Below are 57,671 nucleotides of genomic sequence, written 5' to 3' on the forward strand. Positions count from 1 at the left end.
ACCCGCGGATCTTCACCTGGTCGTCACTACGGCCCAGGTACTCCAGCTCACCGTCCCGGTTCCACCGCACCAGGTCACCCGTGCGGTACATCCGGTCGCCCGCCGCACCGAACGGGTCCGCCACGAACCGCTCCGCCGACAGACCCGCACGCCCCAGATAACCACGCGCCAGACCCCGACCCGCGACGTACAGCTCACCGGCGACACCCGGGGGCACCAACCGGAGGTACTCGTCCAGCACATGGACCCGGGTGTTGGCCACCGGCCGCCCGATCGGAATGTACGTACCCGCCAGTGGCTCACTGACCGTGGCGGCCACGGTCGACTCCGTCGGCCCATAGGCGTTGATCATCCGACGCCCCACCGACCACCGTTCGACCAGCTCCGGCGGGCACGCCTCGGCGCCGACGATGAGGCCGGAGAGCTCGGTGAGCGTGCTGGGCGCCTGGACCGGGAGGGTGGCCAGAACGGACGGCGGGATGAACGCGTGGGTGATCCGCCGGTCCGCCAGGACCCTGGCCAGATCCTCCCCCGCCAGACGGCCCGGCGGGGGCACGACGAGGGTGCCGCCGCCGCTGAGGGCCATCAGCAGTTCCAGGACCGAGGCGTCGAAGCTGGGCGAGGCCAGCTGCACGACCCGGCTCCGGTCAGTGGTACGGCAGCGCTCGACCAACGTGGAGGCCAGCGAGGCCAGACCCGTGTGCGTAACGGTGACACCCTTGGGCCGACCCGTGGAACCCGAGGTGTAGATCACGTAGGCGGTGTTCACCGGAGTGAGCGGCGCGACCCGCTCCGCATCCGTCGGATCGCTCGCCGGCTGCCCGTCCCAGACCCCGGCCAGCTCCTCGACCGCCAGACCCTCCGGCAACTCCTCCGCCAGCCGCCCGGTCGTGAGCAGCAGGGCGGGAGCGGCATCCGCGAGCATGTACGCGATGCGATCCGCCGGGTAGTCCGGATCCACCGGCAAGTAACCGGCACCCGCCTTCACCACACCCAGGATCGCCGCGAACAGCTCCGCGCCGCGCGGCAGCGCCAGCCCGACCAGGTCCTCGGCCCCGATACCCCGGCCGATCAGCCAGTGCGCGATCCGGTTGGCACGCGCGTTCAGCTCCGCATACGTCCAGGTCTCATCCCCGGCCTCCAACGCCACCACGTCCGGCGCAACCGCCACCCTGGCCTCGAACAGCCCGGGCAGCGTCGCTTCCTCGACCTCGGGCCGGAACGTGGTCACCCAGTCCCGGAGCCGGGCCTCCTCACCCTCGGTGAGGAAGTCCAGCGAGCCGATCGGCCGGGACGGATCGGCGGAGACTGCCTTCAACAGCCGGGCCCAACGCTCGGTCAACGCCTCGATCGTCGACCGGTCGTACAGGTCCGTCGCGAACTCGACGAAGCCACTGATCCCCGAAGGTGCGCCGTTCGAGCCATGCTCCTCGCCCACCGTGATGGCCAGGTCGAACATCGAGGTTCCGGTGGGCCAGATCTCACTGTCCGCCTGCAATCCGGACAGTTGGAAGTTCGGCTGCTGGGTGTTCTGAAGTCCCAGGGAGATCTGGAACAGCGGGTGGTGGCTGGAGGACCGGTGCGGGTTGAGCTTCTCCACCAGGTGCTCGAACGGGATGTCCTGGTGGGCGTAGGCCTCCAGGTTGCTCCGGCGGACCTGCGCCAGCAGGTCGGTGAAGGACGGGTTGCCCGCCGTGTCCGTGCGCAGCACCAGGGTGTTGACGAAGAAGCCGATGAGCTGGTCGAGGTTCTCGTCGGTGCGTCCGGCGATCGGTGCGCCGAGCGGGATGTCCGTTCCGGCGCCGAGACGGGTCAGCAGAGCGGCGAAGGACGCCTGCAGCACCATGAACATGGTGGTGCCGGTGGAACGGGCCAGCTCGGACAGCGCCTGGTGCAGCTCCGCGTCGATGCCGAAGGTGCTCACGTCACCCGCGTAGCCGGCCACCACGGGGCGGGGCCGGTCGGCGGGGACGGTGACCTGCTCCGGAAGACCGGCCAACTGCCCGGTCCAGTAACGCTGCTGGCGGGCGAACAGGCTGTCGGGATCGGTGTCGTCACCGAGCAGGTCGCGCTGCCACAGGGTGTAGTCGGCGTACTGCACCGGCAGCTGCGGCCAGTCCGGGCCGGCGCCCGTCAGTCGGGCGGAGTACGCGGCCACCAGGTCCTGGGCCAGCCGGCCCATGGACCAGCCGTCACCGGCGATGTGGTGCAGCACCAGCATCAGCACCGCCTCAGCGGAACCGGTCACGAACAAGTCGGCGGACAGCGGAATCTGCGAGGACAGGTCGAACTCATAGCGGGCGGCCCGATCCAGCGCCCGGGCGACGTCGGCCTGCTCGACCCGCTGGACCGGCAGCTCGATGCGGGCCTGCTCCGGGTCGAGAACGCGCTGGCGGGGCTGCCCGTCGACGTCCTCGAAGACCGTGCGCAGCGCCTCGTGGCGCGCGATGACGTCGCTGATGGCCTCCCGCAGCGCCGGCCGGTCCAGGTCACCGGTCAGCCGCAGGGCGAGCGGCATGTTGTAAGTGGCGGAGGGACCTTCCAGCTGGTGCAGGAACCACAGCCGCTGCTGGGCGAAGGACAGCGGCAGCACCTCCGGCCGGGGCAGCGCGACGAGAGCCGGACGCGTCGCCCCCTCGTCCAGCCGCACGGAGAGCTTGGCAACCGTGGGCGCCTCGAAAAGCGCCTGGAGAGGCATCTCGGTGCCGAGAGTGGCCCGGATCCTGCTGGAGAGCTGGGTCGCCAGCAGGGAGTGACCGCCGAGCGCGAAGAAATCGTCGTCGACCCCGACACTCGACAGGCCGAGGATCTCCGCGAACAAGGTGCAGAGAATCTCCTCCTGCGGCGTGCGCGGTGCACGGCCACCACCCGCGGACGTGTACTCCGGTGCGGGAAGGGCCTTGCGGTCGATCTTGCCGTTCGGGGTCAGCGGAATGCGGTCCAGGGTGACGATCGCCGACGGGACCATGTACTCCGGCAACTGCGCCTGCAACACCTGCCGCAGCGCCGTCACCAGCGCCCCGCTCGTCCGCGCCCGAGCCGGGGAGTTCGTCAGAGCGGAACCACCACCGGAGGACCGGTAGACACCGGTCACCGCCCGGGTGTCCGCCGCGTCCAGCAGGACCGCGTCGAACCCGCCCGGAAGACCGGCACTCCACGTGACCACCGCCCGGAACCCGAGACCCTCGGCCCACCGGTGGAAGGCCTCCGGATCGATCCCGGCCACCGAGCCGAGCACCGACCGCACCGCGTCCAGGTCCTCACCCGAGTCCAACGCCTCGACGGCAGCCGCCTCACCCGACAGACGCGCGTCGGGAACACCCACCACACGAAGCGGCACACCACCGGCCAACCGCTCCCGCAACCCGTCCAACGTGCTGAGGTCGCTCCCCCACCGCACCACCGGCAGGCCGGCCAGATCCGTCAACGCCTCCGCACCCTTGTGAAGGGCGACCTCGTAACGGTGACGGGTCAGCTCGTTGTGCGCCTCACCACGCTTGATCCGGATGTCCACACCCGCACCGCACTCGGCGGCGAGAGCGGTGAAGTAGTCCGGGTGGACCAGCAGTTCCTTCTCCACCACCAACGCGTGCTCCACCGAAGCATGGAGCTGGGCACTGCCGGCGGCATTCGGGGCATGGATGGCCGTCTGGAACATCCGCAGCTGCCCCAGATGACGGATGTCACCCAGCAGAACCCGGCCACCGTCCGCCAGCAACTCCAGCGCCTGACGCAGAACGGAGGTGAGGTACTCCCGGTTCGGGAAGTACTGCGCAACCGAGTTGATCACGATCGTGTCGAAGTAACCGACGGGCAGCCCCGTGAAGTCCTCCGCCGGCCGGCACCGCAGCTCGACGTGCTCCCAGCCCCGCTCCGCGACCTGCCCCACCAACCGGGTCACCACCGGCTGCGACAGATCCGTGCCCCAGTAGGCCTCGACCTCCCCCGCCAGCGGCGCCATCAACAGACCCGAACCGACACCGATCTCCAACACCCGCCGCGGCGCGAAGGAACGAATCCGCTCCACCGTCGCCGCACGCCACTCCCGCATCTCCTCCAACGGGATCGCCTCACCCGTGTACGAGCTGTTCCACCCCGCGAAATCCTCACCCAACGACGCGGCCGAACCCTCGTACAACGAGTCGTACAACTCCCGCCAGTCCTCAACCTGCTCACCAGCACCGACGCCGACGTCGGCACCACCGGTCCCCGGAACGACGTAAGCCACCAGACGGGTGTCACCGGGCTGGTCCTCACGCGGAACCACCACCGCCTGCGCCACCTCGGCATGCCGAGCCAGCACCGACTGGACCTCACCCGGCTCGATCCGGAACCCACGGATCTTCACCTGGTCATCGCTACGGCCCAGGTACTCCAGCTCACCGTCCCGGTTCCACCGCACCAGGTCACCCGTGCGATACATCCGGCCCCCCGCCGCACCGAACGGATCCGCCACGAACCGCTCCGCCGACAGACCCGCACGCCCCAGATAACCACGCGCCAAACCCCGACCCGCCACATACAACTCACCCGCGACACCCTGCGGCACCGGCCGCAGATACTCGTCCAGCACATACACCCGGGTGTTGACCACCGGCCGCCCGATCGGGACATGGGCACCCGACAGCGGCTCACTGGCCGTGACGTCCACTGTCGACTCCGTCGGACCGTACGCATTGATCATCCGACGGCCCACCGACCACCGCTCGACCAGCTCCGGCGCGCACGCCTCACCAGCCACCACGATCGTGCCCAGGTCGGACAGCACGGACTCGCTACCCGCCGGCAAGGTCGCCAACACCGACGGCGGGAGCGTCACATGCGTGATCCGCCGCTCGGCCAGCACCCGGCCCAGCTCCTCACCCACCAACCGCTGCGACCCCGCCACCACCAGCACCGAACCGGTCGCCAGCGCCATCACCAGCTCCCACACCGCGGCATCGAAACCCGGCGAGGCGAACTGCAGCACCCGACTGCCCGCGGTCACCGCGAACCGCTCCAGATGCGTCACCACCAGGGATGCCAGACCCGTGTGCGTGACGGTGACGCCCTTGGGCCGGCCCGTGGAACCCGAGGTGTAGATGACGTAGGCGGTGTTCGCCGGGGTGAGCGGCGCGACCCGGTCCGCATCCGTCGGATCGGTGACCGGCTGCCCGTCCCAGACCCCGGCCAGCTCCTCGACGGCCAGCCCCTCCGGCAACTCCTCCGCCAGCCGCCCCGTGGTGAGCAGCAGGGCTGGAGCGGCATCCGCGAGCATGTAGGTGATGCGCTCGGACGGGTACTCCGGATCCACCGGCAGATAACCCGCGCCCGCCTTCACGATGCCCAGGATCACCGCGACCTGATCCGCACTGCGCGGCAGCACCACACCGACCAGGTCCTCGGCCCCGATGCCGCGCGAGATCAGCCAGTGCGCGATCCGGTTCGCCCGCGCGTTCAACTCCCCGTACGTCCAGCAGACATCAGCCCCGTCCACCGCCACCGCGTCCGGCGCGACCGCCACCCTGGCCTCGAACAGCCCGGGCAGGGTCGAGTCCTCGACCTCGGGCCGGGACATGGTCGCCCAGTCCCGGAGCCGGGCCTCCTCACCCTCGGTGAGGAAGTCCAGCGAGCCGATCGGCCGGGACGGATCGGCGGTCACCGCCGTCAACAGCCGAGTCCAGCGAGCGATCAGCGCCTCGATCGTCGACCGGTCGTACAGGTCCGTCGCGAACTCGACCGTGCCGGACATGCCCTTGGGCGTGCCGTCGGGGTCGTGGCTCTCGTACATGCTGATGAACGCGTCGAAACGCGCTGTGCCGGTGGCCCAGGTCTCGGAATCCGCCTGCAGGCCGGGCAGGTCGAAGTGAGCCTCCTCGTTGTTCTGGAGGACGAGCGCGACCTGGAAGAGCGGGTGGTGCGCATTGGATCGCAGCGGGTTGAGCTTCTCCACCAGGTACTGGAACGGGACGTCCTGGTGCGCGTAGGCGTCCAGGCTGGTCCGGCGGACCTGCCCGAGCAGGTCGGCGAAGGCCGGGTCGCCCGCCGTGTCGGTCCGCAGGACGAACGTGTTGACGAAGAAGCCGACCAGGTCGTCGAGGCTCTCGTCGGTGCGCCCGGCCACGCCGCTGCCGATCGGGATGTCGGTCCCGGCGCCGAGGCGGGTCAGCAGGGCGGCCACCGAGGCCTGCAGCACCATGTACAACGTACTGCCGGTGGAACGGGCCAGCTCGACGAGGTCCCGGTGCAGCTCCGCGTCGAGGCTGAAGGCGCTGGTGTCGCCCTCATAGCTGGCGACGGCGGGGCGGGGCCGGTCGGTGGGGACGGTGACCTGCTCCGGCAGACCGGCCAACTGCTCAGCCCAGTAACCGTACTGGCGGCTGAAGGCGCTCTCCGGGTCACTGTCGTCACCGAGCAGCTCACGCTGCCACAGCGTGTAGTCGGCGTACTGCACCGGCAGCTGCGGCCAGTCCGGCCCGGCACCCGTCAGGCGGGCGGTGTAGGCCGCGATCAGGTCGCGGGCCAGCGGCGCGAGCGACCAGCCGTCACCGGCGATGTGGTGCAGCACCAGCATCAGCACCGAATCCGTCGGGCTGACGGTCAACAGCTCCACGCGCAGCGGCACTTGACCGGAAAGGTCGAACTCGTACCGGGCGGCCCGGTTCATGGCCGGCGTGAGACCGGCCTGATCGACCTGCTGGACGTACAGCCTGGCGCGAGCCTGGTCGGGAGTGAGGACGCGCTGGCTGGGACGGCCGCCACCCTCCTCGAACACGGTGCGCAGTGCCTCGTGGCGCGCGACCACGTCGTCGATGGCACCCTGCAGCGCCTGCTGCTCCAGGTCGCCGGTCAGCCGCAGGGCGAGCACGATGTTGTAGGTGGCGGAGGGGCCTTCGAGCTTGTGCTGGAACCACAGCCGCTCCTGGGCGTAGGACAGCGGCAGCACCTGCGGCCGGTCCACCGGTTCGAGTGCGCGGCGCAGTTCTCCGGCGTGGTCGGCCAGTCGGCGGGCGAGCGCTTCCGCGGTGGGCGCGTCGAACACGGTTCGCAGCGGGATCTCCACACCGAGTGCCGTCCGGATCCGGCTGATCAGACGGGTGGCCAGCAGCGAATGGCCGCCCAGGTCGAAGAAGCTGTCGTCGACCCCGACCCCGGACACGCCCAGGATCTCGGCGAACGCCGTGCACAGGATCTGCTCCTGCGGCGTGCGCGGAGCGCGTCCGGTGCCCGTCAGGGTGTAGTCGGGTGCGGGAAGGGCCCTGCGGTCGATCTTCCCGTTCGGCGTCATCGGCATCCGGTCCAGCGCCACGACAACCGCAGGAACCATGTGGGCGGGAAGAACGCTTCGCAGCTGCTCCCGGATCCGCTCCGAGGAGAAGCCGGCGGCCGTCACCGGTACCGCGTACGCCACGAGGCGGGCACCGCCGGGCTGGTCCCGGCGAGCGACGACCACGGCCTGGGAGATGCCGGGCTGCTCCTGGAGCACCGCCTCGATCTCTCCGGGCTCGATCCGGAATCCGCGGATCTTCACCTGGTCGTCACTACGGCCCAGGTACTCCAGCTCACCGTCCCGGTTCCACCGCACCAGGTCACCCGTGCGGTACATCCGGCCCCCGGCCGCACCGAACGGATCCGCCACGAACCGCTCGGCACTCAGACCGGGCCGGTTCAGGTAGCCACGGGCGACGCCCTTTCCCGCGATGTAGAGCTCGCCGTCCCCGCCCGCGGCGACCGGCTGGAGCCGGGCGTCGAGGACGTACACCCGAGTGTTGAACAGCGGTCGTCCGATGGGCACCTGACGGCCGGACAGGGCCCCGCTCGCCGTCGCGTACACGGTGCACTCCGTCGGCCCGTAGGCATTGATCATCCGACGGCCCGGCGACCAGCGTTCCACCAGCTCCGGCGGAACCGCCTCGCCGATCATGGTCAGGGTGCCGAGTCCGGACAGGGCCGACTCGCTTCCCACCGGGAGCGTCTCCAGCACCGAGGCGGTGATGAAGGCATGGGTGATCCGCCGGTCGGCCATGATCCGCATGAGCTCGTGGCCGGCCAGGCTGTCGGCGTCGGTCAGGACGAGGGCGGCGCCGGACGTCAGCGCGAGGAATATCTCCGAGACGGAGGCGTCGAAGCCGAGCGAGGCGAGCTGCAGGATCCTGCTGCCCCGACCTGCCGCACAGCGGTCGGTCAGCGCGGCGGTGAGGCTGGCGAGCCCGGTGTGGGTGACAGCCACGCCCTTGGGCCGGCCGGTGGAACCGGACGTGTAGATGGTGTAGGCAAGACCCGCGGCGGTGAGCGGCGCACGGCGGTCGGCATCGGTGGGATTGCCGGTGGCCTGCTCGCGCAGCAGCCCGGGAAGCATCTCGACCGGGACCGTCTCCGCATCGGCGACGGACAGGCTTGCGGCCAGGGAGGCCGTGGTCAGCAGCAGGGCCGGCTTGGCGTCAGTGAGCATGAAGTCGATGCGCTCGGCCGGGTATCCCGGGTCCACGGGCAGGTAGGCGGCACCCGCCTTCGTGATGCCCAGGATCACGGTGATCTGCTCGGCGCACCGGGGGAGGGCCACACCGACCAGCTGCCCGGGAGCGATGCCGCGTGAGATGAGCCAGTGCGCGATCCGGTTCGCCTGCGCGTTGAGCTCGGCGTAGGTGAAGGAGCGGCCACCGTCCTCCAGCGCGAGCGCCTGCGGGGTCGCTTCGACCTGAGCCTCGAACAGCTGCGGCACGGTGGCGTCTTCGATGTCGTCCCGCCGGTTTCCACCCAGGTCGGACAGCAGCCGGTCCTGTGCGCCGGGTGCTACGGGCACGCCCCCGTCGGCATCGGGGCGGAGGGTCTCAGCGAACCGCTTGTCAGGGGTGGTCATGAAGACTCCACAGGAGAGGCGACGAGCGTCCAGGCGCGGAAGCCGAGATTCACTGACTGATCTCAAGCCTGAACCGGAAATGACTCGGGTCGGTAATGCGAGCAGGCCGAAGAGAACCGCGGCGATCGCACTGATCGTCCACCGGCTTCGAGTGCCTTTACTTGGAGGTTCGACAACGGAGCACCCGCGCCGGCAAGACGTTCGCGCCAGAACAGGCATACTCGGTGATCCTCACCAGCGGCCAGAACCCTGTCAAGAAGCCCTGTTCAACCGTAAGGGCCGGGCAACTGTAAGAATCCGGGCAACTGTACAGACCCGCCGATAGCCGGGGAGCCCTTCTTGACGTCCACCCCGAACGTGTGCGGAGATATCTTCCCAACAAGGGAACCCTGGATTTATTCCGCGCACGGTAGCGCCCAGGAACGGGATAAGAACACCAAATGCAACCGAAGACGACGTACAGCGGTCCAGTTTTCGACATTCTGGGAGTGGGTTTCGGGCCCTCCAATCTGGCCTTGGCCGTGGCGGTCGACGAGCACAACGCGGCCACCCCGGACTCCCCTCTGCGCGCCGGGTTCATCGAACGCAAGCAGGCCTTCGGATGGCACAAGGGCATGCTGCTCGACGAGGCGACGATGCAGGTCAGCTTCCTCAAGGATCTGGCCACCATGCGGAACCCGCAGAGCCGGTACACCTTCCTGATGTACCTTCACCAGCGCGGTCGACTGGTTCAGTTCATCAACCACAAGACGCTCTTCCCACTGCGCATCGAGTTCCACGACTATCTGGAATGGGTGGCCGCGCAGTTCGAGGAGCTCGTCCGCTACGGTGCCGAGGTGGTCGAGGTCCGCCCTGTCGAGGAGGGCGGCAGGATCGTCTTCCTCGACGTGGTCTCGCGCGACGGCGACGACCCGGACACGGTGGTCGTGCAGCGGACCCGCAACCTGGTGATCGCCAGCGGCATCGTTCCCACCCTGCCGCTCGGGCTGGAGGGCACGGAACGCCTCTGGCACAGCTCGGAATTTCTGAACCGGCTGGCGGCGCTCCCCTCGGACCCGTCGGTGTGTACGGTCGTCGGCGCCGGCCAGAGCGCCGCGGAGATAGCCGGACACCTGCACGACAGGTTCCCCCGCGCCGATGTCCACGCGGTCTTCTCGCGCTACGGCTACAGCCCCGCCGACGACTCGCCCTTCGCCAACCGCGTCTTCGACCCGGAAGCCGTCGACGAATTCTTCTCCGCACCCCCGCACGTGCAGCAGAAGTTCTTCCACTACCACGCGAACACGAACTACTCGGTGGTCGACCCGGAGGTCATCGACGACCTTTTCGGCCGGGTCTACCGGGAGTCCGTCCGCGGTGTTCCGCGCCTGCACATCCGCCACATGACGGAAGTGAAGCAGGTCATTTCCGAACCCGACCGGGTCCGGCTCCGGCTGGAGCACCTGCCCACCGGGGAGGACATCGACCTCGACACCGATCTGGTGGTCTTCGCGACCGGCTACCGGCCGATGGATCCGCTCGCGGTGCTCGGCCCGGCGGCCTCCCTCTGCAAGCGGGACTCCTCCGGTCTCCTGCACGTCCAGCGCGACCACCAGGTCGTGACCGAGGGCTCGGTGGAATGCGGGATCTACCTGCAGGGCGGCACTGAGCACACACACGGCCTGTCGTCCTCGCTGCTGTCGACCACAGCCGTCAGGGCCGGCGAGATCGTCCTCTCCGTGGCCGGGCGCTCCCCGGACACGGATCCCGAGCTGACCGAACGAAGGATGTCGAAGGGCTTCAGCGATGTACGTTCCTGAGCAGTACCGGCCACAAGACCCGTCCTGGACCCGCGAGCTGATCCGCTCCAATCCCCTGGCCCTCCTGGTCACCAACGGCCCCCAGCACCCCTGGGCCACACACGTTCCCGTGCTCCTCGCCGAGGAGCTGGACGGTGCCCAGGCACCCGGGGAGGACCTCGTCGGCCGGCGGATCCTCGGACACATGAACCTGCTCAATCCCCACTGGAAGGCGCTGTCGGAGGCCGAGCACGCCCTGCTCGTCTTCCAAGGGCCCGACTCCTATGTCTCGCCCACGGTCTACGAGCAGGTGCCCGCAGCTCCGACCTGGGACTTCACCTCCGTTCACGTGCACGGCACGCTGCAGGTGATCGAGGATCCCGACGCCCTGAGGAAGATCGTGCGTGCCACCGTGCGCGCGTTCGAACGGGAGGTCGGCACCGGGTGGGACATGACCGGGTCCCTCGACTACTTCGAGCGCCTCCTGCCCGGAATCCGCGGGTTCGAGATCGAGGTCCAGAACGTCGACAGCATGTTCAAGCTCAGCCAGGAGCAGCCGCGGGAGACCGTGGCGAAGGTGGTCCACGACTTCCGCCGGAGCACCGGGAACCGCCGGCACGAACTCGCCGCCATGATCGAGCGAGCGGCGTCCGGCGCGTCCGGTGACCTCGCGCCGTAACGCCGCCACCGTGTGACATGAGAGGACCAACAATGCAGCGCACCATGCTGAAGTCGAAGATCCATCGAGCCACCGTGACCCAGTGCAACCTGCACTACGTGGGCTCGGTGACGGTCGACGAGGATCTGATGGAGGCCGCGGACCTGGTCGCGGGCGAACTCGTACACATCGTGGACATCAACAACGGCGCCCGTCTGGAGACCTACGTCATCACCGGGCCGCGCGGCAGCGGGATCATCGGGATCAACGGCGCCGCCGCCCGGCTCGTCCACGAGGGCGACCTGGTGATCCTCATCTCCTACGCGACGGTCGACGACGCCGAGGCCCGCAAGCTGCGGCCCAGCGTCGTCTTCGTCGACGAAGCCAACCGTGTCCTGGAGGCCGGCACCGATCCGGCCGCCGTGCCGCCGGGCCATGGCCTGGTGTCCGGAGCCCACTAGAGGGACGGCGCCGCCCCGGCTCGCGTGGAGCCGGGGCGGCGAGGCTGTTCAACTGTCCGATCCGAACAGTTGAACAGCCACCGGTCTCAGTCCGGCCAGCGTTCGAGCTCGTCCGCGAACGAGTTCCAGCCCTGCGCGCAGGCGCGGGCGAACTGCGCCACGGCGTTCGCCGCATGGGGTGGCACCTGCCGCACGAGGTCGTTCAGCTGCTCGCTACTGGTCGCCTGCGCACCGAGCCAGCGCAACAGCGAGCGGCGGGCCTCGTTGAAGCGGAGCGACGGGTCACGACGGAGCCTCTCCACGATGTCCGTGGGCCGGGTGGCCGTACCGTGCCCCCGCCCTCCCGGTAGTGCTTCCACGGTGCGCTGCCTCGGCGCCGTCCACTCCGTCCGCGGCTTCGGAATCCTCTCCGTCGCCCGCTGCCTCGGAGGGACCGGGTCCTGGCCACGCCGCATCCGGTCGCGGACGTCCCGCACGGTGGCCGGAGCGATGCCTGCGACCTTGGCGATCTCCCGCAGAGAGGCGCCGGGTTGCTCGGCTATCAGCTTTCCGGCCAGCCGGCGCCCCTCGGCCGAGCTGAGAGGTCGCACCTTGCCGTCCCGGCCGATCCGCGCCTCCGCCGAGGACCCGCCGGACTCGCGCTGCCGGATCCCGCTCACCGTGACCGCGGAGAGCCCGACAGTGGCCGCGATCGCGCGGTCGGACCAGTAGGGATGCGCCTTGAGGATGCGGCCCACCGCGGCGGTTCGGTCCGCCTGCGTCAACGGCAGGCCGTGCGCGCTGTTGGCCTTCACGGCGAGGACGAAGGCAGCCTCCGCGTCGCCGTCGAACAGACACACCTCGATGTCCTGGTCACCGCGCATCCGGGCCGCGAGCAGGCGGTGCTGGCCGTCGATGACCTTCATCGACGGCCAGTGGACGAGGATCGGCGGCAGCGGATCACCGACCTGCGCGAGCGTTTCGACATGCCGCTCGTCCGGCCCGAGGAGCCTCGGAGAATCTCCGGGCAGAAGGGAACTGACGGGCAGTGTCCCGGTGCGGAGCCCGGGGAGTGACCTGGGCTCTCCAGCCTCGCTGCTCAAAGTTCCCAGACGTGTCTCATCAAGAGGATTCATCATGGATACCGCTTCCCCCGTCACCTGAACGACCCCTCACCTCAGGTTCAAAGCCTTGTCTTGCCATGGAGATCCGCCTTCCATCCTACGCACACGCTGAAACGTCCGGCGTGATTCTGACCGTATGTCAACTTTTCGGCTGGAACAGGCACTTACAGCGATCGGCGGGCGCCTCCGGAACGCCGGGCCGCGACCGGGCGGGCGGACCCTTGTCCGGACACGACCCGACGGGGGGATGTTCCGCCAGGAGCCGCCGGGCACGGCAGCGGGACCGTTGACACCCGCAGGAGACGCATGGAAGCATCGTCGAAGTCCTGATCATCCTGATCTGATTCCCTGGTGCAGGCTTCCTCGATTGACTGCGAATCAGATCCCCGGTTCTGGACCATCGTCTCGTTCTCGGAATTTTCTGATCACAGAATCTCGAGCACGGCTCTGCTCCCGGCGGCTCCGGCAACATCTCCCGTCCCGTTCCGGGTCGTTCGACGACAGCAGGCCACCTACCGGTTCGGAAATGATCCGGAGCGGCGCCCCGGTGCAATTTGAGGAAGAGTGGTATGCGCAGCCAGGATGACACGCGAGTCGGCCGATGGTTTCGGGAGGTGCGACATAGCCCGAACCCGCAGACGCGATTGATCTGCTTTCCCCACGCCGGCGGACTGGCGAGCTTCTTCCGCCCCTGGGGCCAGCTCGTGCCGCCCGGTACGGAACTCCTCGCGGTCCGCTACCCGGGCCGGGAGGACCGGTTCCTCGAGCCGTTCGCCGAAACGATGGACGAGCTCGTGGAGCAGATAGCGGGTGAATGCGTCCGCCTGCTCGACGCACCGCTGGCGTTCTTCGGCCACAGCATGGGCGCCTCGGTCGCCTACGAGGTCGCACTGCGCCTGCAGGCGGAGCACGGCGCGGCTGTCTCGGCGCTCTTCGTCTCCGGCCGCTCGGGCCCCGGACGAGAGCACATTCGACCGCTATCCGGCGCCAGCGACCACCAACTCATGAAAGAACTGACCGAGTTGGGAGGGACCGACGCGGAGGCCTTCGAGGACGCGGAGCTGCGCGAGCTGGTGCTGCCGACGATCCGCGCCGACTACCGGCTGGTCGAGGCGTACACGGCGACGAAGGCCGGCGCCGCACTGAACGCCCCGGTCACCGCCTACTACGGCACACGGGACGCGGAGGTGAGCCGCGATTCCGTGGAGGCGTGGGCCGAGGTGACGGACTCCGGTTTCCGCATGCTTCCCTTCGAGGGCGGCCACTTCTTTCTCCTGGACCACCCCAGGGCTATCGTCGATGACATCCGCTCCCGTCTCGATCCCATCGCCAGACGCTGACTCCGCCCGAATTCGGCCAGTCGGCCATCCGGGTCCGGTCGGCCCGAAATGCCTCCCGCTCGAAACCAAACACCTTCCAGACAGAGGAATCCAATGTCCAACCCATTCGATGACCCCAACGCCACCTACTTCGTCCTGGTCAACGAAGAGGGACAGCACTCGCTCTGGCCGGCCTTCGCCGAGGTGCCGGCCGGCTGGGACACGGCCTTCGGCGAGGCCGGCCGCGAGGAGTGCCTCGAATTCACCGAGAGGTCCTGGACCGACATGCGCCCGAAGAGCCTCATCGCCGCCATGAAGAACGACTGAACCCATTCTTCCGTATGCGATCGGCCGGAGGCTTAGGTGAATTCCTTCACCTCCGGCCGCAGGCCTGCCGAACGCAAGGAGATTTCCGTGTCGCCGAGTACCGGCAGCACCGGTTCCGGGTACGCCGAAACGATGGGGTCGATCACTCGCACCGCAACACAGCGGCGCCTTTTGATGTGCTCCCCCAGCCACTTCGACGTCACCTATTCCATCAACCCCTGGATGGCCCCCGAGAAACCCACCGACGGTTCTCTGGCAGTGGCCCAGTGGGAGAGGCTCCGCGATCTCTACCGCGACCTCGGGCACATCGTGGAGATGATCGATCCGCTCCCCGGGTTGCCCGACATGGTGTTCGCCGCCAACGGCGCGACCGTGGTGGACGGTCGGGTGTTGGGTGCGCGCTTCCGCAGCTTCGAGCGCACGGCCGAGGGCCCGGCCTACCTCGCGTGGTTCCGGGAGCACGGCTTCGGGGAGATCAGCTGGCCGGAGCACCTCAACGAGGGCGAAGGCGACTTCCTGCTCGCCGGCCGCACGCTGCTGGCGGGTACGGGATTCCGCACCGACCGCCGTTCCCACGACGAGGCCCAGGACTTCTTCGGGGTCCCGGTGATCTCCCTGAACCTGGTGGACCCTCGCTTCTACCACCTGGACACCGCGCTGGCGGTGCTCTCGGACCACGAGGTGATGTACTTTCCGGAGGCCTTCTCGGAGAGCAGCCGCAGGGTGCTCCGGAATCTGTTCCCCGACGCGATCCTGGCGACCGAGGAGGACGCTCTCGCCTTCGGCCTGAACGCGTTCTCCGACGGCCGCCACGTCCTGCTGCCGCAGTCGGCGGTCCACCTGATCGACGAGTTGAGGCAGCGTGGGTTCGAGCCGATCGGCGTCGACCTGTCCGAGCTCCTCAAGGCCGGAGGCAGCGTCAAGTGCTGCACCCTGGAGCTGCGCAGCGGCTGAACGGCGCAACCGCAGGCCGGGCGTCGCGCGGCCGGGCCGTTCGCGGGACCTCGACGGGTTCCGCGAACGGCCCGGCGCGGCGGTCCTTCCCGGCGCGCGGAACACCGGTCCCGTCCAGGTCGTGCCGGAGTTCAGCCGCCGGGCCGTCCCGCCGTCCGCTCCCCGAGCGCTGCAACTCCCGCCACAGGGTGTCGGCGAGCTCGGCCCGGCAGCGGGCAGCCGGCAGCGGGCAGCAGTGAGTCAGCCGAACGTGGGAGTGGCCGACAGCTGTCCAGTTGGTCGCGGCCGCAGTGTTCCGGTCTGCTCCGACACCTGTGCCGCCTCGCTCAAGGAAGTCGCCAGTCCACCGGCTGCGCCCCCTGCCGCACCAGCAGCTCGTTGGCCCGGCTGAACGGGCGCGAGCCGAAGAAGCCCCCGCTCGCCGAGTACGGGCTCGGGTGCGCCGACTCGATCGCCGGGATCTCGCCCAGCAGCGGCCGCAGATTGCGCGCGTCGCGGCCCCAGAGGATCGCCACCAGCGGGCCGCCGCGCGTCGCCAGGGCACGGATCGCCTGCTCGGTGACCTCCTCCCAGCCCTTGCCGCGGTGCGCGGCGGGCTTGCGCGGGGCGGTGGTCAGGGCGCGGTTCAGCAGCAGCACGCCCTGCCGCGTCCACGGGGTGAGGTCGCCGTTGGACGGCTGCGGGAGGCCGAGGTCGCTGCCGTACTCCTGGAAGATGTTGATCAGACTGGCCGGGATCGGCCGGACCTCGGCCCCCACCGAGAAGCTCAGGCCGACGGCGTGACCGGGGGTCGGGTAGGGATCCTGGCCGACGATCAGCACCCGCACCTCGGCGAACGGCTGCTGGAAGGCGCGCAGCACGTTCGGTCCCGAGGGCAGATAGGTGCGGCCGGCGGCCAGTTCTGCGCGGAGGAAGTCGCCCATCGCGGCGACCCGCCCGGCCACCGGCTCCAGCGCGGTGGCCCACCCGGGCTCGACGATCTCGTTCAGTGGACGCGGTGCCATGGGCGTAACCCTATCGGCCTACACCGACAGCCCGTTCACCGAGATGATCACACCGCGGCACCTCGAACTGCGGCTCACGCCACCGGGCGCCCGCGCAGCACCACCAGCCGCGGATCGGCCAGCACCCGGACGTCGGCGCGCGGGTCGTGCGCGTACACCACGAAGTCCGCCGGCGCGCCCTCCTCCAGGCCGGGGCGCCCCAGCCAGGCGCGCGCGCCCCAGGTGGCCGCGGACAGCGCCTCGGCGGGGGTGAGGCCGGCCTTCACCAGCTCGGCGACCTCCTCCGCGACCAGCCCGTGGGCGAGCGAACCGCCCGCGTCCGTCCCGACGTAGACGGGGATGCCCGCGTCGTGCGCGGCGCCGACCGTGTCGTAGCGGCGCTCGTGCAGCCGGCGCATGTGGGCGGCCCAGGCCGGGAACTTGCCCTCGCCGCCGGCCGCCAGCTGCGGGAAGGTGGCGATGTTGACCAGGGTCGGCACGATCGCGACCCCGCGCTCGGCGAAGACCGGGATCAACTCCTCGGTCAGGCCGGTGGCGTGCTCGACGCAGTCGATGCCGGCGGCCAGCAGGTCCGGCAGCGACTCGGCGGCGAAGCAGTGCGCGGTGACCCGCGCGCCCTCCTCGTGCGCCGCCGCGATCGCCTCGGCGAGCGCGTCGCCCGGCCAGCAGGCGGCGAGGTCGCCGCGGTCGCGGTCGATCCAGTCGCCGACCAGCTTGACCCAGCCGTCGCCCCGCCGGGCCTCGGCGCGCACGTAGGCGGCGAGGTCACCGGGCTCGATCTCGTGCGCGTAGTTGCGGATGTAGCGGCGGGTGCGGGCGATGTGCCGGCCGGCCCGGACGATCCGGGGCAGGTCCTCGCGGTCGTCGATCCAGCGGGTGTCGGCGGCGGACCCGGCGTCGCGGATCAGCAGGGTGCCGGCGTCGCGGTCGGTGAGCGCCTGCTTCTCGCTGGTGGCGGCGTCGACGGCGCCGTGCGCGTCCAGGCCGACGTGGCAGTGCGCGTCCACCAGGCCGGGCAGCACCCAGCCCTGGACCGTCCGGACGTCCGGGTCGGCGGCGCCCACGGCGGCCGGACGGGAGAAGGTCACCCGGCCGTCCACCACCCAGAGTTCGTCCCGGACGTCCTCCGGACCGACCAGCACCCGACCCCGGACGTGCAGCACCGCGCCATCGCTCATGGCCGCACTCTACCGACGGCGCCGTTCCCGGTAAGCGGCGAAGATGGGGCAGACTCGTTCCCGGCCACCCGCCGCTCCCTCCCTCGCACCCCCTCGAAAGGCCCAGAGACCGTGAGCCCCTTCCTCGACCTGCCCCCGCTCACCGCCGCCGACTTCGCGGCGATCGAGGACCAGGTCGCCGCGCTGCTGCACACCACCGCCGACGTGATCGTCACCCAGGGCGAGGCGCTGCTGCCACTGGAGGCCGCCATCCGCGGCGCCGCGCACCCGGGCTCGACCGCGCTCAACATCGTCACCGGCCCGTACGGCCAGACCTTCGGCAACTGGCTGCGTGACTGCGGCGCGAAGGTCGTCGACCTCGCCGTGCCGTTCGACAGCGCGGTGACCGCCGAGCAGGTCGCCGCGGCCCTGGCGGCCGAGCCGGCCATCGACTTCGTCTCGCTGGTGCACGCCGAGGCCGCCACCGGCAACACCAACCCGGTCGCCGAGATCGGCGCCGTGGTGCGCGAGCACGGCGCGCTGCTGATGGTGGACGCGGTCGCCTCGGTGGCCGCCGAGCCGCTGCTGACCGACGCCTGGGGCGTCGACCTGTGCGTGATCGGCGGGCAGAAGGCGATGGGCGGACCGGCCGGCGTCTCGGCCGTCTCGGTCTCCGAGCGGGCCTGGCAGCGGATCGCCGCCAACCCGGCCGCCCCGCGCCGTTCCTACCTCTCGCTGCTGGACTGGAAGGAGCGCTGGACGGACGCCGGTCGCACCGTCCTGCCGCACGCGCCCGCGCAGCTGGAGATGCTCGCGCTCGGCGCCTGCCTGGACCGGATCGCGGCGGACGGCCTGCCCGCCGTCATCGCCCGCCACCGGGCGGCCGCGGCCGCCACCCGCGCGGGCGTCCGGGCGCTCGGCACGCTCAGCCCGTTCGTCCCCGAGGACGCGCACGCCGCGCCGGTCGCCACCACCCTGCGCACCCCGGCCGGCCTGGACGCCACCGCCCTCGCCGCCGAGCTGCGCCGGCTCGACGCCTCGCTGCCGGTCCAGGCCGGCGGCGGCGTGCTGGCCGCCGAGATGCTGCGGGTCAACCACTACGGCACCGCCGCCGCCCTCGACACCGTCCGGGCCACCCTCACCGCCCTCGCGACCGCGACCGGCGCCGACGCCGCCCCCGCCCTCACCGCGGCCGAGCAGGCCTGGCACGCGACCGTCTGAGGTCCCTCGGCGGCCACCCGACCGCCCCGACCGCCCCGACCGCCCCGTCCGCCGCAGCGGGCGGGGCGGTCCGCCGTCCGGCCTCGGCTCGGACAGGCCCTACGCCGGTACCTCGGCGAGGCCGCGGAACTCACGGGCGCGCCCGGCCAGCACGTCGGGGTCGACGGTCGCGCCGTCGAGGACCTCCGCGAAGGCGGCCCACATGCTGCCGTCCGCCCAGGTGCACACCGACAGCTCGCCGTCCTCGAAGCCGGCCAGGCCGCACTTCATCACGCCGCCGCGCTCGCCCGGGTCGACGTCGTGCAGGTCGGTGTAGGTGTAGCCGCTCCGGCGCTGCGCGGCGATCGCGTCGTCGAGCTGCGAGGCGGGCAGGAAGATGTGCATCTCCGCGACGGTCACGAAGACCAGCCGCGCGTCGTCCGAGCTGCGGTAGCTGGTGGCCGAGACGCCGGAGCCGCCGCCGATCCGCCAGGACTGCTTGTCGCGGGTGCCGTCGGAGGCCTTCGGCAGGCCCTGGAACTGCTCCGGCGGCCGGTAGCCGTAGGCGCCGAGGGCGGCGAAGTTGTCGGCGAAGGCCACCCCGAAGGCGGTGCAGCCGACGACCGCGGCGGCGGCGAGGCCGATCCAGAGCCGGCGGCGGGAGGGGCGCACCGGCCGCGCGTCCGCGGACGGCACGTCGACCGCCGCTTCGACGGGCTGTTGATCATGTTCGAGCATCGGCACATCCGAGCAGGTCCGGTCCTGCCCGGCAAGGGGTTCCGGGCGTTCGGCCCGGCACTGTTCCCGAATCGTTCACTCCCCCGGCACCCACGGCTCACCGCCCCCCGGCAGGCTCCAGCGCGACGGAGAAGTTGGCTATACAACTTCGACCCCACGCCCCCGGGCCGCCGAGGAGACGACCATGACCACCGAGCTGCCGCCGTACTGGCTGCGCGACAACTGCCCCTGCGCCGAATGCCGCGACCCGCGCAACGGGCAGAAGCTGTTCCAGATCACCGACCTGCCGGACGACCTCGCGATCGCCGCGCGGGCCGAGCTGGAGGGGCACCTGGAGGTGCTCTGGTCGGACGGGCACCGCTCCCGGTACCCGTCCGGGTGGCTGACCCGGGAGGCCGACGGCGACGGGCGCACGGAGGCCGACAAGCGGCTCTGGGAGGCCGCGGACTTCGCCGCCGGCATCCCCGAGGCCCAGTGGTCGGCCTACCTGGCCGACCCGGCCGAGCAGGCGGCCGTGCTGGCCGCCGTGCGCCGCTCCGGCTTCGCCGTGCTGCGCGGGGTGCCGGTGCGCGAACGGCAGGTGCTGGCGGTCGCGGAGAGCTTCGGCCACGTGCGGGTCACCAATTACGGCGAGCTGTTCGACGTCCGGGTCGAGCCGGACCCGAACAACCTGGCCTTCACCAGCGCCGCGATCACCCCGCACACCGACAACCCGTACCGCGACCCGGTGCCGACCCTGCAACTGCTGCACTGCCTGGAGAACTCGGCGACCGGCGGCGACTCCGGCCTGGTGGACGGCTTCCGGGCCGCCGCGCTGCTGCGCGCGGAGGCGCCGGAGCACTTCGCGGTGCTGACCCGCACCCTCGTGCCGTTCGTCTTCCGCGACCGGGCCGCCGAACTGCGCGCCGACCGGCCGCTGATCGACGTGGACCCGCTGGGCCGGATCCGCGAAGTGCGGTTCAACAACCGCTCGATCGCCACCCTGCGCGGCTCGGCGGCGGAACTGGACGCGTTCTACGCCGCGTACCGCGCGTTCGCCGCGGTCACCCTGCGCCCGGAGCTCCAGCTGGAGTTCCGGCTCGACCCGGGCGACTGCCTGGTCTTCGACAACACCCGGCTGATGCACGCCCGCACCGCCTTCGCGCAGGACGGCCGCCGCCACCTCCAGGGCTGCTACGCGGACCTGGACTCGCTGGCCTCCACCCTGGCCGTGCTGCACCGCCGTTCGGCCGCGCTGGACGAGCTGGCCGCGCTGTTCGCGGGCGAGGGCGCCGGGGAGTACCTGGGCGAGGCGGTCACCATGGCCGAGCACATGCTGCAGGCCGGCGCGCTGGCCGAGGCTGCCGGGGCGGCCCCGCAGCTGGTCGCCGCGGCCCTGCTGCACGACATCGGCCACTTCCACGGCGTCCTGCACGGACGGGATCTGATGGCTGGTCAGGACAACCGGCACAGCGACACCGGGGCCGAATGGCTGGCCCGCTGGTTCGGCCCGGAGGTCACCGGGCCGGTCCGGCTGCACGTGGCGGCCAAGCGCTACCTGTGCGCCGTCGAGCCGGACTACCGGGCGAAGCTGTCCGAGGCCTCCGAGTACACCCTCCGGGTGCAGGGCGGCCCGATGTCCGAGCAGGAGGCCGCCGACTTCGCCGCCCACCCGGGCGCCGAGGACGCGGTGGCGGTGCGCCGCTGGGACGAGCTGGCCAAGGAAGCGGGGGCGGTCACGCCGGACTTCGCCCACTTCCGGCCGCTGCTGGCCTCGTTGATGCGCTGACGAGTGCGCTGACGCTCCGTCAAGAAAGAGCACGAGCGGGGCGGCCACCCGGCCGCCCCGCCGCAGTCCTCAGTCCTCAGTCCTCAGTCCATCTCCCGGGCGTGCCGCGAAAGCGCCGAGGTGGCCAGCGAGTTGTGCACGCTGAACGCCACCGTGCCGGGCAGGTAACGGTCCTGGGACCATTCCACCGGCGTCCCGGTCGGGTCCGTCGTCCGGCGCCGCTCGCGCAGCAGCGGGCCGCCGCGCCGGCAGCCGAGCAGCCGGGCGTCGTCCCCGTTGGCGGCGACGATGTCGATCGTGTGGTCGGCGTCGGTGAACAGGATCCCGTGCTCGCGCAGGACTTCGGTGTGCGAGACGACGTCCGGCGGCAGCTCGGCGACGATCTCGCCGACCCGCGGCGGGTAGACGGTCCGCTCGACCATCACCGGCGTGCCGGAGAGCGTGCGCAGCCGGACCATCACGTAGACCTCGTCGCCCGGTTCGAGGCGCAGCTGCTCGCGCTCGGCGGCGTCGGCCGGGCGGCGCACCATCGAGTCGAGTATGCCGCCGGGCTCCTCGCCCATCGAGTACGCCCAGCGCGTGAAGCTGAGCAGTTCGGAGAAGCTCTGCACCCGGGCCGTGCCGAGCACCACCCGGCGGGTGCCCCGGCGCGAGGTGACCAGGCCGTCCGAGCGCAGCACCGCGAGCGCCTGGCGGACGGTTCCGCGCGAGACCCCGTACTGCTCGGCGAGCGCGCCCTCGGCCGGCAGCCGTCCGGCCTCGCCGAACGCGCCGGTGGTGATCGCCTCGCGCAGGTCGGCGGCGACCTTGCGGTAGAGCGAACCGGCCCCGCGCTCGGCTGCGGAAGCGCCCGCGGATGCGCCGGCCGGCGCATCCGCCGAACCGGCTCCCTGGCGCCCCGACTCCAGTGCCACGTCAGTCAATGTCCCTCCTGGGCGGTGTCCTGCGCAGCCCTTCCGGCGCCGGACAGCCCGACCTTATCCCGCTGCGCTCCCGAAGCATCGCATTCGCCGAATGCTCCGCCGCCGACCTGATTCGACCGTTCCCGCAGCCGACCCCGGGGCTGGGCCATCCGTTCACCTTCCCGTCACCGGGCTCCGGCGTACTTACCCACGTCAGCGAAGTTGGCTAGTCAACTCGGACGACGTCGATCGGCCGCTCACCCCGGCCGACCCGCCGCCCTTCGCGAGACGCAGGCACGCGGAACCCCCCGCGGACGCCCCCTCGCAGTACGCCCCCCTTAACAGGAGACTTCCCCGTGACCGTGCACCGTGCCCGCGCCGCCGCCTTCGCGGCCGTACTGACCGCCGCCGCGCTCTCCCTCACCGCCTGCGGCTCCGCCGGGTCGAGCGCCAAGGCCGGCGACGCCGCCAAGGCCGGCACCAAGGACGCCAAGGAGGCCACCTCCGCCGCCGACTTCGGCGGCATGGACGGCCTGGTCGCCGCCGCCAAGAAGGAGGGCAAGCTGCACGTCATCACGCTGCCCCGGGACTGGGCGAACTACGGCAAGATCATCGACTCGTTCAAGGCCAAGTACGGCATCGAGGTCGAGGAGGAGAACCCGGACGGCTCCAGCCAGGACGAGATCAACGCGATCAACTCCCGCAAGGGCCAGGACCGCGCCCCCGACGTGGTCGACCTGGGCAGCGCCTTCGCCCTGCAGGCGGTCAAGGACGGCATCCTCGCCCCCTACAAGGTGGCCACCTTCGACAAGGTGCCGGACACCATGAAGGACGCGAACGGCGCCGCCGTCAACGACTACGGCGGCTACGTCTCGATCGGCTGCGACGCCAAGAAGATCGCCAACTGCCCGAAGACCTTCGCCGACCTGCTCAAGCCCGAGTACAAGGGCCAGGTCGCCCTCAACGGCAACCCGACCAAGTCCGGCTCGGCCTTCGGCGGCGTCTACGCTGCCGCGCTCGCCAACGGCGGTTCGCTGGAGAACATCCAGCCCGGCATCGACTTCTTCGGCAAGCTGAAGCAGTCCGGCAACTTCAACCCGGTCGAGTCGACCCCGGCCACCATCGAGAAGGGCGAGACCCCGATCTCGATCGACTGGTCCTACCTGAACGCCGGCTACACCGACGAGTTCAAGGGCAAGGGCATCGACTGGCAGGTCTCCATCCCGGTCGACGGCTCCTACGCCCAGTTCTACAACCAGGCGATCAACAAGTGGGCCCCGCACCCGGCGGCCGCCCGCCTGTGGCAGGAGTACCTGTTCAGCGCCGAGGGCCAGAACCTCTTCCTCGGCGGCTACGCCACCCCGTCCACCTTCGAGGCCCTGAAGAAGGACGGCACCCTGGACGCCACCGCCGCCGCCAAGCTGCCGGCCGTCGAGAAGCCGTTCACCACCTTCCCGACCGTGGACCAGATCAACGCGGCCAAGAAGGTCGTCACCGAGAACTGGACCAAGGCCATCGCGGGCTGACGCCCCACCGGCCGCGTACCACCCATCGGGCTGAGAAAAGGCACTCATGACCACGGCTCCCACCCCGGTGCCGACCACCCCCGCCGCCACCGTCCCCGGTGGCGGCGCGGGGGCGTCCGCCACCGCCACGACCACCACCCCCACCCCCCGGCGACGGCCGCCGGCCCGCCTCGGCGGCGCCTCCTGGCTCGCCACCGTCCCGCTGCTGCTGTTCTTCCTGATCGGCTTCGGACTGCCCACCGTCGCCATCGTGATCGGCGCGTTCACCGCCTCCAGCGACGCGGAGGCCGGGGCCGGGCAGTTCACCTTCGACAACCTGACGGCGTCCGTCCAGGGCGGCTACCTGACCGCCATGCTGAGCAGCCTCAAGCTCTCCGCGCTGACCGCGCTGCTCGCCACCGTGATCGGCCTGCCGATCGCCCAGGCGGTCGTCACCTCCCGGCGCGGCTGGCTGCGCCAGGCGGTGCTCACCGCCTCCGGCGTGCTCGCCAACTTCGGCGGCCTGCCGCTGGCCTTCGCGTTCGTCGCGACCCTCGGCAACGCCGGTGAGATCACCAAGCTGCTGCACCTCACCGACCACGGCTGGTCGCTGTACTCGTTCACCGGCCTGACCGTCGTCTACCTGTACTTCCTCATCCCGCTGATGGTGCTCACCATCACCCCGGCCCTGGACGGCCTGCGCACCCAGTGGCGCGAGGCGGCGCAGAACAACCGCGCCACCACCGTGCAGTACTGGCGCCACGTGGCCCTGCCGATCCTGCTGCCCTCCCTGCTCGGCGGCTTCGTGCTGCTGTTCGGCAGCGCCTTCGCCGCCTACGCCACCGCCGCCGCCATGGTCGGCGCGACCGTCCCGCTGGTCAGCCGCTCGATCGCGGACGCGCTCTCCGGCAACGTGCTGGTCGGCCAGGGCAACCTCGCCCTCGCCCTCAGCCTCAACATGATCGTCGTGGCCGTCCTGGTGATGGCCGTGTACCTCCCCCTCCAGCGCCGGAGCGCCCGATGGCTCAGCTGACCACCTCCGCCCCCGCTCCCGCCCGGCGCCGCCCCGTGCGCTGGTGGCGCGGCGCCGTACTGCTGCTCGCCGGCGTGTACTTCGTCGTCCCGCTCGCGGCCTCCTTCTGGTTCTCCATCGACGACCCTCAGGGCATCTCCTTCGAGGCCTACACCGGGCTGATCTCCGCCCCCGGCTTCCTGGACAGCCTCTGGCTGACCCTCGGCCTCGCCGTCGTCACCGTCCTGGTGCTGCTGGTGCTGCTCGTCCCGGCGCTGATCGCCGTCCGGCTCGGCGCGCCCAAGCTGCGCCCGGTCATCGACGTGCTCTGCACCCTGCCGCTGGTCGTCCCGCCGGTCGCGCTGACCGCCGGCCTGATCGGCGTGCTCCGCTGGGGCCCGGACTACCTGATGGACACGCCGTTCTTCCAGACCTTCGTGTTCATCCAGGACCCGGACTTCCCGCTGGTGCTGGTCATCGCCTACGTGCTGATGGCCCTGCCGCTCGCCTACCGCGCCCTGGACGCCGGCCTGCGCTCGGTCGACGTGCGCACCCTCGTCGAGGCCGCCCGCAACTGCGGCGCGAGCTGGCCGCGCGCGGTGTTCACCGTCGTCCTGCCCAACCTGCGCGGGGCCCTGCTGAACGCCTCCTTCCTCACCCTGGCCCTGGTGCTCGGTGAGTTCACCGCCGCCTCGATCCTCGGCTTCCAGCCCTTCCCGGTCTGGATCTACTCGGTCGGCAACAGCCAGGCCCACATGTCGGTCGCGGTCTCCATCCTGAGCCTGCTGCTCACCTGGCTGCTGCTGCTCCTGCTGGCCACCGTCGGCCGCGAGCGCCGCCACAAGCCCGCCACCTCCTGAACCCCCGGAGTCACCCATCATGACCACGGCCACCGCCCCCGTCACCGGCGTCCCCCTCGCCCCCGGCAGCGCGACCGTCGAATTCCGCTCGCTGCGCCGCGCGTTCGGCGCCACCACCGCGCTGGACGGCCTCGACCTCACCGTCCACCCCGGCGAGCTGCTCGCCCTGCTCGGCCCCTCCGGCTGCGGCAAGACCACCGCGCTGCGCATCCTGGCCGGCTTCGAGCAGCACGACTCGGGCCAGGTCCTGGTCGACGGCACGGACATCACCGCGATCCCCGCCCACAAGCGCGACGCGGGCATGGTGTTCCAGTCGTACAGCCTCTTCCCGCACCTGACCGCCGCCGACAACGTCGCCTTCGGCCTGCGGATGCGCGGCACCGGCAAGGCCGACCGCCTCAAGCGCGCCCAGGAACTGCTGGAGCTGGTCGGCCTGCCGCAGCACGCCGGCCGCTACCCGCACCAGATGTCCGGCGGCCAGCAGCAGCGCATCGCGCTCGCCCGCGCGCTCGCCCTGCAGCCGCGGGTGCTGCTGCTCGACGAGCCGCTGTCCGCACTGGACGCCAAGGTGCGGCTGTCGCTGCGCGAGGAGATCCGCCGCCTCCAGCAGGAGCTGGGGATCACCACCCTGTTCGTCACCCACGACCAGGAGGAGGCGCTGTCGATGGCCGACCGGGTCGCCGTCCTGCGCGCCGGCCGCCTGGAGCAGTGCGCCACCCCCTCCGAGCTGTACGCCCGCCCGGCCACCGCGTTCGTCGCCGAGTTCGTCGGCACCATGAGCCGCATCCCCTGCGAGCGCTCCGGCGAGGGCGTCGACGTCCTCGGCCGCCGCCACGCCGTGGACGGCACCCTGCCCGCCGACGGCGAACTGCACGTGCTGGTCCGCCCGGAGAACGTCCAGCTGGCCCCCGACGAGCACGGGGCCGCCCTGGTGGTCTCCGCGTCCTTCCTGGGCGCCGTCACCCGCCTCACCGTCCGCCTGAACGACGGCACCGAGGTCAAGGCCGACCTGCCCACCGAGGCCGCCGCCGCCCTGCCGATCGGCTCGCGCGCCGCGCTGACCCTGCCGGAGCGACCGGTCCTGGTCGACCGTCGTACGGTCTGACCGACGACCGACCGTTGCTCCTTCTCGTGAACCATCGAAGGTACCGCCATGCCTGACACTCCCCCACCCGCCGCCGTCCTCTTCGACATGGACGGCACCCTCGTCGACACCGAACAGCTCTGGTGGCAGGCCGCCGCCGAACTCGCCGACGAGCTGCACCACCCCCTCACCGACGCCGACGCCCCCGAGGTCCTCGGCCAGGCCATCGAGCACACCGCCGCCCACCTCCACCGGGTCAGCGGCACGTCGCTGACCGAGGCCGAACTCGCCACCCGCCTCGGCGACTCCTTCGCCGGCAAGGTCGCGGCCGAGACGGTCCCGCGCCCGGGCGCCCTCGCCCTGCTCGCCTCCCTCCGCGACGCCCAGGTGCCCACCGCGCTGGTCTCCGCCTCCCCCCGCCGGGTCGTCGACCTCGTCCTCTCCACCCTCGGCCACGACTGGTTCGCCGTCACCCTGGCCGCCGAGGACACCCCCCGCACCAAGCCCGCCCCGGACCCCTACCTCGCCGCCGCCTCGCGGCTCGGCCTGGACCCGGCCACCTGCGTGGCCGTCGAGGACACCCCCACCGGCGTCGCCTCCGCCAGCGCCGCCGGCTGCGCCGTCCTCGCCGTCCCGTCCAGCGACGTCCCGATCCCGGACGGCTCCCGGGTCACCCTCCTGGACAGCCTGGAGCACGCGGACCTGACCCTGCTCGGGAAGCTCACCGCCGCGCCCGGGGTTTGAGCCCCCATGCCTTACGTACTCCTCACCCTCGCCATCCTCAGCGAGGTCTGTGCCACCAGCTGCCTCAAACTGACCGAGGGCTTCAGCAGGCTCTGGCCGAGCGTCGGCGTGGCCATCGGCTACGTCCTCTCCTTCGCCCTGCTGGGCCGCGCCCTGAAGCACATCCCGGTCTCGGTGGCCTACGCCGTGTGGTCCGGCGCCGGAACGGCGGCCGTGGCCGGCATAGGCGTCGTCGCCTTCGGCGAGTCCCTGGGCCGCCTCCAATGGCTCGGCATAGCCCTGGTCATCGCCGGAGTCGTCGTCCTCAACCTGAAGAGCAGCCACTGACAGCTCACGGGCCCCGTACGCACGCGTACGGGGCCCGTTCCACTGCCCCGTGCCGATCACGGCGGCCGGCGGCGGTGTCAGGCGCGGGGGCCGAGGAAGAGGCCGCCGGTGGCGTCGATGATCTGGCCGGTGATCCAGCGGGCGGCGTCGGAGGCCAGGAAGGCGACGATGTCGGCGACGTCCTCCGGGGTGCCCAGGCGGCCGAGGGCGGTCGACCGGGTGATGGAGTCGGTCAGGCCCGGGGCTTCGAAGACCGGGGCGTTGGCGGGTGTGCGGGTGGCGCCCGGGGCCACGGCGTTCACGGTGATGCCGCGGGTGCCGAGGTCGTTGGCCAGGGTCAGGGTCATCGTCTCGACCGCGCCCTTCGTCATCGCGAAGGAGGTCTGGGCCGGGTTGGCCATCCGGGTGGCCACGGAGGAGATCGTGACGATGCGGCCGCCGTCGCGGAGCAGGGGCAGCGCGCGCTGGACGGTGAAGTACGGCGCGCGGACGTTCACCGCGAAGAGGTGGTCGAACTCCGCCCTCGTCGTGACGCCGAGCGGTCCCGCGGGTGGGGCGGCCGCGTTGTTGACCAGGACGTCGAGCGGGCGGCCGGTCAGGGCCGCCTCCACCCCGGCGAAGAGCGTGTCGACGTCGTCGTCCGTGCCCAGTTCCGCGCGCACGGCGTAGGCGGTTCCGCCGGCACGCTCGATCGTCTCCACCGTCGCCGCCGCGCCGGCCTCGTCGGTGCCGTAGTGCACGATGACCGCCGCCCCGTCGGCGGCCAGGCGGGTCGCGATCACCCGGCCGATTCCGCGCGACGCCCCGGTGACCAGAGCCGTCCTCATCCCCACCACCCCAACCCGGTCGTGACTGCCGTTCACACAGGGCTATCACAGGCCCGGACAGCCCTCAACACCCCACGCCCGGCGGGGAGTCGCGCCGCTGGAGGGCGTAGGCGGCGGTGAGGGCGACGGCGCGGTCCCCGTCGTCGGTCAGGGCGGTGAGGGCGCGGGTGGCCGTGGGGCCCGGGATGTCCACCAGGGCCTGGGTCAGGCGGCGCCGGGCGGGCGGGTCCACGGCGGCGGGGGCAAGGCGGTCGACGAGGGCGGTGGCGATCCGGTCGGCCGACGCGGGGTCGGTCGCCAGCGCGGCCAGGGCGTCGGCCGCGTCGACGTCGTTCGTTCCCTCGACGATCAGGCCGACGAGCGGCGCGACCGCGTCGGCCGCCCCACGCGCCCCGAGGGCCAGCGCCGCGCGGCCGCGGACCGCCCGGTCGGGGTGGGTGAGGGCGTCCCGCAGCAGTGCGGTGGCCACGGCGTCCGGCAGTTCGGCGAGCGAGCGGACGGCACGCTCGCGCACCTCCGCCGAGGGTGCGTCGAGGCCGGCCGCCAGCAGCGCCGCCGCCTCCTCGCCCGACTGCGCCAGCACCCAGCGAAGAGCGCCGGCGACGTTCGGGTCCGATTCCCCCAGCACCGCCTCGACCAGCGCCTCCACCGGCACGGGGACGCCGTCGGTCGCGGCCAGGGCCGCGCGCTGGCGCGTCCTGGCGCTCTTCGACCCCAGCGCCTGCAGCAGCGCGACGGTCCGCAGGACGTCCTCCCAGCCCGCCGGTTCGGCGGCGCCGATCCGGCGCAGGCGCGTGAGCAGCTCGGTCTCCGCCGCGATGCGCTGCCGGGTCTCGCGGATGAGGCCGTCGACGAGCTCGGCGGGCGCGAAGCCGGGGTCGTCGAGCGCCCGCCCGACATCGCGCAGCGACAGCCCCAGCGACCGCAGGCTCTCGATGTGGAAGATCCGCCGGACGTCCTCGTCCGCGTACTCCCGGTAGCCGCCGTCGGTCCGCCCCGTCGGCCGCACCAGGCCGAGCGCCTCGTAGTGCCGGAGCATGCGGGCGCTGACCCCGGACCGTCGCGCGACCTCGCCGATCAGCACCGACTACCGTCCTTCCCCGCCCAGGGCCACCACGCGCTTCGCCTCCTCGATCGCGAACGCGAAGCCGGCGTCCGGATCGCGCCACAGCCGCTCCGTGGCGAGCGCGTGGGCGCGCACCCGGGGGTCGGGAGCCGCGGCGGCGGCGTCCAGGGCCGGCCGCGTCACCTCCCCGAGCGCGATCAGCGCCCGGCTGAGGCTCAGCTGCGTCTCGCGCTCGCCGCGACCGAGGTGTTTCGCCAACTCTACGGCCAAGGCGGGCTTCTCACAGTCGGGTGCGAGGACGACCGCCGCCCGCCAGGCGGTCCGGGCCACCTCGTCGTCGGCGTCGGCGAGCAGCGCCGGTGTGATCCCGGGCCAGGCCCGCCGGTCCCCGATCTTGGACAGCGTGTGCAACGCCTGGCTCCGCGCCCGGGCGCGGTCCGAGCGGAGTGCCTCGACCAGCGGCGGGACCACCGCCGACGGCTCGTGGCGGGTGAGTGCCCAGGTCAGCATCTCCCGTACGGAGAACTCCGGCTCGACCGCGCAGCGCTCGACGAGCTCGGCGACGAACCCCGGGTCCGGCGCGGTGCCGACCGCCAGCGCGGCCTGCAGCCTCACCGACGCGTCGGGGTGCGCCAGCGCCCGGAACGCCCGCATCGTGGTCGTCTCCTCCTGCGGCAAGGTCATCAGTGCCACCTCCTGCTCCGCAGTCAAGACCTTGCCACCGTGTCAAGGTCAAGCGGACGGCGCAGACGGGCCCGAATGATTCGCCGACGACCGGCACTCGAGCACGAGTTGGCCGACCTCCCCGCGCCCAGCCATGCCGTGTTCACGCCACGTACTCCCTCCTTCGGGTCAATAGGCGTCCAGTTGTCCAGCCAACTGGACCGTCCGCCCGACTCGAAGGACCCCCGTGGCCGTAGGAAGCACGCTCGCCCTCAGTTCCCCCACCGCTCCGGTCGAAGGTGACCGGCTCACCTTCCACTGGACGACCGACGCCGCCGATCCGAAGAACTGGGTCGGCGTCTACGACGGCACCCGGCAGCCCGGCAACGGCGCCTCGCTGCTCTGGAAGTACACGCCGGGCGCGTCCGGCGACGTCCAGCTCGACACCTCGGCGCTGACCGGGGGGCCGTACACGGCGTACCTGCTCGCCAAGGACGGCTACGGCGTCCTCGCGCAGAGCGCGCCGTTCACCTTCCGGCCCAAGCCGGTGGCGCCGCGCCCGCACCTGGCCGTGGACGCGTTCACCGCCACCGCCGTCGCGCCCGGCGCGGCCGTCACCGTCAAGCTCGGCGGACTCTGGTGCCGCCCCTCCGGCGCCCCCGCGTTCCGCAAGATCAGCGGGCCGGCCTGGCTCGCCGTCGCCGCCGACGGCACGGTCAGCGGCACGGCTCCCGCGAGCACGGGCGAGTGGCAGCTGCTGGTCGGCGTGAAGGACACCGGGGGCGCCACGGACGCGCTGACCCTCGTCGTCCCGGTCACCGACCCGACGGCGGCGCCCCGGCTCAAGGTGGCCGCCTGGAACCTCGCCAACGCGGGCGCCGCCTTCACCGACGCGGTCGAGAAGCAGTTGCGCGTCGTCCTCACCCAGGGCCTGGACGTGCTGGCGCTCCAGGAGACGGCGGGCGGAGCCGCCCGGACGCTGGCGACCGCGCTCGGCTGGTACGCCCACCAGAGCGCCGGCAGCGTCGGCATCCTCAGCCGCTACCCGCTGACCGCCGTCACCGCGCCGACGACCGCGCTGCCCGCCGCCGGGGCGACCGTCCAGCTGCCGGGCGGCCGTGCCGTCCGGGTCTGGAGCGCCCACCTCGACGAGGCGAACTACGGGCCGTACGCCGCCCAGGACGGGCAGAGCGCCGCGCAGATCACCGCCACCGAGAACGCCTCCACCCGCCTCCAGCAGGCCAGGGCGCTGGCCGCCGCCGTCCGGGCCGATGCGGCGACGGGCGTCCCGGTGCTCCTCGGCGCCGACCTCGCCTCGCCGTCGCACCTCGACTGGACGGCCGCCACCGCCGCCGCGCACAGCGGCGTCGGCGCGCTGGACTGGCCCGTCACCACCGCGATCCAGGGGGCCGGACTGACCGACAGCTACCGTGCCGCCCACCCCGATCCGGCCGCCGCGCCCGGGGCCACCTGGTCGCCGAGCCGCAAGCAGCGCGCCGCCGGCAAGCCCGAGCCGCAGGACCGGATCGCCGCTGTGCACTTCGCCGGACCGCTCACCCTCGTCGAGGCGCACACCCTCGCCACCGGCTGGCCGCAGCCCGAGCCGGGTGCCGCCGCCAACGGCTGGCCCTCGGACTGCGCCGCCGCCGTCGCCACCTTCCAGCTCTGAGAGGCCAGTTCACGATGTCCGAGCTCTCCCGCCGCACCTTCGTCGGGGCCACCGCGGCCGCCGGCGCCGCCGCCCTGACCGGCCTGCCCGGCACCCCGGCCCAGGCCGCCGAGCCCTCCCCCGCCGGCACCATCGCCGACGTCAGGCACGTGGTCGTCCTCATGCAGGAGAACCGCAGCTTCGACCACTACTTCGGCACCTTGAACGGCGTGCGCGGCTTCGGCGACAAGCAGGCGCTGCGGTTCCCCGACGGCACCGACGTGTTCCGCCAGCCCGACGGCGGCCGCAGCGACGGCGGCGTGATGCTGCCGTACCGGATGGACACCACCAAGTACAACGCGCAGAACGCCGGCGGCCTCGCCCACGACTGGGCCACCGGCCACCAGGCCATCAACAACGGCGCGATGAACAAGTGGATCGCCGCCAAGGGCGAGCGCACCATGGGCTACTTCACCCGCGAGGACATCCCCTACCAGTACGCACTGGCCGACGCGTTCACCCTCTGCGACGCCTACTTCACCTCGCTCGCCGGCCCGACCGACCCCAACCGGCTCTACCTGTGGACCGGTACCGCCGGCCCCGGCCGCGACGGCACCACCGGCCCCTGGATCGACAACACGCCCGTCACCGACAACCCCGTCGCCGACTGGACCACCTACGCCGAGCGCCTCCAGCAGGCCGGCGTGAGCTGGCGGGTCTACCACAACCCCAGCAAGGACGACCGCACCGGCGACTACGACGACAACGCGCTCTCCTACTTCAAGCAGTTCCACAAGTTCCCGGCCACCGACCCGCGGTACGTCAACGCGATGACCAAGTTCGACCCGGCGGCCTTCGACGCGCACTGCAAGGACGGCACCCTGCCGACCGTCTCCTGGCTGGTCGCCCCCTACCTGTTCAGCGAACACCCCACCGCCGGCCCGGACTACGGCGCGCACTGGGTCAACCAGGCCCTGCAGTCGCTGATGTCCAACCCGGACGTGTGGCGGCACACCGTCTTCCTGGTGATGTACGACGAGAACGACGGCTACTTCGACCACGTCGTGCCGCCCACCCCCGAGCCCGGCACGCCCGAGGAGTTCACCCAGGGCCGCGCCATCGGCCTCGGCAACCGGGTGCCGCTCTGGGTGATCTCGCCCTGGTCGCGCGGCGGCTGGGTCAACTCCCAGGTCTTCGACCACACCTCGGTACTGCGCTTCATGGAGCAGGTGACCGGCGTCGCCGAGCCCAACATCTCCGCCTGGCGCCGCGCCGTCTGCGGCGACCTCACCAGCTGCTTCGACTTCACCGCCCCCGACTACTCGATCCCGCAACTCCCCGACACCAAAGCCCTGATGGCCAGGGCCGACGCGGGCACCAAGCTGCCGGGCGTGCAACTCCCCGCCGTCGGCGCCCAGTCCATGCCCGTCCAGGAGATCGGAACCCGCCCGCACCGCCGACTGCCCTACCGCCCCTGGGCGGAGGCCGCCGTCGACCGCGACACCGGCCTGATCGCCTGTACGCTGCGCAACGACGGCGGCGTCGCCTACCCGTTCACCGTCTACCCGAACACCGTCTACGCCTTCGCCGGCACCCCGTACACCGTGGCCCCCGGCGCGAGCCGCACCCACACCTGGGACGCCGCCACCACCGACGGCCGCTACGACTTCACCGTGCACGGCCCGGACGGCTTCGTCCGCCGCTACGCGGGGACGGTGGTCCGCGCCGAGCAGGACGACGTCGCGGTGCCGGTGGTGAACGCCGTGCCCGACGCCTCGGTACTCACCTTCACGCTCGCCAACGCCGGTCGGACGGCCGTCACCTTCACCCTCACGCCGAACGACTACGCGGGCACCGAGCAGACCGTCCGGGTCGGCCCGAACACCACGGCCACCGCCGTGTACCCGTTGGACCAGGGCCGCTACGACGTCACCGTGACGGCGGCCACCGGCACCCGCTTCACCGAGCGGTACGCGGGCACCCTGCACTGAGGGGGCGCCCCGCACCGGCCGGCACCCGGGGTCACCGGGCGTCCGCCGCCACCCGGAAGCCGATGTTCCCGGCCGAGCTGTCCGGTGTGTTGGAGCTGCGTGCCGCCACCCGGTAGCGGTAGCAGTAGGAGGCGTGGCACATGTGGGAGCCGCCGCGCATCACCCGTGCCTCGCCGTCCGGCGGGCCGATCGGGTCGCGGTTCGGGCCGGTGAGGTGGAAGTCCGCGCTGAACCGGTCCGCGCACCACTCCCAGACGTTGCCGACGGTGTTGTACAGGCCGAAGCCGTTCGGCCGGAAGGCGGTCACCGGGGCGGTCCCCCGGTGACCGTCGGCCGCCGTGTTCAGGGTGGGGAAGACGCCCTGCCAGGTGTTGCACATGTACCGGCCGCCCGGGGTGAGTTCGTCGCCCCACGGGTAGCGCGCCTGCTCCAGGCCGCCCCGGGCGGCGTACTCCCACTCGGCCTCGGTGGGCAGCCGGGTGCCCGACCAGGCGCAGTACGCCTGCGCGTCGTGCCACGAGACGTGCACCACGGGGTGGTTCTGGCGGGCGGTGACCGAGGAGCCCGGCCCCTCGGGCGCGCGCCAGGTCGCTCCGGCGACCGCCCGCCACCACGGCACGGCGGCCACCTGCGGGGAGGTGGTGGCCAGCCGTTCCGGCAGGAAGCCCTCGAAGACGTAGGAGAAGCCGAAGGTCTCCGCCTCGGTGCGGTGGCCGGTGGCCTTGACGAAGGTCGCGAAGGCCGCGTTGGTCACCGTGGTCGGCGCGATCCGGAACGGGCTCAACTCGACTTCGCGGACCGGCCCTTCACCGTCTTCCGGGTAGCCCTCCCGATCGTCCGTGCCCATCAGGAACCGCCCGCCGGCCAGGCCGGTGAGCTGCCGCGCCACCCGTGAGACGGCTCCGGGGGCGGCAAGCGTGAGGGCGACGGGCGCGGCGGCCCCGTCGCCGTGGCGGCCGGGGGCGCAGCAGGGCTTGGTGGTGGACACGGTGGTTCCTCGTTCTGGTCGGGGGTCGGGGTCCGGGGGTGGCGGCCGGCCACCACCCCCGGACCATCGGGGGAAGGGGAAGGGGAAGAGCCCGAGCGGGTCAGGCCGCCCGGTCGGGGGTCAGGCGGCCCGGTCGGCGGCCAGCTGCGCCGCCAACGCCGGTACGCCGAGCGCCTGTTCCTGCTGCGGGGTGGCCTGGTACAGCAGGTTGCTCAGCTGGTAGGGGTCGGCCGCCAGGTCGTAGTACTCGCGGAACTTCACCTCACCCGTGCCGGACACCGTGCCGTTCGCGTCGGTGTGCAGCGCGTAGTACTCGGTGTACTGCTTGTCGGCGGCCACGTAGGAGGACCAGGTGGGCGGGCCGCCCGCCGCCGTGCCCTGCTTCCACCACTCCACCAGCAGGTGGTCCCGGTCGGCGGCGGTGAGCAGCGAGTGGCCGTCCTGCGGCGTGTCGGGCGTGATGCCGACGGCGTCGAGGATGGTCGGGGCGACGTCGATGTTGGCGACGATCCGGTGGTCGGTGGTGCCCGCGCCGAGGCCGCCGGCCGGCCAGGAGAGGTAGAACGGCACCTCGTGCGCCGGGGAGTAGGGCACGGACTTCTTGAGCCAGCCGTGGTCGGCCCAGGTGTAGCCGTTGTCGCCGAGGTAGATCACCAGGGTGTTGTCCAGCTGGCCGAGTGCGACCAGCTTGTCGTGGATCGCCTGCACGGCGTCGTCGACGGAGAGCAGGGTGCGCAGCTGGCGGGTGCGCACCGCCTGGGCGTCGGCGAGGGTGGCGGTGGCGTTCTGGATGTAGCCGGGCTTGTCGCTGCGGTCGTCCTCGGGCACCGAGGGGCGCCCGTTCCACGGCGGGACGACGGTGTCCGCGTACTTGGGGGCCGGCACGTTGGGCTCGTGCGAGGCGTAGGGGGTGACGTAGGCGAACCAGGGGCGGGTGTCGGTGGCGGCCTTGTCGAGGAAGGCCAGGGTGCGGTTCTTGATGACGTTGGTGGTGTAGCCGGTGAGGGTCTGGACGTCGCCGTCGATGTTCCAGGTGGCGTTGTTGTAGGCGGGCTGGAGCAGCGCCCACTCCTCGAAGTGCGGCGGGTTGTCCGCCACCGCCCAGGAGTTGAGGTACTTGCCGAACAGCCCGGTGCGGTAGCCGGCCTGCCGGAGGTAGCGCTGCACGGTGGTGTGCTGGTCGAGGCTGTGCGAGGCGCCGTTGTTGCGCACGCCGTGGTGGTGGGCGTAGCGGCCGGAGAACACCGAGGACCGCGAGGGCGCGCAGAGCGGCGTGGTGACGTGGCCGTGGGTGAAGCGGACGCCGTGGCCGGCGATCCAGTCCACGGTCTGCGGGGTGGCCCACTCGGTGTGCTTGGGCTGGTCGTCGGTGACGATCAGCAGGATGTTGGGCCGGGCGGTGGCGGCCCCGGCGGCGGCCTCGGCCGCCGCGGCGGCGGGGTGCGCCGCCGCGAGCTGGAGCGCGGCCGGGGCGGCGGCGGTGGCGGCCGCGGCGGCGGCGCCGGCGAGGAAGCCGCGCCGGCCGACCCGGGGCGAACCGTTCGTTTCCGAATCGCCGATCTCGCTCATGAATTCCCTCCATGCTTTTCGGTGATTCCGGACGCGGCGGCCCCGGGCAATATCAGGGGGCGGCACCGGAATCATTCACGGGGAAGCGGTCCACCGGCCCGCACGACGGTCGCGCCCGTCTCCCGGACGGCGTGCACGGGCGCGCGGTCCGACCGGGGATCCGCGGCGAAGGAATCGGGGCACCTCATCGACCTGCACGAACGGTGCGGGGACGAGCCACCCCGGGAAGGTCCGGCGTCCTGCGGCGGGCCCCCGTCCACCCGTCCGGGGGCCGCCGCCGGTTCACGCCGGAGCGGCCGTACAGAGGGCGCTCGCGAGCCGTCCGAAATCGACGTGCCGGCGAGCAGCCAGGAACTCTCCAGCTGCCATGCGTGCGACTTTAGGAGTTCCCGGCGAACACTGGCAATACCCGGACGCCATTGTTTCGGCGGCATGTCGAATATCCGGCCGCGGGTTTCCCCTCGTCAACAATCAGGGTGGCGGCCGCGCGAGGGGGCCGCAACGCGCCGCCCGGCCGGGGCCCGTCGCACTCCAGGAGCCCCGACCGCAACGGCCCTGCGCCTCATACGCCTCATACGGCTCAGTCGTCGAAGGCCAGCACCGCCTTGCCGTGGAGCCGGCCGGCGAGCAGGGCGTCCACGGCGTCCGCGGTGTCCCTCCAGCCGCCGCGCCAGGTGATGCCCGGGTCCAACTCCCCCGCCGCGACGCGGTGGGCCAGCCAGGTGAGGTCCCGGTCCAGGCCGGTGCAGGCGAGCAGCATGAAGGTCACCAGGCTGCGGTCGTGCCGGTCCCGGTCCCCGAAGAGCGCGCCGAAGGGGAAGGTCTCCCCGCTGCCCGCACTGTGCCCAACGGCGACCAGTGTGCCGCCCGGAGCCAAGGCCGCGTAGGCCTCGACCAGTTGAGGCCCGCCGACCAGGTCGATCACGCCGTCGACGGGCCGCAGGGACTCCTTCGGCGAGCCGACCACCTCGTGCGCCCCCAGTCGCCGCAGCAGAGCGCCGTTCCGTTCCGGCGCACCGGTGGACGCGATCACGTGCGCCCCCGCGGCGCGGGCGAGCTGGACGGTGTACCGGCCGACTCCGCCGGTGGCCCCGGTGACCAGGACGGTACGGCCGAGCAGTGGCCCCACCCGGTGCAGGGCGCGCAGGGCGGTGGCACCGGCGACCGGAACGGTGGCGAGGTCCGCCGGGTCGGCCCCGGCGGGTGCCACGCCGATCAGCCCGGTGTCGACGGCCCGCAGTTCGGCCCAGGCACCGCCGGGCATCAGGGTGGTCACCGGGGTGCCGGGCGCCGGCCCGGAACCGTCGGCGGCGGCACGTTCCACGATTCCGGCGGCGTCCCAGCCGAGGACCGTGCCATCGGCCGCCGAGTCGAGGCCGAAGGCGACCTCCCCGTAGTTGAGCGAGGTGGCGGTGACCCGGATCAGCGCCTGGTGCGGGGCCGGTTCCGGATCGGGGGCCGTACCGAGGCGCAGGCGGCCGGGGGCCGAGCTGTCGACCAGGAGTGCACGCATGGAAGGTCCTCCCCAAGATTCTGCCACTGAGTGGCATAAGCCTACAGGTGGCATTACTTGCCGCGATAGGCTGACCACGATGACTCCCGAGACGGTCGCCGCCCCCGCGAAGCCGCCGCTGCGTGAACGCAGGAAACTGCGCACCCGGCAGGCGTTGATCGACACCGCGCTGGAGCTGTTCGGCGAACACGGCTTCGACGGCGTGACACTGGACCGGCTGTGCGAGGCGGTCGAGGTCTCGAAGCGGACCTTCTTCCGCACGTTCAGCAGCAAGGAGGACGTCGCCATGGCGCCCACCCAGGACCTCTGGGCGGTGTTCCTGGAGGTCCTGGAGAGCTGCCCGCCGGACGGGCGTCGGCTGGTCTCGCTGTACGAGGACGCCCTGGTCGAGTCGATCGGCAGGATGCCGGACGGGGGCTGGGCCGAACGCGTGCTGGCGAGCCGGAAACTGGCCGCCCGGACGCCCTCGATGAGCGCCCACGGGCTGGCCTTCTGCGACCGGGTGGGCGGGGAAGCGGTCGCCGTCGCGGTGCGGCGCTTCACGCTGGACGCGACTGCGGACGGCGCCGCCCGGCTACACGCCCGGCTCGCGCTCGACATGCTGCTGTCCGCGTTCCACCAGGCCCTCGCCGAATGGGTGGCACAACCGTCCGGACACACCCGCGAGGACCTCACCCGGCGCCTGCGAACCGTCTGCGCCGAGCTGCCGGGAGCCCTCGCGGCGACGGTGGAGCCGCGCGGCTGACAGGCCGGCGGGCGCACCGGCCACAGCGGGTCCGGGCGGGCCGCGCGGGCCGGCGGAGGCTCAGACCACCAGCGAGTGCTTCGGCTCCAGGACGCAGAACTCGTTCCCCTCGGGGTCCGCGAGGACCCGCCAACCCACCTCCGCGGACTGTCCGACGTCCACCGGCACCGCCCCGAGAGCGATCAGCCGGGCCACCTCGGCCTCCTGGTCGTCCGGGGAGAGGTCGAGGTGCAGCCGGTTCTTGCCCGCCTTCTCCTCCGGGACGGGCAGGAACACCAGCCCCGGCCAGCTGTGCTCGTCCGCCCCGACCACCACCTCGTTCGCGTTCTCCAGCAGGACGCTCCAGCCGAGCGCCTCCACCCAGAAGCGGGCGAGGGCGGCCGGGTCGTGGGCGTCGACGGCGATCTGGTACACGCGAAGGCTCATGCCGGTCAGCGTACTTGGGGTGTGGAAAGCCGGCCGGGCGGGCGCGCCTCCCGTCGCGCCCGCCCGGTGTACCGGCCCCCGGCTCAGCCCGCCAGCAGCGCGGGCAGCCCGGCGACGGACGCCAGCACGTGCGTCGCCCCGTCCGCCCGCAGGCGCTCCTCGCCATGGGCGCCGGTGAGGACGCCGGCGACGACGGAGGCCCCGGCGCGCGAACCGGTCAGCATGTCGTAGCCGGTGTCGCCGGCCACCGCGATCCGACGGACCGAGTCGGTCCCGGTGCGCAGCAGCGCGGTGAGCGCCAGGTCGGGGTACGGGCGGCCGCGGCCGGCTTCGGCGGGGCAGAGCGTGAGGTCGGCGATCGACTCCCAGCCGAGGGCGGTGAGGATGCGGTCCTGGGTGGCCCGGGAGAAGCCGGTGGTGAGGACCACCTTGCGGCCCTGGCCGCGGAGTTCGGCGATGGCCTCGGCCGCGCCGGGCAGCGCCTCGCAGTGGCCGGCGTCGACGAGGTCGTGGTAGGCGGCCTCGAAGGCGGTGTTGGCGCGCTGGGCCTTCTCCTCCTCGCCGAACAGGTGGCGGAAGACGGAGATCTTGGACTCGCCCATGGTGGCGCGGACGTGCTCCAGCATGCGGGCGTGCTCGGGGCTGCCGGCCTCGACGCCGAGCGAGCCGGCGGCGGCCTGGAAGGCACGCTCGACCAGGCCGTCGTCGGCCACGGTGGTGCCGGCCATGTCCAGGACGACCAGGCTGATGTCGTACGACATGATGTTCAGTTCCTCCGACGGTCTTACAGGCGGGCTTACAGGTTGGCGAGGTTCGCCGTGGTCTCGGCGATGGCGGGCGAGCAGGTCATGCCGCGGCCGCCGGGGCCGGTGACCAGCCAGACGCCGTCACGCACGCGCTCGCGGTGGACGACCCGGGTGGTGTCGACGCACTGCGCGTACACGCCGGCCCAGCGGCGGCGGATCCGCGGCAGCGGGCGGCCGAGCAGGTCCTCGACCACGCCCACCAGGTGGTCGTACGGGTCCTCGACCACGTCGAAGCCGAAGGGCTGGTCGTACTCGTGGGTGTCGCCGATGGTGAGGCCGCCGTCCAGCCGCTGGACCATCAGCAGCTGCATCTTGTGCTCGGCGGCGACCGGCGACTGCGGCTGGACCTCGCGCAGGCGGTCCAGGGCGCTGCCGGCGAAGGCCGGGTAGTAGCGGAAGGAGTCGCCGTCGGCGACCGAGGTGGTCAGCGGCTCGCCCAGCGGGTCGGTCTGCATCATCTGCAGCCGCACCTTGCGGACCGGCAGCCCGGGCGCCAGCTCGCGGACCAGGCCGCCCAGCCAGGCGCCGGTGCACAACACGACCAGGTCGCCGGTGTGGACGTCGCCGTGGTCGTCGCGGACGGCGTTCTCGCCGATGACGTCGCGGACCTCGCGGCCGGGCAGGAAGGTGTACCGGCCGGTGGCGGTCAGGGCGGCGCGCAGCGCGGGCTGGGCGACGCGCGACTCGACGGCGGCGTCCCGCTCGCAGTGCAGGGCGCCGAGCAGCTTGCCGCGCAGGGCCGGATTGAGGGCCCGGGTCTGCTCCGGGTCGAGCAGCCGGTAGCCGCGAAGCTCGGCGTCGGGCAGCGTCAGCGCCTGTTCGGCGACCGCGAGCTCCGCCTCGGTGCGGATCGCGGTGAGCGATCCGTTGGCGCGGAAGCCGAGGCCGGGCACCTGCCCGCCGATCCGCTCCCACAGCTCGCGGGCCCGCACCGCGGTGTCCAGCTCCTCGCCCTGGGCCCGGCCGCTGACCCAGACCAGGCCGAAGTTGCGCACCGAGGCGCCGCGCGCCTCCGCCTCGCGCTCCAGGTGGACGACCTCGTGACCGCGCTCGACGGCCTGCCAGGCGTGCATGGTGCCGAGCACGCCTGCTCCTACGACGATGACTCTCATGCGGCCAGGCTGATGCCGCCGGGTGTCCGAGGGGCGTCCGAACGGCGGATCCCAGATGAACCGGCCGATAAGTTGTACAGACAACCTGGCGGACGGGCCCGCCTCTCGACCACCGGACCGGCCCGCCACCGGGCCGGGCGGCTCAGCGCCGCACGGCCGCCCGCAGGTAGTGCCGCCGGCCGAACTTCGGCTCGTCCACCGCCGTCAGCTCCTCCACCTGGAAGCGGTACAGCGCCGCCGCCCCGCCCCCGGTCAGGAACTGCCGCCGGACCTCGTCGTCCTGCGCGAAGGCGGGGTAACGCCCCTGGTAGGCCGCCAGCGCCGCCTCCGCCTGCCGCCCCCACGCCTCGCCCGCGCTGCCGGTCAGCTGCAGGCCGCGCAGCTGCTCGCCGAAGACCGGCGGCGGCAGGAACACCGTGGCCGCCGCCCGGGCCTCCTCGGCCAGGTGGTGGCTGTGCCGGGTGGCGCGCTCGCTGACGAAGTAGAGGACGAGGTCGTCGTCGTGGGCGAAGAAGGCGAGGTTGGCGTGCGGGCCGTGCTCGTGGCCGGCGGTCGCGAGGGTGAGCACCATCGCCTCGGCCAGCAGCCCCTCGACGCCCTTGGCGAGCTCCTCGGCCGGCCAGTCCCCCTGGGTGATGTCGAGTCGGTACGGCATGGGCAGCACTTCCCTCCACTGGCACGCCCGGCGCGCGCGGCGCCCTGGCACGACTGAGCCGGGCGGGTGCTCCCCTGGGGGGCAGCCGCGCCCGGCTCACATGCTCTCCCCGCCACCCCGGCCGCACAAGGGCCGGGACGGCGGCCACGCCCCGGTCGGGGGTCCGCTCCGGTGCCGTCAGTCCTGCCGGGCGCCGACCGGCCGACCGGCCGGCGCCGCGACCGCCTGCGGACCCGCACCGAGCAGCGGCCGCAGCGGGCCGGAACGGGCCCGTTCCACCAGCGGACCGGCCGCACCGGCCGCCAGCGCGAGCGGGAGGGCCACCAGCAGGCCGACCAGCGCGCCGACCAGCACGTCGTGCGGGTAGTGCACGCCGACCCAGACCCGGGAGGCGCCCATCAGCACGGCGGCCGCCGCGGCGACGGCGCCGATCCGCCGGTCGGCGAACCAGAGCGCGACGGCCGCCGCGACCGCGATCACCGTGTGGTTGCTCGGGAAGGACCAGTCACCGGCGCCCGGACAGGTCTCCAGGGTGTTGCGCACGTGCAGCTGGTCGCACGGCCGGACCTCCTCCACCAGCCCCTTGAAGCCGGAGTTCACCGCGTAGGCGACGACCACGATCAGCGGCGAGGCCAGCACCCTGGCCTGCACCGCCGCAGCGCTGCCGCGCGCCCGCCACCAGGCGGCCAGCATCAGCAGCGCGAACAGGCCGAGGCCGACCAGCGACCACACCTCGACCAGCTGGTTGAACCAGTGCGGCGCGGCGTCCGCCCAGCCGACCACTCGGCGGTACAGGCCGCCGTCGATGCCACTGCCGTCGTACACGGCCAGCTCGTTGAACGTCATCACCGGACCTCACCACCGCGACGGTGGGCCCGCCGGACGCCGAACACTTCGAGAACAATCAGGAGCATGGAGACAACTACTACCAGAAGCGGGGTGATCGACACATAACGGTCGATACCGGTCATGAACGGACCGAATACGGACCCCGCGAGCGCACCGAGCACACCGAACACCTCCGTGCCGGCGGGCGCCGCATCGGCGAACGACTGGAACACGACCGGCGGACCTCCCGTACGTTGGTGGGCGGCACCGCAGCGCACGCCCGACCGTCTACAGTCACGTAGACGGTCTACATGACTGTAGACGATAGCTGGAGGAACCCCCGCCATGTCCGACGTACCGTCCGCCCGCCGGCCCGCCGGCGAGTTGGAGGCCGAGGTGCTCGCCGCCCTCTGGGCCGCCGACCGGCCGCTGACGCCGCAGGACGTCCAGGGGTCGCTCGGCGCCGACCTGGCCCGGACCACCGTGACGACGATCCTCGCCCGGCTGCACGACAAGGGGACGGTGCACCGCACCCGCGCCGGACGCGGCTACGCCTACGTCCCCGCGGTCGCCGACCCCGCCGGACTGGCCGCCCGCCGGATGCACGCCGAACTGGGCCGGGAGGCCGACCGCTCGACGGTGCTCGCCCGGTTCGTCTCCGACCTCTCCGCGGCGGACGAGCGGCTGCTGCGCGACCTGCTCGGCGACGAGGACGCCGCCCGGTGATCGTCGCGGTCTGGGCCCCGCTGCTGCTGCCCTTCCTCGCCGTGCTGCCGGCCCGCCGGCTCGCCGAGGCGCTGTCGCCGCGCGCCGCCGTCTGGACGCTGGCCGCCACCGCGGCCGTGCTCGCGGGCGGCACGCTGTGCTCGCTGGGCCTGCTCACCGTCGCCGGACTGCTCCGGCTCCCGCCGGTCGCCGCCCTCGGCCACCTCTCGCCGCACTGGCTCGCCGCCGGACCGCCCGGCACCCCGACGGCGGCGGCGGTGTCGGCCGCCCTGGCGCTCGCCGCCCTCGTGGCCCTCGGACTGCGCACGGTACGCCTCCGCCGACGCGACCTGGACGCCGCCCGCACCGCCGTCGACGCCACCTCCCCCCGGGCCGCCTCCACCGCGCCGACCTCCACCGGGCGCGCCGCGGGAACCGACGCCGACGCCGCCACCCGGGCACCGGGCCCGCCGCACGGCCCGAACGACCAGCATCCGGACACGCGCCCCCCGCGCGCACCCGTGCGCTGGGCGCGCACCCCGTGGACCCAGCGCGTCAGGCGACTGCTCACCACCCCGCCCGCCACCGAACTCGCCGTCCTGCCCGACGAGCAGGCCGACGCCTTCGCCCTGCCCGGCCGCCCGCGCCGCCCCGGCCGGCCCGCCGAACCCGGCCGGATCGTGGTCACCGCCGGCATGCTGCGCGCCCTGGACGCCCCCGAGCGCGCGGCCCTGCTCGCCCACGAGCGCGCCCACCTGACCGCCCGCCACCACCTGTTCCTCGCCCTGGCCGCCCACGCGGCCGCCGCCCACCCGGCCCTGCGGGCCCTGCGCGCACCGCTCGGCTACCACCTGGAACGCTGGGCCGACGAGTCCGCGGCCGCCCGGGTCGGCGACCGCAGGGTGACCGCCCGCGCGGTGGGCCGGGCCGCCCTCGCCGCCGGCCGCTCCCCTTGGCCGGGCCGCCCCCGGCACGCCCCCGCGGCCCACGGCGGACCGGTCCCCCGCCGGGTCGCCGCCCTGCTCCACCCACGCCCCGCCGGGGCGGTCGCCGCCCGCCGGACCGCCGCCCTGGCCCTGACCGCCTGTCTCGCCCTCACCGCCGTGACCTGCCTCGATGCCACCGCCGACCTCCACCACACCGTCGAGACCGCCCAGCAGCAGACGCCCGCCCGCTAGAACGCACGAGCCACAATTCGTTGGCATGACCACTCTCATACCGTCTGGTATTCCGAGTTGGCAGACCCCATCCCCAGGAACCGGTGGCGCCCGTACGCTTTCGTCAGCGCGTCGGCCCCGGCGCGCCCTCGAACGGCGGCGAGGAGCGACACGAGTGCGGCAGTCCGGACGGCAGACCCGACGACCCGAACGCCGCACCGCGCAGAGCGCGGCCGAACTGGCCAAGGTCCACGAGCGCGCCCTCGCCGAGGCCGCCGCCCGCGCCGCCCACCGGGACGCCGCCGCCCCCGACGACCCACCCTTCCACCAGCCCCGCCCCGAGATCGGCGACTCCTGGGAACGCCTGCGCCGCCTCGGCCTCGACCCGGACGCCGGCGCCGCCGCCGTCCACCTCGGCCCCGCCGAGATCGAGCACCGCCGCCGGGCCAGCGGCCTCGACCCGCTGCTCCCGATCCTCCGCGGCACCCTGGTGGAGCAGGTCGAGCAGCCCCCGCTGATCCTCGCGATCACCGACGCCGACGGCCACATCCTCTGGCAGGAGGGCGAACGCGGCCTGCGCCGCAGCGCCGACCGGATCGGCTTCCTCACCGGTGCCCGCTGGGTGGAGGAGCGGGTCGGCACCAACGGCATAGCCGCCGCCCTGCGCGCCGAGCGCCCGATGCACGTCCACTCCTCCGAGCACTACCTGCGCAGCCACCACTCCTGGACCTGCGTCGCCGCCCCGGTGCACGACCCCGGCACCGGCCGGCTGATCGGCGCGATCAACCTCAGCGGCCCGGCCCACTCCGTCCGCCCGTACCTGCTCCAGCTGACCGCCACCGCCGCCAAGCTCGCCGAGACCGAGCTGCGCGCCCGCCGGCTCGAATCCCTGCACCACCTGCGCACCCTGGCCGCCCCGATGCTGGCCCGGGTGAACGGCCCCGCCCTGGTCGTGGACGCGGCGGGCTGGACGGCGGCCGCGGCGGGACTGCCGCCACCGGCCCGGCTGCGGCTGCCCGCCGAGGGCTGGAACTCGGCCGCCGTGCACTGGCTGCCCAGCCTGGGCGAGTGCGTGATCGAGCCGCTCGCCGACGGCTGGCTGGTCCGCCCGCTCCTGCCGCAGGACACCGCACCGGCCGCACCGGGCGAGCCGGACGGCCCCGGCGGCCCGGGCGGGGACACCGCCGGCCCCGCCGCCGGACTGCTGGCCGAGCAGGCCGAGGGGGCCAGGGTCCGGCTCGACCTGCGCCGCGCGGGCAGCCCCGGCCTCTCGGTGCACGGCGCGGCCGGCAGCTGGTCGCACGCGCTCAGCCCGCGCCACGCCGAGCTGCTGCTCCTGCTGGCCACCGAACGCGAGGGCCTCAGCGCCGCCCAGCTGGCCGACGCGCTGTTCGGGGACCCGGCCCGGACCGTGACGGTGCGGGCCGAGCTGTCCCGGCTGCGCCGCTACCTCGGCGGCCTGCTGGCCCACCGGCCGTACCGCTTCGCCGAGTCGGTGCTGGTCGCGGTGGCCGGCCCGGACGATCCGTACGACCTGCTGCCGACCTCCTCGGCGCCGGCCGTGCGCAGGCTCCGCGCGGGGCTGGTCGGTGGGACGGTCCGGCTGCCCGGGACACCGCCGTTACCGGGCCCGCGCCCCCCGGCCGACGGGTCCGCGCCGCCGCGTCTGCGAACCGACCGTCTCCCCCTGTCGCCCCTGCCGCCCCCGCGACCCTCGTAACCCTCGTCGCCCCTGCGGCCCACCGTCCCCGGGGCCACCGCCCCGGGGCCCTCCGTCCGCCGGGCTCAGTGGCCGCCGGCGAGCAGTTCGGAGAGCTCGTCGTCACTCGGCCCGTGGGCCTGCTCGGCCGCCTCCGAGACCATCGCGTACGTGCGGTCCAGCCACTCCTGGACCTTCGGCCTGGAGGCCTCCAGCAGGGCGCTGCCGTGCGGGGACTCGAGCGCCAGGTGCAACGTCGAGCCGTGGCACGGGCAGTACGCCGGCCACAGCTTGACGTCGCCCTGGCCGCTCAACGAGCGGAGGCCGTCGCGCAGCAGTTCGCGCGAGAACACCCAGTCGGCCTCGTCCGGCCTCCCCAGGTGGAACGTCAGCAGCACCTCGTACGGGCGCGCGGCGTCGAACCGGAACCGCGTACGGACCTCTCCGACCACCTCCTCGCCCAACGAGATCCGCAGCGTCAACACCTCCTCCACCGCCGCCGGAGCGGCGGTGGAGCCTGCCTCATCGCCGCCCGTGGGGGTAGCGGCGAGGGGGGCACTGAAGGGTGCTGGCAGCGGGTCGGGCGGCATGACGGTCTCTCCGGGACGGCGTGGGATGTCCTCCAGCGTGCTCCGCCGCGCGGCGCTCGGGCAAGGGTTGCAAGGGGGTTGCAATAATCCCCGCAGCGGTCGAGTATCCCTTACCGGCCTTGTCAGACGGACCGTCAACTTCCGCTGGTCAAAGGGTTGTCCACGGATTGGATCAATTCCGTCCGACCACTGGCCACCGCCCGGGGGCCCGCTGCTACGCTCGTCCCCCTGCCGGCGCACGCCCGCGCGCGCGTCCGGTCGGACTCCGCACGCGCGCCCCCGCACGACCCGGCCGGACCGTGCCCGAACGAATCCTGACGACGTCCCCGACCGGACCGGACCAGCCGGTACCGCATCGGACCGGACCGGACCGGATTCGACGGGACCGGACCGAACGCGCCGGCCGCACCGGGGAGCCGGCGGCCGTCCGCCCGGTCCGGCGGCACCGGCACAGCCGTCGGCACGTGGGAGAATGCCACGACCGCAACGGCGACTTCAGGGGAGGGAGGGGTCCGGTGACCTTGTCCGACGACACCGGGCAGGACGCGACGCACGCGTCCGACCGGTACCGCACGCGCCACGGCCGGCACGGCCGTCCCGGCCCGTTCGGGGGCCGACTGCGGCTGCCCACCCTGCGGTTCTCCGGCGCCGCGATGGCGATGTCGACCGTCGTGGGCATCAGCATCGCCACCACCTTCCTGCTCAACGAGCAGCAGGGCGTGGGTCGCCGGGCCGGGGTCGCCCGGGTCGGCTCCAGCGCGCCGCCGCCCAGCCCGTCCACCTCCCCCGACAGCATCGGCGGCAACGGCACGACCTCCGGCACCGGGACCGCCTCCGGCCCGGACGCCGCCGGGCCGAACGCGACGGCGGGCCGCCGTTCCGCCGCCCCGGGCACGCCCACCTCCGGCGCCTCCGGCCCGGCGGCGGGCACCCGCGCCCCCGACTCCGTGCCCGCCCAGCGCTCCGCCGGCCCGTCCGTGCCCCGCACCGACGGCTCCCCGTCCACCGCGCCGCTCGCCGAGGGCCCGGCGCCCCGACACGGCGTCAACGGCGGGCCCGCCACGGAGCAGCCCGGCCCCGGCGCCCCGGAGACCCTGGCCGGTGGCCGGCCGGACCACCCGCAGTCCGCCGACGAGCAGCTCGCGGCGGCGGCCGGCGGCGCGCAGACCGCCCGCCGACCCGCCGAGGACCCGTCACCGGCCGGCGCCTCCCCGTCGCCGTCGCCGTCCGTGCCCGCGCCCTCCCCCTCGTCGGCCACGCCCCGCCCGTTCGTCCCCGCCGCCCCGGACCCCGGCATGCCCGCCCCGTCCCCGCGCGAGTGGACCGGCGGAACCCTCGGCACGGCCGACACCACGGCCGACGGCGCGGCCGAGCCCGCGACCGACAGCGGGGCGCCGGGCCCGACGAAGGGCAGTACGAAGGACACCGGCGTGACCCGGCCGGCCGTCGGCACCGACGCGGTCGAGGACCAGGCGCTCGCCGGTGCGGCCGTGGTCCAGCCGCTCGGCCGCGACGGCACCCGGCACGTCCTCGCACTGACCGTCAGCGAGCCGCTCACCGCGCTGCAGGCCGAGTTCCGCCTCGCCCCGGGCACGGCGGCCCCGGGCGTCGGCACCGCGTGGACGGACCTCGCCGGCGCCGTGGTCACCGCGCACCAGGAGCGCGGCGCGGCGGTCTACCGCTTCACCACCCCGCCCGGTACGGACGTCCGCCCCGGCCGCTACACCTTCACCGTGCGCGGCACCCGGTCCGCCGGGCAGGCCGGCCCGTCCCGGAGCGTCGGCCCGCGCACCCCCGGGTCCTGGAATGCCAGCGCCTTCGGCATCGGCCGCCCGCGCGCCGTCGCCGCCCTCGGCACCTTCCCGGCACCTCCGGCGGCCCCTGCACCGGCCCCCGCACCGGCCCCCGCGCCAACCACTGCTCCGGCCCCGGTGCCGGCACCCCGCGCCGCCGCCCCGGCCGGCTGACCGCCGCACCGTTCCCCGGTCGGACCGCGGCCCGCCGGCGGTCGGGCAACCCAACAGGTCAGCGCCCCGTTCGGGCTCATCAGACCGGGCTCGTTCGTTACTGTGGTCGCCAGCCGGCACAGCCGCCCCAAAACGCCGGGGCCGGTGCCGCACCACCGCATCCCAGGAGGAGTTCGTGTCCACGGTCCTGACCCAAGGCGGCAACGCCCCGCTGACCGCCGCGCGGGTGACCGTCGAGGTCACCGCACCCAAGGCGCTGGATGTCTCGGGCCTGCTGCTGACCGACGCCGGAAAGGTCCGCTCGGACGACGACTTCGTCTTCTACAACGCCCCGAACGGGCCCGGTGTGACCCACCGTCCGGCCGCCGCCGGAACGCCGGACGCCATCATCGTCGACACCGCCGCCGTCCCGGCCGGGATCACCAAGATCGTGGTGACCGCGAGCCCCGACGAGTCCGGCGCCACCTTCGCGGGCATCGAGCCGACCGCGACCGTGCGGGACGCCGCCACCGGCACGGTGCTGGTCACCTTCACCCCGCCGCCGCTCGGCCGGGAGACCGCGCTGATCGTGGTCGAGGTCTACCAGCGCAACGGCGCCTGGAAGGTCCGCGCGGTCGGCCAGGGCTACGCGAACGGCCTGGCCGGCATCGCCACCGACTTCGGCGTCAGCGTCGACGAGCAGCCGGCCGCGGCGCCCGTCGCACCCCCGGCCCCGGTCGCTCCGGCCCCGGTCGCTCCGGCCCCGGTCACCCCGCCGCCGGCGCCCGCCGCCCCGGTCGACCCCCGGCTCGCCATGGCCTCCGCCCCGCCGATGCCGCAGACCGCGCCCCCGATGCCGCCCGCTCCCCCCGCGCCGCCGGCCCCGCCCGCCGCCGCCCCGTCCTTCACCAAGGTCACCCTGGACAAGGGCCGGGTCAGCCTCACCAAGGGCGGCTCGGTCTCCCTGGAGAAGAACGGCAAGCCCTTCCTGTCCGCCGTCCGGATGGGCCTCGGCTGGGAGCCCGCCGGCCGCGGCCGCAACATCGACCTCGACGCCTCCTGCCTGGCCTTCGACGCCCAGCGCGAGAAGCTGGACACCGCCTGGTTCATGAAGCTGGGCATCTTCAACGGCGCCATCGCCCACTCCGGCGACAACCTGACCGGCGAGGGCGGCGGCGACGACGAGTCGATCACCGTCCACCTGGACGGCCTCCCGCCGGAGGTCTGCGGCCTGGTCTTCGTCGTGAACTCCTTCTCCGGCCAGAAGTTCACCGAGGTCAAGAACGCCTACTGCCGCCTGGTGGACGCCGCCACCAACCAGGAGCTGGTCCGCTTCGACCTCACCCACTCCGAGCCGCACACCGGTGTGGTGATGTGCAAGCTGATCCGCCAGTACTCGGGCGAGTGGGTGATGACCGCCATCGGCGAGTACGTCGATGCCAAGACCGCCCGCGCCATGGTCAAGCCCGCCGCCGCGATGCTCTGACCCACCCCCGACGGCGCCCCCGGCACTCGCCGGGGGCGCCGTCGTCCCCGTCACTCCTCGCCGTTCCCTCTCGCACGATCGGGTGAAAGCCCGGCGTACAACCCGGCGAGGTCCCCCGCCCGGCCGAACTCCCGGCCCTTTCCCGGCACCGGCCGGTCGCCTACGGTGGGGACCCCCGACCACCGGAGGTCCCCGTGCCGGAAGAACAGCCGCCGCCGAACTACCGCAGCTACCACTGGGAGGACGAGGCCACCGGCGCCCAGTGCTTCGTCCTCTACCCGGGCGACGAGGAAGCCGACGACGAACGCAAGACACGCATGCGCGCCATGGCCCGCCGAGCCTTCCCGGACCTGGACCTGGACCTGTCGGACGAGCAGCCGCCGGAGACCACCAGACCCACCCTCCGCCTGATCCGCAGCGACGGCTCCTGAACGCACCCGACGGCCGCGGGTGGCCATGACGGAAGGAAGCCCAGCCGGGAGCGGCCCGTCGGTTCCCCCGACGGGCCGCTCCGCCTGCGCGCGCGGACGATGCCGGCTCCCCGGCGCCCACCGCCTCACACCATCGGATGAAAACCGCGCGCACATGGCATAACCCCGATCGACCCGGCACTAGCGTGACGTCCACCTGAAGGAGGGGCATCATGAGTGCTGTGGCGCATGAGAAACCGATCACGGATTCCCCGTCGCAGGAGGACATCCTGCTGGAGAGCTTCCTGAGCCTGCACTCCCCCGAAGGCTTCCGGGCCGAGCTCATCGAGGGAGAGATCAGCGTGGCACCACCGCCGGATGGCGATCACGAGGACTACATCGACCTGCTGATCGACCAGGTGAAGGCAAAATCCCAGATCCATATGCAGGTGTCAGGGGGCAAGGGCCTCCGACTCGTCAGCGGCGGACTCTGCCCGAAGAACCATGTCATCCCCGACGCCACCTTCGCCCCCAGGGAACTGCGCCTCTTCCGCGGTGCCCCGTCGTGGATGGAGCCGGACGGTGTGGCGATGGTGGCGGAGGTGACATCGAGCAAGCCGGACCAGGACCGGATCACCAAGCGCCACTGCTACGCGCGCGCCAAGATCCCCCTCTACCTGCTCATCGACCGCGACCGATCGCGGGTCAGCCTCTTCAGCAACCCGCACCGCGACGAGTACACCGAGGTGCACCTGGCAGCCTTCGGCGAGCCGCTCGCGCTTCCGGCGCCGTTCGACTTCGAACTGGACACCAAGGACTTCCTGTAGGACCCGGACGCGCGACGGCCCGCGCCCCCGGTGGGGGGCGCGGGCCGTTCGGCGTTCGTGCGCGTCAGCCGCGGGTGGCCATGGCGCGCAGGAAGAAGGTGAGGTTGGCCGGGCGCTCGGCGAGGCGGCGCATGAAGTAGCCGTACCACTCCTGGCCGTACGGGAGGTACACACGCATGGTGTTGCCCTCGTCGGCGAGGCGCAGCTGCTCCTCGGGGCGGATGCCGTACAGCATCTGGTACTCGAAGGAGTCGCGCTTGCGGCCGTTCCACTGGGCCAGCTGGCCGGCGATCTTGATCATGTTGGGGTCGTGCGAGGCGATCATCGGGTAGCCCTCGCCGGCCATCAGGATCTTGAGCGCGCGGACGTACGCGAGGTCGACCTCGTGCTTGCCCTGGAAGGCGACCGACTCGGGCTCCTTGTAGGCGCCCTTGCACAGGCGCACGCGCGAGCCGGCGCCGGAGAACTCGCGGCAGTCGTCCTCGGTGCGGCGCAGGTAGGCCTGGAGGACGACGCCCAGCCAGGGGAAGTCCTGGCGCAGCTCGCGGGCGATGCCGAGGGTGGAGTCGGTGGTGGTGTGGTCCTCCATGTCGAGGGTCACCGTGGTGCCGGCGTCGGCGGCGGCCTCGCAGATCCGGCGGGCGTTCTCCAGGGCGATCTTCTCGCCGTCCACCGGGAGGAACTGGCCGACGGCCGAGAGCTTGACCGAGACCTCGGCGCCGGCGGCCAGACCGGTCTCCTTGAGCGCCTTGAGCAGGTACTCGTAGGCCTCGGCGGTGCCGGCGGCCTGGGCGGCGTCGCGGGTGTCCTCGCCGAGGTGGTCCAGGGTGACCTTGCGGCCGGTGGCGACGAGGTCGTCGCAGGCGGTGACGGCGTCGTCGAGGGCCTCGCCGGCGACGAAGCGCTCGACTATCGCGTGGGTCGGCGGGAACTTCTCGACGACGGTGCGGACCTGCGAGGACCGGGAGGCCGCGAGGAGGGCGGAACGGAGCATCGTGACTCCTGGAGCTGGTGCTTCTAAGGGTGGCAGAAAGACGGGCGGCGGACCGGGGAGTGGGGTCCGCCGCCCGTGGGGACGCCGCCCGGCTGCGGGACCGGGGGCGTCAGGGGACCGCGAGGGGGTCCCGGTGGGGCACTCAGCCCATGTGCGGGTAGCGGTAGTCCGTCGGCGGGACGAAGGTCTCCTTGACCGAGCGGGTCGAGGTCCACCGCGCCAGGTTCTGCTTGGCACCGGCCTTGTCGTTGGTGCCCGAGGCCCGGCCGCCGCCGAACGGCTGCTGGCCGACGACCGCGCCGGTCGGCTTGTCGTTGATGTAGAAGTTGCCGGCGGCGAAGCGCAGCTTGTGCATAGCGTGCTGCACGGCCTCGCGGTCCTGGGAGATGATCGAGCCGGTCAGGCCGTAGGCCGACACCGACTCCATCTGCGCCAGCATCTCGTCGTACTTGTCGTCCTCGTAGACGTGCACGGCCAGGATCGGGCCGAAGTACTCGTCCTTGAAGTACTCGCTCGCCGGGTTCTCGCAGACCAGGACGGTCGGGCGGACGAAGTAGCCGACCGAGTCGTCGTAGGTGCCGCCGGCCAGGACCTCGACCTCGGCGTCGGCCTGCGCGCGGTCGATCGCGGCCTTGTTCTTGGCGAACGAGCGCTCGTCGATGACGGCCGACATGAAGTTGTCCAGGTCGGTGACGTCGCCCATGGTGAGGCCCTCGACCTCGTCGCGGAACTCGTCCTTGAGCTCGGCCCAGATCGAGGCCGGGACGTAGGCGCGGGACAGGGCGGAGCACTTCTGGCCCTGGAACTCGAAGGCGCCGCGGGTCATGGCGGTCTTCAGCACGGCCTTGTCGGCGGACGGGTGGGCGACCAGGAAGTCCTTGCCGCCGGTCTCGCCGACGATCCGCGGGTAGGTGCGGTAGCCGGAGATGTTGTTGCCGACCTCGCGCCACAGGTGCTGGAAGGTGGCGGTGGAGCCGGTGAAGTGGATGCCGGCCAGCGCCGGGTGCTTCAGCGCGACGGCGGAGACGTCCAGGCCGTCGCCGGTCACCATGTTGATGACGCCCTTGGGCAGGCCGGCCTCCTCCAGCAGCTGCATCAGCAGGTGCGCGGAGAACTGCTGGGTGGGCGAGGGCTTCCAGAGCACCACGTTGCCCATCAGCGCCGGGGCGGTCGGCAGGTTGCCGGCGATGGCGGTGAAGTTGAACGGGGTGATCGCGTAGACGAAGCCCTCCAGCGGGCGGTGGTCGCTGCGGTTCCACACGCCGTCCGAGGAGATCGGCTGCTCGGCCATGATCTGGCGGGCGAAGTGCACGTTGAAGCGCAGGAAGTCGACCAGCTCGCAGGGCGTGTCGATCTCGGCCTGCTGCGCGGTCTTGGACTGGCCGAGCATGGTGGCGGCGGCCAGCGTCTCGCGCCAGGGGCCGGCCAGCAGGTCGGCGGCGCGCAGGAAGATCGCGGCGCGGGAGTCGAAGGAGAGCGCCTGCCAGGCCGGGGCCGCGGCCAGGGCAGTGTCGATGGCCTCCTGCGCGTCCGCCTGGGTGGCGTTGCGCAGGGTGCCGAGCCTCGCCGCGTGGTTGTGCGGCTGGACGACGTGGAACTCGGTGCCGCCGCCCATCCGGCGCTCACCGTTGATCGTCATGGTCAGCTGGACCGGCTCCTGGCCGCCCAGCTCCTTCAGCTTGGCCTCCAGACGGGCCCGTTCCGGGCTGCCCGGGGCGTAGCTGTGGACCGGCTCGTTCACCGGCGCGGGGACCTGGGTCACAGCGTCCATGAGCGCACGCTCTCCTTCGTTTCTTGCGGGGGGATGCCGGCGCGGGTCGCACGCCGGCCACATGACGAACGCTATTCCTGCACCGGGGCCCGCTTGATTGGCCGGACGGCTAAAATCATTCGGACGGCGTTGTCCGCTCGGATGAAGAACCGGGGTCACCAGCCACCGGAGCCCCACCGGACGCCCCGCCGGCGCCCCGCCGGAGCCCCACCGGACGCCCCGAGGAGGCCCGTATGACCACCCCCGGCCTCCCGCTCCGCCAGCTGCTGATGTCCCTGGGCGAGCCGCTCGTCGAGCTCCAGGCGGCGCCGCACGGGCTGGACGTCCCGGTCCGCGACGTCGCCATCCTCGACCCCGAGGACCCGCCGACCGCCGCCCCCGGCGAGCTCGTGCTCGCCATCGGTGCCCGCGGCCGGGCCGCGCTCCCGGCGCTGCGCGCCGCCGGCCGGGCCGGGGCCGCCGCGGTCGCCGTCAAGCTGGACGCCCCCGGGCAGGCCGACGCGCTGCGCGAGGCGGCCACCGAGGCGGGCGTGGCACTGCTCTCGGTGCGCCGGGAGACCCGCTGGGAGCACCTCGACTCGCTCGCCCGCGCGATCATCGCCGGGCCGGACGCCCCGGACACGCCCGGCGCCGCCGAGCACAACGCCGGTGACCTCTTCTCGCTCGCCCAGACCGTCGCCGTCCTCACCAACGGCATCGTCTCGATCGAGGACACCTCCAGCCGGGTGCTCGCCTACTCCCGCTCCTCCGACTCCGACGAGGTAGACGACCTGCGCCGGCTGTCCATCCTCGGCTGGCAGGGCCCCGAGCCGTACCTGTCCAAGCTCCGCGAGTGGGGCGTCTTCCAGCACCTGCGCAGCTCCGACACGGCCATCGCGGTCGACCCGCACCCGGAGCTTGGTCTGCGCCGCCGGCTGGCGATCGGCATCCGGACCGGTGCGCAGCCGCTCGGCACCATCTGGGTGCAGGAGGGCTCCCAGCCGCTGGCGCCGCTCGCCGAGCAGGCGCTGGTCGGCGCGGCCCGGGTGGCCGCGGCCCAGCTGGTGCGCCGGCGCCGGGAGCTGTCCGCGGACGTCCGGCTGACCCAGACCCTGCTCACCGGCCTGCTGGAGGGCTCCACCGGCCCGCAGTCGCTGGCCACCCACCTCGGCCTGGACCTGCGCCGCCCGGCCACCGTGCTGGCGTACAGCGCGGGCACCACCGAGCAGCTGACCCGGGCGGAGGTGACCGGCCTCATCTCGGTGCACACGGCGGCCCGGCACCGCGCCGCGCTGCTCGCGCCGATCGAGTCCCGGGTCTACGTGCTGCTGCCCGAGCTGCCCGCCAACCTGCCGATGACCACCGTGCGCGGCTGGGCGCAGGAGGTGGTCGAGGCGGCCCGGGACCACCTGGGCGTCCCGCTGCGCGCGGCGATCGGCTCGACGGTGGACGGCCTGGCCAGGGTGCCGGAGTCGCGTGCCCAGGCGGACCGGATCCTGGACGCGATGGGCCGCGGCGGGGTGGACCTGGAGGTCGCGGCGCTGATCGACGTCCAGGCGGAGGTGCTGGTCAGCGAGATGCTGGCGCTGCTCCAGGAGCGCGGCGGCCTGCGCGACCCTCGGCTCACCGCGCTCGCCGAGTACGACCGCCGGCACGGCACCCGGCTCGCCGAGTCGGTGCTGGCCTGGCTGGACGCGCTGGGCGAGGTCCGGGTCGCGGCGGACGCCCTGCACATCCACCCGAACACCCTGCGCTACCGGGTCCGCCGGGCCGAGCAGCTGACCGGCATCGACCTGGCGCAGCCGCAGCAGCGGCTGCTCGCGATGCTCCAGCTGCGGCTGCCCGCCGAGCCCTGACGGCCCGGTGCCGCGAGAGGGTCCGGTGCGCGAAAGGGCCCGCTCCGAGGAGCGGGCCCCTGACGATCACTCGCGCTCAGCTCACTGGCCGTAGCCCTGGCCGCGCTTGTGCTCGTTCAGGCGGTGCCACGGGCCGGTGATGGCCAGCTGGATGCCCGGGGTCTGGATGTTGGCGAAGAGGGTCTTGCCGTCGTCCGAGAAGGTGACGCCGGTGAACTCGCTGAACTCGGGCTTCTCGGCGGTGCCGATGTTCAGCTCGTTGCGGGCGATGGCGTAGGTCAGACCGTCCTCGGTGGCGCCGAACAGGTGCGAGACGCCCTCGCCGTCCTCGGCGATCACGATGCCGCCGTAGGGCGAGACGGTGATGTTGTCCGGGCCGTCGAAGTTGTCGTGGTCGCCCCAGACGTCGGTGTTGACGCCCAGCAGGACCTTCAGGGTGATGGTGCGGCGGGCCGGGTTGAAGAACCAGACCTGGCCGTCGTGCTGCAGCGGGCTCTCCGAGCGGGCGAAGCTGGAGACGAAGTAGAAGCCGCCGTCACCCCACCACATGCCTTCCAGCTTGCGGGCGCGGGTGACCTCGCCGTCCTTGAACTGCTTGCGGATCGAGACGGTCCTCGCATCGCGCTCCTGGACCTTGACCCAGTCCACGCCGTAGGTGGTGCCGACCGTGGTGGCGCGGGACAGGTCGTCGATGAACTTGCCCTGGGCGTCGAAGACCTTGAAGGCCTCCAGCACACCGGCGTCGGCGGCCAGCTTGCGCAGCTGGTAGCGGCCGTGCTTGAAGCCGGCCGGCGGGGTCCAGCGGAACAGCAGGCCGTTCGGGTTGGAGGCGTCCTCGGTCAGGTAGACGTGGCCGCGCTTCGGGTCGACGACGACGGCCTCGTGGGCGAAGCGGCCGAACGCCTTGACCGGCTGCGGGTCGCGGTTGTAGTCGTCGTCGAACGGGTCGACCTCGAAGATGTAGCCGTGGTCCTTGGTGAAACCGTTCTTGCCGGCCTTGTCCTCGGTCTCCTCGCCGGACAGCCAGGTGCCCCACGGGCTGACGCCGCCGGCGCAGTTGGTGGCGGTGCCGGCGATGCCGACCCACTGCTCGACCTTGCCGTTGGCCTTGGCGTGCACGATGGTGCAGCCGCCGGCCGCGCCCGGGTCGTAGACGTGGCCCTCGGTCAGCGGCACCGGGTTCGGCCAGTTGGCGCGGGCGCCGCCCAGCTCGTGGTTGACGACCAGCAGGTTGCCGCCGCGCTCGTCCTCGAACGCCGAGGTGCCGTCGTGGTTGCTCGGGGTGAACTCGCCGGTGCGCAGCTTGCTGACGCCGGCGCGGTTCAGGACCTTGTACTTGAAGCCCTTCGGCAGGGCCAGCAGGCCCTCCGGGTCGGCGACCAGCGGGCCGTAGCCGACGGCGACGCGCTCGCCCTCGGCGGCCGCGGCGACCGGCACCTCGCCACCGGCCGGGGCGGCGATCGCGCCCGGCGCGCTGGCCAGGGCCTCGGCGCTGCCGGCGATCAGAACGCCGGCCCCGACGATGGTGGAACGGTTGACGAAGTCCCGGCGGGACAGCGACATGGCAGTCACTCCTGAGGGGTGGGCCGCCGACCGGGGGGTCCCCGGCGCGTGGCGTGCGAGGTGTCGAGCATGGTCGTCGACGCCCAGCAGACTCTGCCCGCGCGGTGAACA

The 57,671-nt window shown here is 72.8% G+C and carries 47 protein-coding genes; 25 read left to right on the plus strand and 22 right to left on the minus strand.

The annotated features are described in order from the left end of the window. Positions 1–9,058 (minus strand): amino acid adenylation domain-containing protein (locus tag ACFVUH_RS19085; protein ID WP_387914463.1); only part of this gene is annotated, 9,058 nt, incomplete at its 3' end. Positions 9,059–9,279: 221 nt separating this feature from the next. On the opposite strand from ACFVUH_RS19085, the gene ACFVUH_RS19090 reads away from it, so the two are divergent. The 3 genes from ACFVUH_RS19090 to panD are packed head-to-tail and all read left to right on the plus strand — an operon-like array spanning position 9,280 to position 11,736. Then, on the plus strand, positions 9,280–10,638 hold the full coding sequence (locus ACFVUH_RS19090) for a lysine N(6)-hydroxylase/L-ornithine N(5)-oxygenase family protein (protein ID WP_387914465.1): 1,359 nt from the start codon (positions 9,280–9,282) through the stop codon (positions 10,636–10,638). Beyond that, on the plus strand, positions 10,625–11,296 hold the full coding sequence (locus tag ACFVUH_RS19095) for an FMN-binding negative transcriptional regulator (RefSeq protein WP_355370434.1): 672 nt from the start codon (positions 10,625–10,627) through the stop codon (positions 11,294–11,296). The genes ACFVUH_RS19090 and ACFVUH_RS19095 overlap by 14 nt, the downstream gene beginning before the upstream one ends. Before the next feature lie 32 nt (positions 11,297–11,328). Further along, positions 11,329–11,736 carry an aspartate 1-decarboxylase gene (gene panD / locus ACFVUH_RS19100; RefSeq protein WP_355370432.1) on the plus strand — a complete coding sequence of 136 codons (408 nt, stop codon included), beginning with the start codon at positions 11,329–11,331 and terminating at the stop codon, positions 11,734–11,736. An 86-nt stretch (positions 11,737–11,822) separates the two neighbouring features. Here the strand turns inward: panD and ACFVUH_RS19105 are convergent, their stop codons facing one another. After that, positions 11,823–12,875 carry a hypothetical protein gene (locus ACFVUH_RS19105; RefSeq protein WP_387914468.1) on the minus strand — a complete coding sequence of 351 codons (1,053 nt, stop codon included), beginning with the start codon at positions 12,873–12,875 and terminating at the stop codon, positions 11,823–11,825. 533 nt (positions 12,876–13,408) lie between these two features. Here ACFVUH_RS19105 and ACFVUH_RS19110 point away from each other — a divergent pair. The 3 genes from ACFVUH_RS19110 (at position 13,409) to ddaH (ending at position 15,439) form a co-directional block, all read left to right on the plus strand. Then, entirely contained in the window at positions 13,409–14,179 is a 771-nt protein-coding gene (locus ACFVUH_RS19110; protein ID WP_387914469.1) for a thioesterase II family protein, read from the plus strand. 93 nt (positions 14,180–14,272) lie between these two features. Continuing rightward, positions 14,273–14,485 (plus strand): MbtH family protein, encoded by a 213-nt coding sequence (locus tag ACFVUH_RS19115; RefSeq protein WP_387914470.1) that lies wholly within the window; start codon positions 14,273–14,275, stop codon positions 14,483–14,485. A gap of 132 nt (positions 14,486–14,617) precedes the next feature. Then, positions 14,618–15,439 carry a dimethylargininase gene (gene ddaH, locus ACFVUH_RS19120; protein ID WP_355370528.1) on the plus strand — a complete coding sequence of 274 codons (822 nt, stop codon included), beginning with the start codon at positions 14,618–14,620 and terminating at the stop codon, positions 15,437–15,439. Between the two features lie 326 nt (positions 15,440–15,765). On the opposite strand, the gene ACFVUH_RS19125 is transcribed toward ddaH, so the two are convergent. Together ACFVUH_RS19125 and ACFVUH_RS19130 are read right to left on the minus strand one after the other, a co-directional pair. Continuing rightward, positions 15,766–16,443, minus strand: coding sequence for a uracil-DNA glycosylase (locus tag ACFVUH_RS19125; RefSeq protein ID WP_355370422.1), 678 nt, complete (start codon positions 16,441–16,443; stop codon positions 15,766–15,768). 74 nt (positions 16,444–16,517) lie between these two features. Beyond that, a complete protein-coding gene (locus tag ACFVUH_RS19130; RefSeq protein WP_387914471.1) occupies positions 16,518–17,621 on the minus strand; it encodes an amidohydrolase family protein in 1,104 nt (367 codons plus the stop codon). A gap of 111 nt (positions 17,622–17,732) precedes the next feature. Between ACFVUH_RS19130 and ACFVUH_RS19135 the strand changes: the two genes are divergently transcribed. Then, complete coding sequence (locus tag ACFVUH_RS19135; RefSeq protein WP_355370416.1) at positions 17,733–18,821, plus strand: aminotransferase class V-fold PLP-dependent enzyme; 1,089 nt, start codon at positions 17,733–17,735, stop codon at positions 18,819–18,821. Positions 18,822–18,920: 99 nt separating this feature from the next. On the opposite strand, the gene ACFVUH_RS19140 is transcribed toward ACFVUH_RS19135, so the two are convergent. Next, complete coding sequence (locus ACFVUH_RS19140; RefSeq protein ID WP_387914473.1) at positions 18,921–19,538, minus strand: hypothetical protein; 618 nt, start codon at positions 19,536–19,538, stop codon at positions 18,921–18,923. Positions 19,539–19,722: 184 nt separating this feature from the next. On the opposite strand from ACFVUH_RS19140, the gene ACFVUH_RS19145 reads away from it, so the two are divergent. After that, entirely contained in the window at positions 19,723–21,306 is a 1,584-nt protein-coding gene (locus ACFVUH_RS19145) for a phosphonate degradation HD-domain oxygenase (protein ID WP_387914474.1), read from the plus strand. Positions 21,307–21,389: 83 nt separating this feature from the next. Here ACFVUH_RS19145 and ACFVUH_RS19150 read toward each other — a convergent pair whose 3' ends face one another. Beyond that, positions 21,390–22,220, minus strand: a complete 831-nt coding sequence (locus ACFVUH_RS19150) for a GntR family transcriptional regulator (protein WP_355370525.1) — start codon at positions 22,218–22,220, stop codon at positions 21,390–21,392. Between the two features lie 344 nt (positions 22,221–22,564). Here ACFVUH_RS19150 and ACFVUH_RS19155 point away from each other — a divergent pair, with 344 nt between their 5' ends. Genes ACFVUH_RS19155 through ACFVUH_RS19180 form a run of 6 tightly spaced genes read left to right on the plus strand, consistent with a single transcriptional unit; the run spans position 22,565 to position 27,740 of the window. Beyond that, positions 22,565–23,734, plus strand: a complete 1,170-nt coding sequence (locus ACFVUH_RS19155) for an ABC transporter substrate-binding protein (protein ID WP_355370408.1) — start codon at positions 22,565–22,567, stop codon at positions 23,732–23,734. A gap of 46 nt (positions 23,735–23,780) precedes the next feature. Next, positions 23,781–24,746 (plus strand): ABC transporter permease, encoded by a 966-nt coding sequence (locus ACFVUH_RS19160; RefSeq protein WP_387914475.1) that lies wholly within the window; start codon positions 23,781–23,783, stop codon positions 24,744–24,746. Then, the gene (locus ACFVUH_RS19165; RefSeq protein WP_387914476.1) at positions 24,734–25,585 is read left to right on the plus strand and encodes an ABC transporter permease; all 852 of its coding nucleotides are present in this window, start codon (positions 24,734–24,736) and stop codon (positions 25,583–25,585) included. Before ACFVUH_RS19160 ends, ACFVUH_RS19165 begins: the two co-directional genes overlap by 13 nt. A gap of 19 nt (positions 25,586–25,604) precedes the next feature. Next, a complete protein-coding gene (locus ACFVUH_RS19170; RefSeq protein WP_387914478.1) occupies positions 25,605–26,690 on the plus strand; it encodes an ABC transporter ATP-binding protein in 1,086 nt (361 codons plus the stop codon). A gap of 48 nt (positions 26,691–26,738) precedes the next feature. Further along, positions 26,739–27,413: an HAD family phosphatase gene (locus tag ACFVUH_RS19175; RefSeq protein WP_355370396.1), complete on the plus strand. Its 675-nt coding sequence runs from the start codon at positions 26,739–26,741 to the stop codon at positions 27,411–27,413. 6 nt (positions 27,414–27,419) lie between these two features. Next, complete coding sequence (locus tag ACFVUH_RS19180; RefSeq protein ID WP_355370394.1) at positions 27,420–27,740, plus strand: multidrug efflux SMR transporter; 321 nt, start codon at positions 27,420–27,422, stop codon at positions 27,738–27,740. A 77-nt stretch (positions 27,741–27,817) separates the two neighbouring features. On the opposite strand, the gene ACFVUH_RS19185 is transcribed toward ACFVUH_RS19180, so the two are convergent. From ACFVUH_RS19185 to ACFVUH_RS19195, 3 genes are all read right to left on the minus strand, one after another. Beyond that, on the minus strand, positions 27,818–28,567 hold the full coding sequence (locus tag ACFVUH_RS19185; protein ID WP_387914480.1) for an SDR family oxidoreductase: 750 nt from the start codon (positions 28,565–28,567) through the stop codon (positions 27,818–27,820). A 64-nt stretch (positions 28,568–28,631) separates the two neighbouring features. Further along, complete coding sequence (locus tag ACFVUH_RS19190; protein ID WP_387914482.1) at positions 28,632–29,651, minus strand: HEAT repeat domain-containing protein; 1,020 nt, start codon at positions 29,649–29,651, stop codon at positions 28,632–28,634. Between the two features lie 3 nt (positions 29,652–29,654). After that, positions 29,655–30,317 (minus strand): HEAT repeat domain-containing protein, encoded by a 663-nt coding sequence (locus tag ACFVUH_RS19195; protein ID WP_387914484.1) that lies wholly within the window; start codon positions 30,315–30,317, stop codon positions 29,655–29,657. A gap of 226 nt (positions 30,318–30,543) precedes the next feature. On the opposite strand from ACFVUH_RS19195, the gene ACFVUH_RS19200 reads away from it, so the two are divergent. Both ACFVUH_RS19200 and ACFVUH_RS19205 read left to right on the plus strand, forming a co-directional pair. Then, entirely contained in the window at positions 30,544–31,965 is a 1,422-nt protein-coding gene (locus ACFVUH_RS19200; protein ID WP_387914486.1) for an endonuclease/exonuclease/phosphatase family protein, read from the plus strand. A 14-nt stretch (positions 31,966–31,979) separates the two neighbouring features. Then, a complete protein-coding gene (locus tag ACFVUH_RS19205; RefSeq protein WP_387914487.1) occupies positions 31,980–33,935 on the plus strand; it encodes a phosphocholine-specific phospholipase C in 1,956 nt (651 codons plus the stop codon). Between the two features lie 31 nt (positions 33,936–33,966). Here ACFVUH_RS19205 and ACFVUH_RS19210 read toward each other — a convergent pair whose 3' ends face one another. The 3 genes from ACFVUH_RS19210 to ACFVUH_RS19220 all read right to left on the minus strand — a co-directional run bounded on the left by ACFVUH_RS19210 (position 33,967) and on the right by ACFVUH_RS19220 (position 38,005). Next, positions 33,967–34,923: a formylglycine-generating enzyme family protein gene (locus ACFVUH_RS19210; RefSeq protein WP_387914488.1), complete on the minus strand. Its 957-nt coding sequence runs from the start codon at positions 34,921–34,923 to the stop codon at positions 33,967–33,969. 120 nt (positions 34,924–35,043) lie between these two features. Further along, positions 35,044–36,492, minus strand: coding sequence for a sulfatase (locus ACFVUH_RS19215; RefSeq protein WP_387914490.1), 1,449 nt, complete (start codon positions 36,490–36,492; stop codon positions 35,044–35,046). 580 nt (positions 36,493–37,072) lie between these two features. Then, on the minus strand, positions 37,073–38,005 hold the full coding sequence (locus ACFVUH_RS19220) for a zinc-binding dehydrogenase (protein ID WP_387914492.1): 933 nt from the start codon (positions 38,003–38,005) through the stop codon (positions 37,073–37,075). Positions 38,006–38,084: 79 nt separating this feature from the next. Here ACFVUH_RS19220 and ACFVUH_RS19225 point away from each other — a divergent pair, with 79 nt between their 5' ends. Beyond that, a complete protein-coding gene (locus ACFVUH_RS19225; RefSeq protein WP_387914494.1) occupies positions 38,085–38,750 on the plus strand; it encodes a TetR/AcrR family transcriptional regulator in 666 nt (221 codons plus the stop codon). Positions 38,751–38,810: 60 nt separating this feature from the next. Here ACFVUH_RS19225 and ACFVUH_RS19230 read toward each other — a convergent pair whose 3' ends face one another. The 6 genes from ACFVUH_RS19230 to ACFVUH_RS19255 all read right to left on the minus strand — a co-directional run bounded on the left by ACFVUH_RS19230 (position 38,811) and on the right by ACFVUH_RS19255 (position 42,810). Further along, entirely contained in the window at positions 38,811–39,176 is a 366-nt protein-coding gene (locus ACFVUH_RS19230; RefSeq protein WP_387914495.1) for a VOC family protein, read from the minus strand. A gap of 83 nt (positions 39,177–39,259) precedes the next feature. Beyond that, positions 39,260–39,937, minus strand: coding sequence for a phosphonatase-like hydrolase (locus ACFVUH_RS19235; protein ID WP_387914496.1), 678 nt, complete (start codon positions 39,935–39,937; stop codon positions 39,260–39,262). A gap of 35 nt (positions 39,938–39,972) precedes the next feature. Continuing rightward, positions 39,973–41,094: a TIGR03364 family FAD-dependent oxidoreductase gene (locus ACFVUH_RS19240; protein WP_355369042.1), complete on the minus strand. Its 1,122-nt coding sequence runs from the start codon at positions 41,092–41,094 to the stop codon at positions 39,973–39,975. Between the two features lie 142 nt (positions 41,095–41,236). Next, positions 41,237–41,749 (minus strand): pyridoxamine 5'-phosphate oxidase family protein, encoded by a 513-nt coding sequence (locus tag ACFVUH_RS19245; RefSeq protein ID WP_355369044.1) that lies wholly within the window; start codon positions 41,747–41,749, stop codon positions 41,237–41,239. A gap of 177 nt (positions 41,750–41,926) precedes the next feature. Beyond that, entirely contained in the window at positions 41,927–42,595 is a 669-nt protein-coding gene (locus ACFVUH_RS19250; protein WP_387914498.1) for a phosphatase PAP2 family protein, read from the minus strand. Beyond that, on the minus strand, positions 42,595–42,810 hold the full coding sequence (locus ACFVUH_RS19255) for a hypothetical protein (RefSeq protein ID WP_387914500.1): 216 nt from the start codon (positions 42,808–42,810) through the stop codon (positions 42,595–42,597). Before ACFVUH_RS19255 ends, ACFVUH_RS19250 begins: the two co-directional genes overlap by 1 nt. Before the next feature lie 112 nt (positions 42,811–42,922). Here ACFVUH_RS19255 and ACFVUH_RS19260 point away from each other — a divergent pair, with 112 nt between their 5' ends. From ACFVUH_RS19260 to ACFVUH_RS19270, 3 genes are all read left to right on the plus strand, one after another. After that, positions 42,923–43,303 (plus strand): BlaI/MecI/CopY family transcriptional regulator, encoded by a 381-nt coding sequence (locus ACFVUH_RS19260; protein WP_355369050.1) that lies wholly within the window; start codon positions 42,923–42,925, stop codon positions 43,301–43,303. Further along, positions 43,300–44,460 (plus strand): M48 family metalloprotease, encoded by a 1,161-nt coding sequence (locus ACFVUH_RS19265; protein ID WP_387914501.1) that lies wholly within the window; start codon positions 43,300–43,302, stop codon positions 44,458–44,460. Before ACFVUH_RS19260 ends, ACFVUH_RS19265 begins: the two co-directional genes overlap by 4 nt. Positions 44,461–44,614: 154 nt before the next feature. Next, the gene (locus ACFVUH_RS19270) at positions 44,615–46,159 is read left to right on the plus strand and encodes a GAF domain-containing protein (RefSeq protein WP_387914502.1); all 1,545 of its coding nucleotides are present in this window, start codon (positions 44,615–44,617) and stop codon (positions 46,157–46,159) included. 65 nt (positions 46,160–46,224) lie between these two features. Here ACFVUH_RS19270 and ACFVUH_RS19275 read toward each other — a convergent pair whose 3' ends face one another. Continuing rightward, a complete protein-coding gene (locus tag ACFVUH_RS19275) occupies positions 46,225–46,620 on the minus strand; it encodes an SsgA family sporulation/cell division regulator (RefSeq protein WP_355369056.1) in 396 nt (131 codons plus the stop codon). A gap of 623 nt (positions 46,621–47,243) precedes the next feature. Here ACFVUH_RS19275 and ACFVUH_RS19280 point away from each other — a divergent pair. The 4 genes from ACFVUH_RS19280 to ACFVUH_RS19295 all read left to right on the plus strand — a co-directional run bounded on the left by ACFVUH_RS19280 (position 47,244) and on the right by ACFVUH_RS19295 (position 51,397). Then, positions 47,244–48,695, plus strand: a complete 1,452-nt coding sequence (locus ACFVUH_RS19280; RefSeq protein WP_387914503.1) for a hypothetical protein — start codon at positions 47,244–47,246, stop codon at positions 48,693–48,695. A 175-nt stretch (positions 48,696–48,870) separates the two neighbouring features. Then, complete coding sequence (locus ACFVUH_RS19285) at positions 48,871–50,160, plus strand: TerD family protein (protein WP_387914505.1); 1,290 nt, start codon at positions 48,871–48,873, stop codon at positions 50,158–50,160. Between the two features lie 194 nt (positions 50,161–50,354). Then, positions 50,355–50,591 carry a hypothetical protein gene (locus tag ACFVUH_RS19290; protein ID WP_387914506.1) on the plus strand — a complete coding sequence of 79 codons (237 nt, stop codon included), beginning with the start codon at positions 50,355–50,357 and terminating at the stop codon, positions 50,589–50,591. Between the two features lie 212 nt (positions 50,592–50,803). Then, entirely contained in the window at positions 50,804–51,397 is a 594-nt protein-coding gene (locus tag ACFVUH_RS19295; RefSeq protein ID WP_387914507.1) for a Uma2 family endonuclease, read from the plus strand. Positions 51,398–51,461: 64 nt separating this feature from the next. Here ACFVUH_RS19295 and ACFVUH_RS19300 read toward each other — a convergent pair whose 3' ends face one another. Both ACFVUH_RS19300 and pruA read right to left on the minus strand, forming a co-directional pair. Continuing rightward, positions 51,462–52,391, minus strand: a complete 930-nt coding sequence (locus ACFVUH_RS19300) for a proline dehydrogenase family protein (RefSeq protein ID WP_355369064.1) — start codon at positions 52,389–52,391, stop codon at positions 51,462–51,464. A 142-nt stretch (positions 52,392–52,533) separates the two neighbouring features. Next, entirely contained in the window at positions 52,534–54,162 is a 1,629-nt protein-coding gene (gene pruA / locus ACFVUH_RS19305) for an L-glutamate gamma-semialdehyde dehydrogenase (protein ID WP_387914509.1), read from the minus strand. A 233-nt stretch (positions 54,163–54,395) separates the two neighbouring features. Here pruA and ACFVUH_RS19310 point away from each other — a divergent pair, with 233 nt between their 5' ends. Then, positions 54,396–55,997: a helix-turn-helix domain-containing protein gene (locus tag ACFVUH_RS19310; RefSeq protein WP_355369068.1), complete on the plus strand. Its 1,602-nt coding sequence runs from the start codon at positions 54,396–54,398 to the stop codon at positions 55,995–55,997. An 81-nt stretch (positions 55,998–56,078) separates the two neighbouring features. Here ACFVUH_RS19310 and ACFVUH_RS19315 read toward each other — a convergent pair whose 3' ends face one another. Then, the gene (locus tag ACFVUH_RS19315; RefSeq protein ID WP_355369070.1) at positions 56,079–57,560 is read right to left on the minus strand and encodes an alkaline phosphatase PhoX; all 1,482 of its coding nucleotides are present in this window, start codon (positions 57,558–57,560) and stop codon (positions 56,079–56,081) included. Positions 57,561–57,671 lie beyond the last annotated feature (111 nt).

This window comes from Kitasatospora sp. NPDC058032 (assembly GCF_042885845.1).
GTDB lineage: Bacteria > Actinomycetota > Actinomycetes > Streptomycetales > Streptomycetaceae > Kitasatospora.

Bases quoted from the DNA above. Each gene is read 5' to 3' on its own strand.
- ACFVUH_RS19090 (WP_387914465.1), top strand. From the start codon at position 9,280: ATGCAACCGAAGACGACGTACAGCGGTCCAGTTTTCGACATTCTGGGA.
- ACFVUH_RS19095 (WP_355370434.1), top strand. From the start codon at position 10,625: ATGTACGTTCCTGAGCAGTACCGGCCACAAGACCCGTCCTGGACCCGC.
- panD (WP_355370432.1), top strand. From the start codon at position 11,329: ATGCAGCGCACCATGCTGAAGTCGAAGATCCATCGAGCCACCGTGACC.
- ACFVUH_RS19110 (WP_387914469.1), top strand. From the start codon at position 13,409: ATGCGCAGCCAGGATGACACGCGAGTCGGCCGATGGTTTCGGGAGGTG.
- ACFVUH_RS19115 (WP_387914470.1), top strand. From the start codon at position 14,273: ATGTCCAACCCATTCGATGACCCCAACGCCACCTACTTCGTCCTGGTC.
- ddaH (WP_355370528.1), top strand. From the start codon at position 14,618: ATGGGGTCGATCACTCGCACCGCAACACAGCGGCGCCTTTTGATGTGC.
- ACFVUH_RS19125 (WP_355370422.1), bottom strand. From the start codon at position 16,443: ATGGCACCGCGTCCACTGAACGAGATCGTCGAGCCCGGGTGGGCCACC.
- ACFVUH_RS19130 (WP_387914471.1), bottom strand. From the start codon at position 17,621: ATGAGCGATGGCGCGGTGCTGCACGTCCGGGGTCGGGTGCTGGTCGGT.
- ACFVUH_RS19140 (WP_387914473.1), bottom strand. From the start codon at position 19,538: ATGCTCGAACATGATCAACAGCCCGTCGAAGCGGCGGTCGACGTGCCG.
- ACFVUH_RS19145 (WP_387914474.1), top strand. From the start codon at position 19,723: ATGACCACCGAGCTGCCGCCGTACTGGCTGCGCGACAACTGCCCCTGC.
- ACFVUH_RS19160 (WP_387914475.1), top strand. From the start codon at position 23,781: ATGACCACGGCTCCCACCCCGGTGCCGACCACCCCCGCCGCCACCGTC.
- ACFVUH_RS19165 (WP_387914476.1), top strand. From the start codon at position 24,734: ATGGCTCAGCTGACCACCTCCGCCCCCGCTCCCGCCCGGCGCCGCCCC.
- ACFVUH_RS19170 (WP_387914478.1), top strand. From the start codon at position 25,605: ATGACCACGGCCACCGCCCCCGTCACCGGCGTCCCCCTCGCCCCCGGC.
- ACFVUH_RS19175 (WP_355370396.1), top strand. From the start codon at position 26,739: ATGCCTGACACTCCCCCACCCGCCGCCGTCCTCTTCGACATGGACGGC.
- ACFVUH_RS19180 (WP_355370394.1), top strand. From the start codon at position 27,420: ATGCCTTACGTACTCCTCACCCTCGCCATCCTCAGCGAGGTCTGTGCC.
- ACFVUH_RS19185 (WP_387914480.1), bottom strand. From the start codon at position 28,567: ATGAGGACGGCTCTGGTCACCGGGGCGTCGCGCGGAATCGGCCGGGTG.
- ACFVUH_RS19195 (WP_387914484.1), bottom strand. From the start codon at position 30,317: ATGACCTTGCCGCAGGAGGAGACGACCACGATGCGGGCGTTCCGGGCG.
- ACFVUH_RS19205 (WP_387914487.1), top strand. From the start codon at position 31,980: ATGTCCGAGCTCTCCCGCCGCACCTTCGTCGGGGCCACCGCGGCCGCC.
- ACFVUH_RS19215 (WP_387914490.1), bottom strand. From the start codon at position 36,492: ATGAGCGAGATCGGCGATTCGGAAACGAACGGTTCGCCCCGGGTCGGC.
- ACFVUH_RS19220 (WP_387914492.1), bottom strand. From the start codon at position 38,005: ATGCGTGCACTCCTGGTCGACAGCTCGGCCCCCGGCCGCCTGCGCCTC.
- ACFVUH_RS19225 (WP_387914494.1), top strand. From the start codon at position 38,085: ATGACTCCCGAGACGGTCGCCGCCCCCGCGAAGCCGCCGCTGCGTGAA.
- ACFVUH_RS19230 (WP_387914495.1), bottom strand. From the start codon at position 39,176: ATGAGCCTTCGCGTGTACCAGATCGCCGTCGACGCCCACGACCCGGCC.
- ACFVUH_RS19235 (WP_387914496.1), bottom strand. From the start codon at position 39,937: ATGTCGTACGACATCAGCCTGGTCGTCCTGGACATGGCCGGCACCACC.
- ACFVUH_RS19240 (WP_355369042.1), bottom strand. From the start codon at position 41,094: ATGAGAGTCATCGTCGTAGGAGCAGGCGTGCTCGGCACCATGCACGCC.
- ACFVUH_RS19245 (WP_355369044.1), bottom strand. From the start codon at position 41,749: ATGCCGTACCGACTCGACATCACCCAGGGGGACTGGCCGGCCGAGGAG.
- ACFVUH_RS19250 (WP_387914498.1), bottom strand. From the start codon at position 42,595: ATGACGTTCAACGAGCTGGCCGTGTACGACGGCAGTGGCATCGACGGC.
- ACFVUH_RS19260 (WP_355369050.1), top strand. From the start codon at position 42,923: ATGTCCGACGTACCGTCCGCCCGCCGGCCCGCCGGCGAGTTGGAGGCC.
- ACFVUH_RS19295 (WP_387914507.1), top strand. From the start codon at position 50,804: ATGAGTGCTGTGGCGCATGAGAAACCGATCACGGATTCCCCGTCGCAG.
- ACFVUH_RS19300 (WP_355369064.1), bottom strand. From the start codon at position 52,391: ATGCTCCGTTCCGCCCTCCTCGCGGCCTCCCGGTCCTCGCAGGTCCGC.
- pruA (WP_387914509.1), bottom strand. From the start codon at position 54,162: ATGGACGCTGTGACCCAGGTCCCCGCGCCGGTGAACGAGCCGGTCCAC.
- ACFVUH_RS19310 (WP_355369068.1), top strand. From the start codon at position 54,396: ATGACCACCCCCGGCCTCCCGCTCCGCCAGCTGCTGATGTCCCTGGGC.
- ACFVUH_RS19315 (WP_355369070.1), bottom strand. From the start codon at position 57,560: ATGTCGCTGTCCCGCCGGGACTTCGTCAACCGTTCCACCATCGTCGGG.